We start from the raw sequence: 56815 nt of genomic DNA, 5'->3' as shown, positions 1-56815 counted from the left end.
GTGAAGACGAAGTCGCGAGCTTTGACGGGCTCATGGCAGGAAAAACAGGTATTGTGCACCCCCTCATCGGCGGGTTTGCCTTCGCTAAATTGAGCGAACCCCCAACCCCCGGGTTGAGGCGTATTCTTTTGAGTCCTTGACCATAAACTGAACGTTCGTAGGGGCCCCGGCCACGAAAGATTGGGAGCGGCCAAAGACTTTATTGTTTTCCTCCGACGGGATATGACTCCAGGCGAGTCGGGCAATGATCGCGCCGTCCGGGAACGGAAGCCTCCCCTCCCTGTAGGCGTTGATCGCTACGTCATTACCCAGAATGGCGCGCAAATCGTTGAGGTTGCCTTCTTCGTGAGCCACGGAGATCAATCTCCAATCGCGGTATCCGGGGGGAATTTTGACTCCGAAGATCGGGGCGGCCTCTCCATCGGATTGTCCAGACGCCGGGGCCGCGTAGGGGACCACGCCGGCGATCACTGCTACTGCAACGAGCACGGAAACTATCCGCCTCATACGGAGAGCCTCCCTTCGATAGTGCGAACGAGATCAAGCAGCCTATTTTGGAGGTCTGGACGGGAAAGGTAGAATGGTCGATGCCGACTTCAGTGGCAGCCCCGCCCGACCACCGAGAGGCATTCAAGCACGTCGCGCCAATCTGTACCAGCTATGGCAGACGTCTAAATCCTACCAATGTGCGACTTTACAAACGTTGTTAGGCAAACTGCACAAAGCGTTCCGAGGACAAGGCGGGCGCTCAATGGAATGATAGGGACCAACTGCGCCAATTCGATCATTCGTAGATCGCGATTATCGCTCCTCCAAAGCGACCGTCGGTCGCTCAGTCGTTGTAGAATGGGTAATCAGTGTATCCGCGAGCGTCGAAGGTATAGAACGTATCGCGGTCATATTTGGTAAGCGGCGCTCTCAGCTTGATGCGCTTCGGCAAATCGGGATTTGCAACGAAGTGACGTCCGAACGCAACCAGATCAGCGTCCCCCTTTTCAATGACCGCTTCCGCGCTATCCGGTTCGAAGCCGCCAGCGGCGGTGATCTTGCCTTTGAATATTTTGCGTAATTGCTGGGCGCCGATAGGCCGCTGCCCTTCGGCGATGACCACATTGCCCTTCACGCGCGGCTCGATGACGTGGAGATAAGCGAGTTCAAACTGGTTCAGCTGCTCTGCAACGTAACCAAACAGCGCATCTGGATATGGACAGCCCGCAGCGCGAGCACGGCGTCAGATGCGATGGCGCAGACTTGCTCCTAAACAATGCCGTCGCGCACGGCGCGCCGATCGTTCGTTTCGTCACATTTATCCAAGGATGAGATAAACGCTTAAACCCGCGACAACCAACACTAACAGCACCGCTAAGGCCAGCTCAGCGCGTACGCTGCCGGCGGAATGCATGGCGGGGTCATCGAGCAGCTGCCCGGTGCGGATGAAGCGCGCAGTTGCTACGACGACAAGCGCGAGGCCAAGAAAGATAAGAGCTGGGCCGCCGTAGCGGCCGAGCGGTCCCGAGAGTTTGTCGAGCCGCAGCCGATGCGCCGCATCGACGGGCGTGGAGCTTAAGATCGCCAGGACAAAGAGATTGAATTTCTCGATGACGAATCCGAAGGCGATTACGGCGATGCCGGTGCGCACCCAGGCAAGAAATGTCCGCTCGTTGGCCGCGTGGTCGCTATAGTCCCGAATCATGGCGCTCCTCCCCGCCCAGATATGGCGCCGCTCCCCGTTCAGATAAAGAGCCTTTCCCGCCGCCCGTTAGCCGCGCTGCTCCTTACAATCCAGCGCTCTACATCCGGGACCGCTGAGGGATACTACGAATAATTATTCCCAAGATTAAGCTCGCGGATGGCCGGACGATAACCAATCAGCGCTTCCGGCAGAGGCGCGCGGGGTCCCATCCGCCCACGAAAAAGCCCGGCGCTAGGCCGGGCTATAAGGGCGGATGAAGATCGCGCTAGCTTCCCGCTTCCGCCGGGTCAGAGCGAGCGCAGATAGTTCAGAACATCCTGCTTTTGGGCATCCGTCAGGACATTAAAGTTATTGATCACGGCATTTGCCTCGGAACCCGGGCTCATATGCGCGGCGATAGCGCTCAACAGATCGTTTGTCCGGCCATCGTGTAGGAAAAATGCTCTCTGGCCGATGCCCCAAAGCGGCGCAGTCCGAAACTCATCGCCCGAGGCGGCGCCCTGAACCACGCCGTCGGCGAGGTTTTTGCCCATGTTATGCACCGCAAAGTCTGAAAAGGGATGGTACGTCGCGTTGCTGAGAGACGCGAACGGCGAGGGTCCCGTCTTCAGGGTCTCAGAGTGACATAGACCGCATCCGACCGATCTAAAACGCTGGTGGCCATCATCGATGCTCGCGGCGTTCCTGCTGCTGGTCAGCGGCGTACAGAGAGCCGCGCCGGTGCTGCTGACGCCGCTGTCGAACGCGCATTGGCTGGGAGCGGCGTTGAGCCGCATGAAGATCCCGAAATCGGTGATGTCGGAGGAAACGACCGCTGTGTCGTCGCCAGCGTTGTTGGCTCCGAGCTCGGTGGAAGAGACGATGTTGGTCGTGTCTTCGGGCAATTCGTGAACATCGCAAGCGGTCGATGGGTTCCGTTCATTAGGGAAAAGCTCATTAGTCACGCCCATCTCGACGTTTGCGGCCTCGCCCGCAAACAGCAGCAATGACTTGTCCTGCGCCTTCCAACCAAAACGGGTGATGGTCTGGTCATTTCCATTCGTGTTGAAGTGGCCGGCAATGCCGAGGGCCGCTCTTTGCGACGAAGTTGATTCGAAACTAAACCGGAGCATCTCATCCGAAGTGTTTTCGATGTACCCTACGCCAAAAGTCGGCGGAGGGATGCGGAATACGATATTGTTTCGACTAAGCTCCGTTTTGAAGTCGGGCTGCGCAAGAGTGCAACCCGCGGGCGCATCGCTCCTACCCCGAATGCTTAAGAGCGGGGACCGTTCAAGACGATGAATGGGGGTTGAGAGTTCCGCGCGCCGCTGGCGGTTGCGACGGCGACTTGCGGATTGACGGGGGGGCTGCTGCCGCCGATCGTGGGGAAAGAGTGGCACATGAAGCAACTGTTGCCGTTGAAAGCGGGTCCCAATCCAACTATCGACGGATTTTTGGTGATCGGATCGATCGCGCCGTTCACGGTCGCAGGGAGGCCGAAGACCTCAAGCGCGGTAAACCAAGCGGCCGTTTGGTCTGGCGTGATATTCCCAAGTTGCCGACCGGCGCCGTTGCCGTTCGCGTCCATGGGCTGGAGAAAGTCGACGACGCCGGTGTTGAGGATGACGCCATTGACGGTGATGCTCTGGTTGCCCACCGGACGAGGACCCGGATCGGAAACCTTTGGCGCCTTAATCGTGATCGAGACGGATTTCCCCGTTGTCTGTGCGCCTGCCGGCTTGGCTAGAAACGGGGCCAATGACAGCGCCAAGGCCAATATGCCGGCGCGATGACATGCGGAATTGTTCATGAAGCACAGAATGCTCACGTCGTTTTTCTCCATAAATATTACAGCGGATTGCAACCAGACTTAGTTGGCATCGGCAGCCGCCCAGCGCCGTTGACGAATAGAGATCAGGCTTTGCTAGCTTCTCAGTCCGCGCGCCTGCGAACTGAAATGCCAGGGCCTTAAATTGAGATGGAAGAGAAACTCATTTGGATTCCCAGCAGCTATGTTGGGCCAGCAACCGAACAATCCATGGGCCCGCCGCGCCTCCCCCCATCGCAATAGGAAGACGATAACGGGTGGACATTACGGTATAGTTTCAGCTGCGGGCCGTCGTACGACGGTCGTAACGCACCTAGCGCGCTCAGGACTGATTTTTTTGAGAAGGAAGGTGACGGCGATGCAGATCGCGCAGGCGGCTTATAGCCCGGCGATCCATATGGCTGTGGATGCGGCAATGAAGCTGCCTGCTTTCGATGACGATCCTGGCTTCGTTGAGCGAATAGACGATTTGCATCAAGCATCTCAACGCGGGCGCGCGTTTAAGCCGATTCCCCACGGGTTGCCAGGGATGATATAGGCCGTCCTTGCGCCGGCCGCCGCGATCCATTCGGGCGCGGCCTCGCCGACAAGCTGCCCTTTCAACTGTGCCGCCGACGCCCATTCGAGGCGCTGGCTGCGGTTCTATGGATGAGCCAGACGTTTGCGGCCCCCTCACCAGCCTCGTTCGGTCGGACGCAAACCCATCAGGGCTTTGCCGGCGGATTCATATTGCGCCGGAAGCGCGGCGCCATGCTGAACGGTGACATGGATATCCCTAAAATACCGCTCCAATGGATTCAGGCTGTAGATTGCGTTTGTTCCCGCCGCGTGGAATACCAGATCGACCGAACGAACCGCCTCATGCATGCCGTGGACGATGGCGAGACGCGCTCTCGCAATAGCATGGCTTGGATCAAGCGCTCCATCGCAAATCGCCGCCCACGCGCTGCCGACTGAGTCGACAACATAGGCGCGAGCAGCTCCGAGAATGGCCTCCGCCTCAGCCACACGCGTTTGCACGAGGGGTCGATCTCGCAAAACGGAACTGGAACTCGTTGAACTCGTCTCCGCAGCTAATTCGATGAACGAGTCTATGGCGCCCCGCGCTATGCCAAGCGCATTTGCGACGGTAGCAGTCCACACCGCCGTCAATTGCAGTCTAGAATTGTAGAGGGGGCCTCTTTCACATGATGGACCGTTTAGGGAAAAGGCGCGAGCGGCGGGCGCGAAAATATCGTGAACGACGAAATCATTGCTGCCCGTGCCGCGCATGCCGATCGCCGTCCAGGTATCCTCGATCGTCGCTTCGTCGGATCGAATCCACATGCTCATAACCCGCGGCATCCCCGCCTCGTTCAATTGGGGTTCGTCTCCATCCATCACCATGCACGGGCAATATAGCCAATTCGCATGATCGACGCCGCTGGCGAAATTCCAGCGCCCCCGAACGCGATAGCCACCCTCGACTATATGCGCACGCCCCTGCGGTCTCAGAGAGCCGGCGACGCGCAAATCAGCGGGGTCTCCACACATCTGGCGGCCAACATCCGCCGGAAGCCAACCCATAAAAAGCGATAGGTCGGAAGAGATCATGGCGCACCAACCGATGGCGCCGTCGGCTCTGGACAACGTCTCGATCGCCTCGAACGCCGTCAGCGGCGATAGCTCCGGGCCTCCCATCGAACGCGGAAGATACATTTGTAACAGCCCGGCATCCGCAAGAGCCGTTGTTACGTCGGCCGGAACGCGCCGGATCCGCTCAGCCTTGTCGCGTCTCGCGAGAATAAGCGGGATAAGTTGCTTGGCGGCCATAACCGGATCTATGGGCGTCTTTGATTGCGTTTCATAACTGGTCGTCATTTGTTTCTTCTGATCTGGGAGTCATTGATGAGGCGCCGAGCGCAGAACTAGAGAGCGCCGGAAACCTTCGCCGGATTCAGGTTCGCCACCACGAGCCGACGCGCAAACATTCATCGATCATCTCTTGCGCTACATATTTGCCGTTCCCGCAGAAGCTGCCGATGATCGAGCGGAAGAGTTCGAGGATAAGCGGAGGATCTCCGCACACTTTATTAATATGGCGGCGGCAAGAAACGCATTTGACTTTCACGAACCCCTGATGTGATAATTTCACGCAGGCGAAGTTAGGTGACAGTCGTTACGACAGGATTACGAGCTCGACGTGATTGGCTACGAACGCAACATGCAGGGCAAAATGGACTGACCGCGATTAGTGGTCCGGTCGCACGGTTAGTTGATTCTGGCGTCAAACGCGTTGCAATGGCCCCCGCAGCGACAGCCCGTTTTTAAAATGGACGCAAGCCATTGGCGAGCGTGGCGCGCGTCGGTTGGCGGAGCGCACAAACAAGCCAACTACGTTCCGTTCGCGGTCGCCTCCGCCCCGCCGAACGATGTTGGCGATCCGCGCATCCAACGGGCGGTCAATGCGCTTCGTGCGGAGCCGCTGCTATATTCGGCACATCGGCGGTTTTCGGATGCCTCACGGCATCCAAGAGCCTTCACAATTCCGGCTGTTCGGTCGGTCCGACGCTCCAAGCAGCGCCCAATCAAACGATCATCTGATCGGGGCGGTTCAATATCAGGCAGCTTCGATGGCTCGCGCCGGCACGCTTCCGAACAGCGGACCCAAGCCCTCGGCGACAGTGAGGTGCGTGATAGCGGCCTCCCGCAACCTGCTATAGGGCAGGTCAGCGAGCATCGCCGTCTGGACAATTGTCATCACCTCGCCCGCTTCCGAGCCGATCATCGTGAAACCGAGGATCCGGTCATCCTTGGCGCTCACCAGCACCTTCATAAACCCTTCCGTCTCATCGGTCGCCAGCGTGCGAGCACATTGGCCATCGGCATCTTTGCAACGCGGACCGAAATGCCCTCGCGCTGCGCCTCGCGTTCAGATAAGCCCACGTGCGCGAGCGGCGGATCGGTGAACATGACATGAGGAACTAGGCGACCCTTCGTTCCGCGATTGCCGCCAGCCATATTGTCCCGGACGATCCTGAAATCATCGACCGACACATGTGTGAACTGAGGGCTCCCGGCGCACTCTCCGATCGCCCAGACGCCGGGCGCACTCGTCTCGAGCCGTTCGTTGACCGCGATGAAGCCTTGCGCATCCAACGCGATTCCGGCTTTGTCGAGGCCGATATCAGCGGTGTTCGCGATCCGGCCGGTCGCCACGAGCAGATGACTGCCTTCGATCTTGCGTTCTCCGACTTCGGTCATGACCGTGACCGTCACTGCGTCGCCGGACATTCCATGGACGCTAAGCGGCTTGGCGTTCCGAAGGATTTCGACGCCTTCGCTGCTTAGAATCCCACCGATCGCCTCCGCCACATCGGCATCTTCGCGCCCCATGAGCTGCCGCCCGGGCTCGATAATTGTGACGTGACTGCCGAAGCGGCGATAAGCCTGCGCCATTTCAATGCCAGTATAGCCGCCGCCAAACACGATCAAATGCGGCGGCAGGTCATCGAGCTCCAGCGCCTCGATGTGGGTAAGCGGACGGGCATCCTGCAAGCCCTGGACGTCTGGAATAGCAGCGTGCGTGCCAACATTCACGACGATCTCGTTGCCAGCGAGCAGGCGCTGGCCTCCGTCATTAAGGGCGGCCTCGATAGTTTTCGCGCCCACGAAATGACCGCGGCCCATGATCAGCTCGGCTCCGCTTTCGCGATAAGCTTTCAGATGCGCCGACACTTCTCGATCGATCATGTCCCGCTTGCGGCGACTCACCGCGCGCATATCGGTTTTGAAAGCGTCGACGAGCGTTCCGAAATGGGCTCCGGTCCGCACAAGATGGGCGATCCGCGCGCTCCAGAGTACGTTCTTGGATGGCAGACAGGCCACGGCCGGGCACGAGCCGCCGACCCAACGGCGCTCAACAACGGCAACCTTTTTCCCGGATCGCGCCAGATGCCAGGCAAGTAGTTTGCCACCCTGGCCGCTGCCAAGGATGACGACATCAAAATGTTCTAATTTCGGCATAATTATTTCCTTTCTGATGACGCCGGCAGCCACTGGCGCGGACGCCGGCGCACGGGACTGCATGCGGGCCGGGCAGAATGACGACGAGGGACCGGAGTAACGGAGTAATTGCAGCGACGGCTCATGGTTGAATCCTGGTCGAAGACGAAGGGCGGCGTTTCCCACTCGTAAATTTGGCTAGATCGACTTCACCTCCCCGCCATCCATGCGGAGCATCGAGCCGGTCATCCATCGGGCGCCCGGCGACACAAGGAAGGCCATCAGCTCCGCGATCTCCTCCGGCTCGCCGTAGCGGGCGATGCCGGCCTCCTTGGGGAAGTTGGACGTCGCCTCCTCCACCGTCATGTTATGCGATGGCGCCCAGTGCTCGAGGTACGAGCGGCGGCGGCCGGTCATAACCGGGCCGGGAAGGACGCTGTTGACTTGCACGCCGTCGGTGATGCCGCGATCGGAGAAGGCCTTCGCCAAGGCGACGATCGCAGCGTTAATCGTGCCAACGGCCGCATAGGGCGCCTTCGGAAACAGCGCCGAATTGCCCGACATCAGAACCACGGCGCCCTTCGCCGCCTGCAGCGCCGGCCACGCCGCGATCGTGAGCCGACGCGCGCCGTGCAGTTTCAGCGCGAGCGCGCCGTTCCACTGCGCGTCGGTCATCTCGAACAGGTCGATCTGCGGCACTGCGCCCGCGATGTTGAGGAGCGCGTCGATGCGGCCGAAGGCCGCCAAGGCTTGATCAACCACGGCCTGCGCGGCTTCTGGCTGGGCCAGATCAGCGTCGATGACCAATGCCTCTGCTCCGACGCCCCTGACCGCTTCGGCCGTCTGATCCAGATTGACGCGATTCCGCGCAACCAGGACCAGCGCGGAGAAATCGCGCGCGAGACGGACCGCCGTCGATCGGCCGATGCCCTGGCTGGCGCCCGTGATGATAGCGACTGACTTCGACATTGGGGATCTCCGTTATTTCAAGGTCTTGGCCTTAGTCGTGGACCACGACCATCTTTCCGCGGGCCTCGTTGGCCTCCATGGCCCGGTGCGCTTCACGGATCTCCTCGAAGCGGAAGATCCGGACCGGCTTCACGTCGAGCCGACCAGCGGCGGCATCAGCCGCGATCTGCTGCAGCGGCACGTCCGAGAGGGGGAAGCCAGGCGCGCCGAACACGAAGCTGCCGAAGAAAGTCAGGTAGACGCCGCTCGGCATCTGCAGCAGCGGGTTGAAGTCGGGGATCGGATCGAGCCCGCCAAGCCAACCCGCCAGGCAGGAACGGCCTCCCCGACGCAGCACGGCGAGAGAGTCGAGCACAACGCTGTTGCCAACGAGGTCCAGCACGGCGTCGATATTCTTCGCCTCGGGGATGTGTTTCGAGAGATCGCGGCGCTCAATCTCACAGCGCTCGGCCCCTAGCTCTTCCAGCAGGGCGAACCGTTCGCGGCTGCGGGTCGTCGCGATCACTCGAGCCCCAGCGTTGACCGTCATCTTGAGCGCGGCCTGTCCGAAGGACGAGGTCGCACCGCGAATGACAAGCAATTGTCCTTTTTCGATTGTGAGATTCTGGTACAGGCAAGTCCAGGCGGTGGCGTAAGTCTCGGGGATCGCTGCAAGCTCGGCCCACGGCAGGTCCGCCTCGATCAGCGCGACGTTGGAGACCGGCGCACAAGTATATTCAGCGTAGCTGCCGTTGATCGTGCGGCCAAGCCCGCCCATCAGGGCCGCCACCTTAGCCCCGACCGGAAACTCGCCGCCGGGGCAGGATTTCACGAGGCCCACGCACTCGATGCCGCTAACCGGCGCAGCCTCAGCCCATTCGCCGCGACGCATATGGATCTCGGCATGGTTGATGCCGAAAGCCTTGATCTCGATGACGACGTAGCCGGGTCTAGGCTCGGGTTCCGGAATGTCCTTGTAGACGAGGCTGTCCAGGCCGCCGAATTTCTCGAGAACGATGGCGCGCATAACAAACTCTCCGTGAGTTAGGTTGCGAAATCAGCCGGGAAGGAAGTTGCGGATCGCAGCCGCGATCTCCGTGGCATGGGTCTCAAGCGCGAAATGGCCGGTATCGAAGAAGCGGACGATCGCGTTTGGGATGTCGCGCTTGAACGCCTCGGCTCCTGGCGGCAGAAAGAACGGATCGTTCTTGCCCCACACCGCGAGGAAAGGCGGCTTGTGGGTCCGGAAATACGCTTGGAAGGTCGGGTAGAGTGCGACGTTGCTCTTATAGTCGCCGAACAGGTCGAGCTGGGCCTCGTCGGCTCCGGGCCGGGTCAGGTAAAAATTGTCGAGTGAGTAGCCGTCCGGGGAGACCCTCGTCACGTCCGGGACGCCGTGCGTGTATTGCCAGATGGTCGTCTCGGGCTTCAGAAAGGCGCGCAAAGCCTCGCGGTTGGCCGGTGACGCATCCTGCCAATAAGCTCGGATCGGATTCCAGCCGTCGCTGAGCCCCTCCTCGTACGCGTTGCCGTTCTGGGAAATGATCGCTGTGATCCGGTCCGGATGCTTGACTGCAAGCCGAAAGCCAGTCGGCGCACCGTAGTCGAACACATAGAGGGCGTAGCGATCGAAGCCGACAATCTCGGTGAAGCGATCGATCGTGTCCGCGACCCGCTCGAAGCTATGGCCGCGGTCCGGCATGTCGGAGTTTCCGAAGCCCGGCAGATCGGGAGCGATGATGTGGAAGCGGTCGGCGAGCAATGGCATCAAATCGCGGAACGTGTGGCCTGCGCTCGGGAAGCCATGCAGCAACAGAAGCTTCGGCGCATTTGGCGCGCCCGCCTCGCGATAAAAGATCTTAAGGCCGTCCACGTCGGCTGTGCGATAGTTGATGGCGGTCATGGCGATTTTCCTTTGCTGGGCAGTGCTACTAAATCGGATTTGAGAGAGCTGTTTAGCTGGCGAAGAAACCCGGCGACGGCGGCCGACTTGGTTACGACAGAGGCTTCGCCGGGTTTATGCGGAAAACGGCGGTCGTCAGCCCGCGACGACTTGATCGATCGCCTCGCGGATGATGTCGAGGACGACCGAGGGCGCGGTCACCAGCGGCGCGTGATCGACCGGATGTGAATGGATCCGCGCCTTCATCCGCTCCGCCATAAAGCGCTGGTTCTCCCAAACGATCATGCGGTCCTGCTCGGCCACCAGGAACCAGCTCGGCCGGTACTTCCACAGGGGTCGCTCCATCGGGTCGGTGATGCAGGCGTGCGAAATCGGCCGTTGGACCGCCGCCAGCACATTCAGTTCCGCTGTCGACGCGTTTTGCGCGAAAGCGGCGGCGAAGGCCGTCTCGGGCAGGTAGATCAATCCATAATCATCGGGCGCGAGCTTAGGCGCCTGCGGATGCGGCTCGGTGCGGTAGAAGACGTCCGCTACCGTCTCGCCTTCATCCGGAGCAAGCGCCGCCACATAGACGAGCGCTTTAACCTTCTCGCTGCGTGTCGCCGCGATGACGGCGCCGGTGTAGGCGTGACCGACGAGGACAACCCGTCCCGCTACCCGCTCCAGCGTTCGATCGAGCGCCGTCACGTCGTCGCGGAACGATGTCAGCGGCAGCGGGGCCGCCGCCACATTGACCCTATTGGCCGCCAATGGCTCGATGATCTTCGCCCAGCTTGATCCGTCCGCCCAGGCGCCGTGGGCAAGCACGACACTCACACCATTCGAGAACATCCTCGCCCTCCTTCTGAACGGGACCGAAAGGTCCTCAACCTGATTGCCACCGACAGAACGGAATCAGGCACCCCAAGCTCCTGACGCCGATGGGCTTGCTCACCACCTGATAAGTTCAGGCTTCTCCTGGCTTTCGCGTTCTGAGTCGAAACGTCGCCGAGACATTTCAATGGCAGGCCGATGCGTCGCCATCCATGCTCCAACTAGGTCAAGGACCTCTCTCAACGAATGCCCGCGTTCGGACAATTCATATTCCACGCGCGGCGGAACTGTTGGATAGACGGTCCGCAACAGTAAGCCGTCCCGTTCAAGACTCCTGAGGCTCGCGGTAAGCACGCGCTGCGAGATGCCTTGTCCGGCTCGGTGGAGATCCGTGAAGCGCATACGCTTCTCTCTCAACGCCGTCAAAATCACGATCGTCCATTTGTCGCCGACGCGGGTCAGGATCTCGCGGATAGGTTCGTGCTCTTCGATAGGATTTGGCTTTTCGCTGCTCACAGTTTCGACCTATGCCGCCGGCGAGCCCGACGTCGACCTGTCGCTCCAAAACATCCTGACTGACTCATTTGACGTTGGCGGCTGGAGACACCCGTGGCACATCTTGCCTCAGCAAGTAGATTGATGCAGCCAGGAGCGCCACATCCTTCATGAGGAACGGAACGTTGCCCGTCATCGCCGGAAACCCACCAGCTGAAGCCGCCCAGCCATTCGGCATGAATGGAATGATCGTCACCGTCATCACAAATGCAACGGTCGAGCCGATGGCCCCGAGGATTCCTAGTTTTTTATTCCAAAACCCCACGAACAAGAGCGCGCCAATCAGCCACTCCGACGCCCCCAAAAACCAACTGGCCCCCCGAACTCCGAAAACTGGATACATCCAAGAAATAAGCGGGCCGTTGCTGCTGTAAGGTATCAAGACCTGCGCCTCATACTCAAACCATTTTTGATATCCAAAGAATATAAATATGATCACCATCGCGGTGCGGATGAGGTGATAATCGAGACCCTCCGTGAGAAGACCTGACTTCGTCAGAATTTTTATCATGAGGCTCGGCCGGTCATTCATCAGCGATTTCATTATTCGTTCCACTGTGTATCCAGCCTCGGCAAAAGCCGTTCGTTAATGGGCGGCACTTTAAGCGGCGACAGGACTTTGAGGCCGAAAGACGCGCCTCGGCAGACCTGATCGCATGGCCGATCAGATTCGAGAGTGCTTGCGTCAATAGCGTCCGGGCAGTTCGCAGAGTTGGCGCAGTCGGTGAGCTCGCAATGCTGAAACCCTCAAACGGACTAGCTAGCAGCGCGAGTTCGCCGATAAGCGCTTTCGCATCCACCAGGTCGACATTCACGTCGCCTCGACCTGCACAAGAATAGGCTAGCAAGTGGTCGGATGATATGATTTGAACCACGGTGGCCTCGGTTGCGATTTCCTGTTTACGCAAAGCTTCCAACTGTGCGTCGCCACTCACGATCGACGCGATCGCAATGACGTCGATGGCGCCTCCGAGCGAGCGAATAAGATCATTAAGCTTTTGCACTACGGCGAAAACCTGAGGAACGACGGATTAAGGGCCAGACGCTTCTCCTTTTCACAGCATTTCTATTTACCCCGACGCGCCTTCAGGCGCTTTCGACGCATCAAAATGACCCCTCCACGCGAGTTTATGTGTTCGAGTCTAGGCTCAGGACCTATTAAATTTGCCTGAGATGTGATTCCTGGTCTCCGCATGGGGAGGCTGGGATGAGTGATTTGTTTTTGTTGGGCGAGCGGCAGATGGCGCGGCTTGCGCCGCATTTTCCTCTGTCGCATGGCGTTCCGCGGGTTGACGACCGTCGGGTGGTCAGCGGAATCGTCTATGTGATCCGCAACGGCCTGCAATGGAAAGATGCGCCCAAGGATTACGGGCCGCACAAGACGCTTTACAATCGCTTCATCCGCTGGAGCCGGCTCGGCGTCTTCGACCGCATATTCGCCGCGCTCGCTGGCGAAGGTCCAAAGCCCGAGCGCATCATGATCGACGCCACGCATCTGAAGGCGCATCGCACAGCGGCGAGCCTGCTCAAAAAGGGGCTCTTCCCCGCCGTATCGGGCGCACGAAAGGCGGACTGAACTCGAAGCTCCACGTCGTTTGCGACGGCGCCGGCAAGCCCCTCGTCATGTTGCTCTCGGAGGGCCAGATGAGCGACCACAAGGGCGCGCGGCTGATGCTCAAGGCTTTACCGCCCGCTTCAATGTTGATCGCCGACAGGGGCTACGACAGCAACTGGTTCCGCGCCGCGCTGAAGGCCAGGGGCGTCGAGCCCTGCATCCCGCCAACCAGAAGCCGCAAGCTTCCCATTGCCTATGACAAGACGCTCTACCGCCAGCGTCACAAAATCGAGAACATGTTCGCCAAGCTCAAGGACTGGCGGCGCATCGCAACCCGCTATGATCGATGCGCCCACACCTTCTTCTCCGCCATCTGCATCGCAGCCGCCGTCCTCTTCTATCTCAATCAATGAGTCCTGAGCCTAGGCGGCCTCTTTATTCTATCTGCGGTTTTCGCAACAAGGCTGATGCAAATGACCGACAAGCGCATTCGCAATACGGAGCGAGCCCGCATTCATTTTCATCGAGTGATTGTATTGCCGAAACGGCCGCGCCGATGAGGTATCATCTGCTCCGGTGGAAGCACAAGAAGGCACTTTTCGCATAGTTACCTACCATTTGATAAGCGCAGGCTTCCCAGGGCATCCGCGCTCTGAGTCGAAACATCGCCGAGACGCCTCAATGGCAGGTCGATGAGTCGACATCCATGCTCCGACTAGGTCAAGGACCTCTCTCAACGAATGCCCGCGGTCGGACAATTCATATTCCACACGCGGCGGAACTGTTGGATAAGCGGTCCGCAACAGCAGGCCATCCTGTTCAAGACTCCTGAGGCTTGCAGTAAGCACGCGCTGCGAAATCCCCTGTCCGGCTCGGTGAAGATCCTTGAAGCGCATGCGCTTCTCTCTCAATGCCGTCAAAATCACGACCGTCCATTTGTCGCCGACGCGCATCAGGATCTCGCGGATAGGTTCGGGCTCGTCGATAGGGTTTTGCTTTTCGCGGCTCACGGTTTCTTCGACGAGAACGGATACCTTTGACGCGGCGTTCCTTGCATTGCCGCAAGGAGAGCAAAAAGATTCCTTCGCGAGTTGTTCGGTATGCGCTTCCAACATTCGTGACCTCCAGCCAATTAACATTAAAGCCTGATCATTTGAGCGGCCACTTACGAGAGATCTGGCGCAACAACCAGCGCCTGACGTAACCCTATATGGCCAAAGGCCCGCGCGCGCGGCCGGCGATACATTCACCTCTTCTGCAACCATGGCTGACGTCTTCCAATTCCCGCACAGCCGCAGCCCTGCCGCGGTGGGTCGGGTTGACGAATTCGGCATCGATCGAAGGCAGCAGGGTTCTGTACCTTGGTCACGATCTCGTGATCACGATCCCGTGATAACATCTACTATATTGATTTCATTCAAGATCTTTATCTTGGGCGCGCCCCGTCAATGTGATACTTTCGTAACTCGCCCGGCGACGTCTGGGCTTCCTGTTCGGAGGTCGTACACCGCCGCCATTGGAGCGAGCGTTGGAGCGGCCATGGAAATCGCGAGCCCATCGGCGCACCGCGTGCTCTTGCTGGGACCATTGCAGGTCATCCAGAACGGGGTCCCGCTGCGCCTGCCGGAGGCCAGCGCCACCGCTTTGGTCAATTGCAGCAACAGCTACTCGAACGACTCAGCATCATCCTGCCGCCGGAGAGCGACGACCGCATTGAAGTATTGCGGGAGCGCATCGAAGTTGCGCCGTTCGACGAAGCAGCGCACATTGAACTCATTCGCGCGCTGCTTCGCCGCGGGCTGTGTGCCGCGGCCGAGCGCCAGATCGATGCATCCCTCGCGCATTTTCAGAGCGAAGGCATTGATCCGACATCACTCAAGTCAACTTTCGAGGCGGCGCAACGGTCGGTTTCGAAGCCGGCTGAAATGAGTTTGGTCAATGTCGCGCACCTTGACGTTGCGTCAGACCAACAAGCAGTGCGCACGCGCCGGCCGACGATCCTGGTGATGCCGTTCACGGCTGCGACGCCGGAGGGCGTTGTAGACGCGGACAACGTTACTAGCGACATCATATTTGGCATCGCGAAACTGCGAAGCATCAGCATTATCGCCCGGGGCACGGCTTTTCTGTTGCGAAGCCAAACAACCGCAGCCGCGGCTGCGCTGGTGAATGCGCAATATGTCGCCTCTGGCCATCTTCGGCGCGACCGCAAGAGATATATTGTTTCGATCGAGCTCATCGACCCCAAGAGCGCTCGCATCTTTTGGGCGGATGAGCTCAGCTGCAACGCCGTTGATTCCTTTTCCGCGCCTCCCCTCTTGGCCGCGCGGATCGTCATGGGTCTTGACGCGGAAATTCACCTCATTGAACGCAGCCGCGCCCTGCTCACGCCGCCTGCGTCGCTCGATGCGTGGCAGGCGTACCATCTCGGGCTGGCCCAAATGCACCGCTTTACCATTGGCAGCAATCGTGAGGCGCAGGAGTTCTTCACCAGAGCGATAACCCTCGACCCCACGTTCTCACGAAGCTATGCGGGGTTATCGACCACGCATTTTCAAAATACCTTCCTGCTGCAAGCGCGCGAACGTGAACGCGAGATTGCTTTAGCGTTTGAGACTGCCGGACAAGGATTGGCGGTCGATCCTAGGCAGTAGTTAAGAACAGCCTTGCGCAAGTGATTGGCGTCATAACCTTTATCGGCGATGATCGCATCGGCCGCAAAGCCTTCGATCAGGGCGTGCGCTTTTGTGATGTCGTTGCGCTGCCCAGGTCCGAGAAGGAGCCGAACGGGGTTGCCGAGCGCGTCTGTCGCGGCGTGGATTTTGGTGCTCAAACCACCGCGAGAGCGGCCCAGGCCTTGGGCATCCGCCCCCCTTTGGCGATCCTTGCGCCGGCCGCGTGCTGATGGGCGCGCACGATTGTTGAGTCGATCATCAGCCATTCGAGATCGGCCTCGGCGGTGAATGCCTCAAGAAATCCGTCCAAGGCGCCGCGCTCGATCCAGCGATAGTAGCGGCGTTTCACCGCCTGATGGTCGCCGAAGCGTTCGGGCAGATCGCGCCAGCGGCCGCCCGAGCGGGCCATCCATAACAGCGCGTCGACGAAGCGTCGATTGTCGCAGCGCGGCCCGCGCTGGCCGGCTCTTCCGCCTGGCACAAGATCACAAAGCCGCTCCCATTGATCGTCTCGCAGCGCATCGACATCCCGAATCATCAAGGCTGATCTCCAAAAATCAGCCTTGAATCATGGAAAGATCCTCGCGAGAATCCCCCAAACGCCGAATTCGTCACAACGGCCTAGCGACCCAGCGGCGCATTGCGCGATGGGTCGAGCGCTGTGGCTTCGGCGCGAGCATGAAAGCGCCTTTGGCGCGTTGGATCAATCTGTCCGTTTAAGTCCCAGCTATGCGTTGGCCCACTATGCCTTATCATTTGTGCACTGTCAGACTGGCGATCCCGGGCGCGCGGTAGACGCAGCTGACACTGCAAATCGTCTCAGCCCACTCGATCCGATGTTGTTTGGCATGCATGGGACGCGAACGTTCGCCTTGCTGCGGCTCGGCAAGGTCCAGGAGGCGGCCAATTTCGCTCTTCGCGCCAGCCAGCAACCGAACGCACATGTTCACGTACATGCAGTTGCGGCGCTGACGCTCGCGGCTGCCGGACGAATCGAGGAAGCCCAGATAGAACGCGGGCGCGTCAGCGCCCTACGGCCGGATTATAATTTCAAGCAATTCAATGAGGCGTTTCATTTCATGGACGATCTTAAGGACATTTACCAAAAGGCCGCGCGGTTGGTAAAAATCCGCGAGTGAACGCCGCAAAAGAGCGTCATGGATTTCCGGCATTTCGGCTACGGCTCAAACATGGACCCAATTCAACGCGATGCATTCGGGGCGCTCCCACCGCATCAGCACCCGAGCGCCAATCTCAGACGTTGACCACTTTTCCTGGATTCATGATGTTTTGCGGATCGAGCGCGTGCTTGACCAACTTCATCACGTCGAGCGCTTCGCCGTGTTCTTCCTCGAGGTAAGGCATCTTACCGTAACCGACGCCATGCTCGCCAGTGCAGGCGCCGTCCATCCGCAACGCGCGGGCAATTATGCGCTTGTTGAGCTTCTCTGCCTCAGCGAGTTCCGCCGCGTTGTTCGGATCGAGAATAAAAACAACGTGAAAATTGCCGTCCCCAACATGCCCGGCAATCGGCGCCAGCAGGCGAGTTGCGTCGATATCCGCCTTAGTCTCGAGAATACCCGCAGAAAGTTGCGAGATCGGAACGCAGACCTCTGTCGGCCACGCCTTGCAGCCGGGACGGAGCGCCATAACCGCATGTAAACCGTCGTGCCGCGCCTGCCACAGGTTCGCGCGTTCCTCGGGCGAGGCGGACCATTTGAAGTTCGTTCCGCCACGCTCCAAGGCGAACTTCTTGACCATCTCGGCTTGCTCATCGACGCCGCGGGGCGCGCCATGGAATTCCAGGAAAAGCGTTGGCGCCACCTTGTGATCTAATTTTGAGTATTTATTGAAGGCTTCGATGCAGAGTTCGTCCCCCAACTCGATACGCGCGATCGGCACGCCGGCCAGCATTGTCATGATTGCGGCGCTGACGGCGTCGCCCAAGGTCGGAAACGCGCAGACGGCTGACGCAATAACCTCAGGGATCCCATAGACCCGCAAGGTTATCTCGGTGATGACGCCAAGCGTACCCTCTGAACCGACAAAGACGCGCGTGAGATCATACCCGGCGGAGGATTTGCGCGCGCGGCTGGATGTGCAGATTATTCGTCCGTCGGGTAATACCACTTGCATCGACAGCACGTTGTCACGCATCGTGCCGTATCGTACGGAGTTGGTTCCCGAGGCGCGGGTGGCCGCCATTCCGCCGATAGACGCTTCCGCGCCGGGGTCGACGGGGAAGAACAGGCCCATGTCGCGCAAATATTCATTGAGCTGTTTGCGCGTCGCCCCCGCCTGAACAACAACGTCGAGGTCGGCAGCATGGACTTCGACGATTTTGTTCATCTGACGCGCGCCTACGCGGCGGCAGAACTCGCCGAAAGTGGGGAGCTGGATGCAATATCCAAGCGCCATGCAACTTACTTTGTCCGCTTTCTTGAAGCGGCCAAAAGCGCCTCGGCCTTCGACGGGCGCCATGGGGCCGCCTACGCTCCGCACCTGGGCGATGTCCGAAAGGCCCTCGCTTGAGTTTCTCCAAGTCAGGAGACCGCCCGCTTGCTGCAAAGGCAACTCCATTCTTCCTCGAAATGGCTCTCTATGCCGAATGCCAGCAATGGTGCGAGCAGGCGTTGGCGCTCCTGCAGGAGACCGACCGCGGGACGGCGCTAGAGCTGGAGCTTCACGAGGCTTTAGCGAAATCGTCCATATCAGCGGCGCGGCGGCGATGTTTGGAAACGTGCAGGAGGCGTGGATTGCCCGGCCTGACGCGGAGCGCGGCCGGCGGCTTCGAAATGTCCTTCGATCATCTCGCCGCGCTTTCCTCGTAACTCCACCCGAAGACAGACTTCGGCTCTCCCAGAAGAAATAGCTAGCGACGGCATGAGGCTTGGCGCCGGCCAAATGGTCAATATCGCGGCTAGCGGGCGACCTCGTAGAGCTTCCTCGGCGATTGCATCCGGCATTGTGCGGCTTCGGACGGCCTTATGCAATCTCGCAAACTTCAGGGCGATTCTGAAAGACGCGCCCGGCGGGCTCGCGTACCCGAATCCAGGGCGCGGGTTAGGCTCTAGCCACAGCGATCAACTGTTCCTTCAGCGTAGCAGGAGAAGAACTCTCGAAGAGGTTAACTCCGCCATCGCCTGAACAAGCGGCGATTTTCTAAGGCCTAAAGTCAGGCAATGCTTTTAATCACGGAGGGCAATGATGGCCTATATCACGACCAAAGACGGCACGAAGATCTTCTACAAGGACTGGGGCAAGGGGCAGCCCATTATTTTTTCCCACGGTTGGCCGCTCGACGGCGATGCCTGGGATGGCCAGATGCAATTCATCGGCAGCCAGGGATATCGCGTCATCGCGCATGACCGCCGCAGCCATGGGCGCTCGGACCAGACGTGGGACAATAATACGATGGAGCAGTATGTCGCCGACTATGACGAACTGCTCAATCATCTGGACGTGAAGGACGCAGTGCTAATCGGCCACTCCACCGGCGGCGGCGAGGTGGCGCGCTACATCGGCAAGTACGGCGCCGCTCGGGTCGCGAAGGCCGTGCTGGTCAGCTCGGTGCCCCCGCTGATGCTGAAGACGAAATCGAACCCAAACGGCGCGCCGATCGAAGTCTTCGATGGGATACGCAAGGGCGTCGCAGAAAACCGCGCCCAGTTCTACAAGGATCTGTCCCTGCCTTTCTTTGGCTACAACCGCCCGGCCGCCAAAGTCTCCGAGGGCATTCGTGAAAACTTCTGGCGCCAGGGGATGCTCGGCGGCATTAAGGGCCAGTATGATTGTATTCGCGAGTTTTCGGAAGTGGATTACACTAAGGACCTAGAGAAGATGACGATCCCGACGTTAATCGTTCAGGGCGATGACGACCAGATCGTCCCAATTGGAGCCTCTGGCAAGCGTTCGGTCGAGATTGCTCCCCAGGCGACGTTGAAAATCTATCCAGGCGCCCCCCACGGACTGCCAATTACTCACCAGGATCAGCTCAACGCCGATTTGCTAACGTTCATCAGGGCTTGAGGCCAACAGTCATCCTCTCGCCTTCTCTGCGGAAGCGACAAACAGCTTGGTTCCGCAGATCTCCGCTAGGGGGGAGATAAACGCGCACTCGAAACACTCTGTCCCGTCGCCTCGCGTTATCGTAGGCTGAATTCGTTGGACTCACAGCAGCCCAGAGCCTGTTCAAAGTGCCTTTCTCAGACAGCAGCTGTAGCCGCGCCGTTAATTCAGCTCCCTCTTCCCAGTTTTTGCCTTTAGCGAACCAAGCGAGAGCGCCATGTCCCACCACTTAGACTCACCGATAGCTCGGCAAGACGTCCGCCTCGACATCACGGATCTCTATGTTTTCCGCGGCGAAACGGGCACCGTGTTTGTGATCAACGTCTGTCACTCGATCGCCGGCGACATTCCGGCCCCTGGCTATCATCCGGAGGGCATGTACGAATTCAAGGTGGATCTCGACGGCGACGCCGTCGAAGACCTCACCTACCGCATCACCTTCGACGAACGCGACGCCGCCGGCAAGCAGCGCTTTGTGCTGCGTCGCATCGCAGGCGCCGAGGCTGTCGACCCCCATGCGGCCGGCGCAGTCATCGCGCAGGGCGCCACCGGAGAGACGATCACTACGGCATCCGGTCTGCGCATCTGGGCCGGCAAAGCGGGCGATCCATTTTGGATCGAGCCCGACGTGCTGCATGCGGTCGGCCACGCGTTCCAGGATGGGGCCGTCGTCGATTTGACCGGCTGGAGCCCGGCGAAGGCGAAGAACCTGTTCGCCGGCCACACCGTATACTCGATCGTGCTGGAAGCGCCCGACCAGGAACTGCTCGCAACCGCAGGCGCCAACCGCCGCGTCGGCGTGTGGGCTGTCGCGACGCTCGCCACCGACGCCGGGGGATGGCGTTCGATCAACCGCGTCGGCCTGCCGATGATCCACCCGCTGTTCACTCAGTTCAACGAAGATCTCGGCAACCGCCTCAACGCCGGGCGGCCGGCCGATGATTTCGCGACATACGGCGACCTTGTCGCCAGGGCGATCGCCGGCGTCGTCAGCGCCAATGGAACCGCCCAGGATCCGCGAGCCTATGCGGAGAAAGTCGCGCATCGATTCTTCCCAAACATGCTCCCCTATACGATCGGCGCTCCGGCCGCGTTCGGCTTTACTGAGTGGAACGGCCGCTCCTTGACGGACAATGCGCCGGACGTGATGTCACGATCGCCTCGAACACGCCCATCAGCCTCGGCATCGGCAAGGAGTCGGTGGCCCCGCCGCCGTCGAAGGTCTTCCCCTATGTTCCAGCCGCCCCCAAGGCAGCGGCCCAGCGCCCAGGCCAGGGCGATCAACCCATCGGACCATCATAAAGACCCCGGCTGAGGAGCCCTGTGCGCGAGCCATCGCATAATACGGCGCGGCTGAGACAGGCCGGTTGTCCGACGCGTAAAGACGCCGGCTGTCATTAAGGGACCGTCATGTCCGTACCCGCCGATACCCGCCGCTCGTCAGTTTGGTCCAGGTTTCGATTCAAAGGAACAGCTGAAACCAAACGAAGTCTGGTTGGGATGATCGCCTCTATCGCGATTCTTCACCTCACGGGCTGGTTCACCTTGATCGCCATCGTTGTCCCTCAGCACTTGAGCGTTGGCGCCAAGGCTTTCGGCGTCGGTATCGGCATCACTGCTTACATGCTGGGGATGCGGCACGCCTTCGACGCCGACCACATCGCGGCTATCGACAACACAACGAGGAAGCTGATGCGTGAGGGGAAGCGCCCCTTATCCGTCGGATTCTGGTTCTCGCTCGGTCACTCGAGCATCGTGTTCGGATTGACCTTGCTTCTCGCTTTCGGAATCCGGGCTGTCGCCGGACCTGTGCTCGATGACAACTCCGAACTACACAATATTGCCGGACTGATCGGCGCTATCGTATCGGGCGGCTTCCTCTACATGATTGCCGCGCTCAACGTCGTCGTTGTAGTGGACCTCTGGAAAGTCTTTCGCCGGATGCGCACGGGCCATTACGATGAGGCGGCGCTCGAGAGGCAGCTTGAGGGCCGCGGCATGATCAACCGCCTGCTGGGATCGGTGATGAAGCTCGTCGCCAAGCCATGGCAGATGTATCTGGTGGGGCTGCTTTTCGGCCTCGGTTCGACACCGCGACCGAAATTGCCTTGCTGGTCCTGACCGGAACAGGCGCCGCCTCCGGCCTGCCATGGTACGCAATTCTCTGTCTGCCAATCCTCTTCGCCGCCGGGATGTCGCTCCTGGACACAATCGACGGCTCCTTCATGAACTTCGCTTATGGATGGGCGTTTTCGAAGCCCGTACGCAAGATCTACTACAATTTGATCGTCACGGGGCTTTCCGTCGCCGTCGCCTTCGTCATCGGTACGGTCGAGATCCTGAGCTTGTTCGGCGATAAGCTCAACTTGCACGGCGCCTTCTGGAACTGGCTTTCCGGCATCGATCTTAACAGCATCGGCTTCATCGTCGTCGGACTCTTCCTCGTGACTTGGATTGTTGCAATGGCGATTTGGAAGTACGGCCGAATTGAGGAGAAATGGGCCGCCGCCTTTCAACGCAGCGACCGAAAACGAGTGAGCAGCGCAGAATCCCGTTCTCGCTTGAGCGGCGTAACGTCTCGACGACTCTAGTCAGTCTGTCGTGGCGCGGACTGGCGTTTTCTGGGGCGCATCAAATCCCGGTAGCGCCTCGATTCGATCCGCCCACACTTTGACGTTGGGATAGTTGGCGAGATCGACGTTTCCTTCCGGCGCCAGCGCGATGTAGCAGTAGAGCGCCACATCCGCGATCGTGGGACCGGGCCGCGCGATCCATGGCCGACCACTGGCCAATTCGTCGTCGATGAGTTTAAGCACCACGTGAGCTCTGCCAATGACCTCATCAGGGTTGAAGTCGGCGTCAAAAACGGTAATCAGCCGCACTGCAGCGGGACTATCGCCGATCTGGCCAGCCGCGACAGAAAGCCATTTTTGTACCGCGGCAGTTGCTGCGGACGCGCCAGGCAACCCATCGGTCCCACCGAATTGTTTTGCGAGATCGATGAGTATCGCGTTCGAATCGGTGGCGGCCTTTCCCTCCTCGTCGAGGGTCAGCGCTTGGCCGGGGATGGCGCTGCCGATCTTTATCCTCGCCTGTCTCCATTTCATCGGCGTTTCGCCGGTCAGACGTTTGAATACGGTGGTGAAATGAGATTGGGCGTGAAATCCCGTGATCAGGGCAATTTCCGCAAGAGCAAGATCGGGGATCGCCAAAAGACTCTTGGCTCGTTCGACTCGCTGTAGCAAGAGATAATCATGGGGGCGATAACCCGTCGCCGCGCGAAATTGCGCGGCAAAATACATCCGCGACAGTCCGGCCGCGGCGGCAAGATCGGCTAGGGCAATCCGTTCTCCAATATTTGCCTCTATATGGTCGATGGCGCGTTGCAGCCTCCACTTTGGAAGAGCTCCAATCCTAGATCTCCGGCTCGTCACGTTCCGATCCCCCTTTGCCAGCCTCCTAAGATTGAAGCCATAAGCTTGGAGAAATGTCTCATTGGTGTGCGGTCCTTGCCAGGAGGAGCGTCAATTCTAGAACATCTGAAGACGATGGCGGCCCGGCCGCCAGTTACCTTCGCCTAGTGCCTTGGGCTGCCGCAGCCTGTTTGCTCTTTTTGCGCACTCCCGAAACTCATGCTTAGGTATAGGTTGCGGACGCCAAAGGATCTCGGCAGCGCTCATGACCATGGCTATAAGCACCATACCGCCAAATTGCCCTCCTCTTTTTGATTGAAAGTCAGAATATCAGCACCGCCACAAGCGCCAGCGTAAGCAAGCGCGCGTTCAGAGTGGAAACGGATTTTCCACGGCGCCATCAAAGCCCAGTGATGAGCTCAATGCCGATTTTTAGCCTTCATCGGCGGAGGAAGATGACGGGCATGGACGCCGCCGCCCATGCTTTGAATTCAGCTCAATAAGCCACATGGTAGCGGGTGACAGAAATCTCTCGAGCTCCGAGAATTTCCGCCATACGAACCAGATCCGCAAGCGACTGGGCCTGCATCTTACGCATGAGATTGGCCCTATGAATCTTCACGGTGATTTCACTGATGCCCAGTCGAGCCGCGACCTGTTTGTTCATCAAGCCGGCCGTCACGAGCCCCATCACTTCGCGTTCGCGGGAGGTGAGCGCCTCATAGCATGGCCGAATTCCTTTTTCGTCCAGCATCTGGGCGCGTCGTCTATCGTCGCGATCCACCGCCTCTTCGACAGCGGCGAGAAAATCTTCCTCGGCGAATGGTTTTGATAGAAAGTTTACCGCGCCGGCCTTCATTCCGCGCACGGTCATCGGGATGTCGCCATGCCCAGTGATCAGGATAACAGGAACCTGCACCTCACTTTCAAGCAGCGACTGCTGGAAATCCAACCCATTTATCCCCTGGAGCTGGATGTCGAGCACCAAGCAGGCGGCGTCATCGACGTCGTCGCAAATGAGATAGTCATGGGGAGCAACGAAAGTTCGCGCCACAAAACCAGCCGAGCGTAACAGACTATCGAGCGAGCCACATAACTCTTCATCATCGTCGATAACGCAGATCAGAGCCCTCTCCCTCGATCTGCTTTCATTCGCCATCGGGCTACTCCTAAGCGGGTTCCTTCAAATGTCGGTCCGCTTCCTTCCTGATAATCGTCTGGCGCCTGAGCGACCCGAGTGGATTGTCGTTTCCACTTTAGCACCACTTCGACCTGTGGAGAAGCCTCTCGATTATGGGCGTCGAAAGCGCGGGCAACGGGCGGGGGCCCTCCTGACCGGGTCCGAAAATGCTCCCATGATAGCTTATAACGTTCACGTTTGAGAGTTATCTAGGCGTCGGGTTTGCCCGGCGGGATTAATTGGCAACGTAAAAGTAACGGTCGCTCCGAAATCTGGATTATTGATTGCAGTGATATGCCCGCCTTGCGCTTCGATGATAGAGCGACAAATGGACAGCCCCATCCCCATGCCGTCAGCTTTCGTCGTGAAGAAGGGCGTGAAGATGTCCGTGGGATTGCCGCTGATCCCGGTTCCGCTATCGCGGACGGCGATGTGCACCATATTGTCTGCTTGGCTGTTCACTCCGACGCGAATTTCGCGCGGCCGTCCCGAGATATTTTGCATAGCCTGGATGGCGTTGATAAGGAGATTGACGATTACCTGCTGAATCTGCACGCGGTCTCCGCATATAAGCGGAAGATTCGCAGCGACAACGCGACGTATAATGACTCGTGCTGCGCTCGCTTCGCGCTGGACAAGCGACACCGCTTCGTCGATCAGTTCTGCAAGGTCCAGGGGGCGAAGCTGAGGCGCCTCTTTGCGCGCGAGCGAGCGTACCCGCGCAAGCACCTCCGCCGCTCGACTGCCGTTGAAGATAATATGGTCGAGGCACTTGGCTACCTCAGGAGTATTCGGCGCCTCTCGTAATAGCCATCTTTTGCCGGCATTGCCGTAATTGATGATTGCGGCCAAAGGCTCGTTAACTTCGTGCGCGATCGATGCCGCAAGTTGGCCTAGCAGTGACACACGAGTCGCATGCGCTAACTGGGCCGAAGTCTGCTCGAGCTTCGCGCGCGCCTCGTTCCGCTCGGTGATGTCATGCGCCATAACGAGCACGCGGGACCAAGGCTTGCCCTCGCGGAGAGGCGTCACCCATAACAGCACGTCGACAGTTCCTCCATTCAGAGTGCTGAAGCGAGCTTCAGTTTCAACCACTTCCGCTCCTTCGAAAAGCGAACCGAGCATTCTCGCGAACGACTGCTCTGATTCCGGCAAATAGCGCCCCACGATATTGCCGCCGACAAGGGCCTCTCGGCTGGTTCCCCCGAACAATTTTACTGCTGCATGGTTTACGTCCCTGATGGCAGCTTGGCCGGCCGCTGCTCTAACCGCTTCGGGCTGCGCCGCAAGCCACGCATGCAGACCTGCGCCGTTTGCGGTGACGGCCTTTACAATGCGCCACAACGCTGACCAGTCGGATTCCCAGGTTGCGAATCCAGCGGCATGAAAAACAGCGCTATAGCGTCGCTCCAGCACTTCCCGGTCGGCGTCGGCGCGACGCTGTTCGGTCACATCCGCGCTTGCCTCCATGACGCCGATCGCCTCGCCCTCCGGGTTCCGTCGCCGCAGCCATCGGCTGGCAAGCACGATCCGACTGCCGTCGCGAGATACGCGGGTAAGCTCGCCCGACCACCGTCCGTTCTCACGCAGCGCACGGGCCACCTCCGCAGAAGGAAATTCGCTATGGAGCAGTTGCTGGCAGGCCTTCCCGATCGCCTCTTCGCGCGTCCAACCATAGAGCCGCTCGGCGCCATCGTTCCAATAGTCGATCACATCCTTCGCGTCGCGAATAATGACGGTGTCATGGGTGAGCTCCACAATATGCGCGCGCTCGGCAAGCGTAGTGCGGACGGTGCGCTCGCGCATGGAGAGGATCGTTGAGGCCGCAATGACGATCAGGCTAACGACGAAGCGCAGGAAAGCGCCATCGATTGGATCGCCTCGATAGTTGACGGCAAAGCCGATCATCGCAAGCACTGCGCAGCCAAGACCGGCTAACAATACGGAGCGGCGCCCGCTCGTTTGAGAGGCCAAAAGGATCGCGATGATATAGAGAACCGCCGTAGCGCCTTGAAGCGGGCCGAAAAGGTCGGCCGCGAAGATCGCGCCGGCGATCATCATCGCGCCCAGGAGGGTGAGGCGCGTTGGGCTAATCAAGAATGGCATTGTCCGATTTCCCATCATTCACCTTAGCGCAGTCCTCTATGTCCCTCGCGTCTTGGGCCGCGGTTTACCAAGGCGCCCTTGCGACATCGCTGCTGTCAACTAGGAAGCGACAGTCGCCGACCGCAGATCGGATTATGCCGCCCAGACTCTGATCATTGCGTCCCAATCCCCGCGCTGCTCCGTACTGACTATCGCCGTTGTCCTTGTAGTCGGCGTTCCTTGAGCCCGTCTTCCACGTTTAAAGGAACCAATATCGAAAATGCATGAACCGCGCGGGGCGCTGGATAAGCTGAGCTGCTACTCTATTGCGGGACGCCCTCCATCGAATTGCCCAGCGAAGGCAAAGAGGCGCTCACGGACGCCGCCGGCTTTCCAGGGGCGAAGGGATCTCGCGGTCGCTGATGCGATGCATCGCATCAGCGAGTCCAAAGTCGCCGCTGATATTCGATTATAAAGTTGCATTTTGAAATACCCCATCCTTGCGATACCTATATACGGTCCATGCGATTTTGCTTGGTGAGTGGACGAGGTTGATTCGAGCAATAATCTTATTGGCCATCGAAAATCATCATTCGTCATAGCTTCCGACGCCAATGCAATCGCGATCACTGGGAGCTGGATTATGCGTGAAATAAAGAGTTTGCTGGCGGGAGCCGTCTTCATGGCGCCCCTCCTTAGTCTCACCACAGCTAATGCACAGGACCTGAAGAATATCGACGCGCCCTTCGTTCCGAAGGCATGCTCCGGACATGTCGTTGTAGCTCCTCACGACGTCGCCGACGATCCGAACATTGATCCAGCGGTCCGCGCGTTTTTGGCTCCACTCAACAAAGATCCCAGCCCTTTTTGGGAATTGCCCCAACCAAAGCCGCAGGAAGTATTGACCGAATTACAGAGCAAAACTCCGGTTGATATGTTTGGCGTGACGATCTCGGAGGAATCGCTGACCGTCGACGGACGCACTATAAAATTGTATATTATGAAGCCCGATCACATCGAGGGGCATCCCGGCGTCCTTCTCTTCATCCATGGAGCCGTGTGGCTTGCCGGCAACTTCGAGAACCACAACCGGCTGGTGCGCGATCTTGTCGTTGAATCTGGCCAACCAGCCGTGTTCCCGGAAATTACGAACCTTCCGGCCGGCACGTATCCTGTGCCGCTGAACGAATCTTACGCGACGCTCGAATGGATAGCCGCCCATGCATCGGAGTTCGGCGCGGACGGCAGCCGGATTGCGGTGGCCGGCAATTCGGTCGGCGGCAATATGACTGCGGCGTTGAATCTGATGGTCAAGGACCGGAAAGGACCGAAGATCAGCTATCAAGTGCTGCTCTGGCCCGCGACCAACGCCGGCGTCGATACTTGCTCTTACGAAGAATACGCCAATGGCCGTTTCTTAAGCAGAGAGTTTATGAAATACGGCTGGGATCGTTATGCGCCGACCGAGAAGGAGCGGGAAAATCCATATGTCTCGCCTTTGCGCGCCAGCCTGGCTCATTTGCAAGGGCTTCCGCCGACCCTGGTCATCACCGAGGAAAACGACGTGTTGCGAGACGAAGGCGAAGCCTACGCACACCGCCTGCAAGACGCGGGCGTGCCAACAGTATTCGTTCGCTACAATGGAACCATTCACGACTTCGGACTGCTTAATGGGCTAAGGGCTTTGCCGACCACCAAAGCAGCGATCCGCCAAGTCGCCGATGGCATCCGCGAACACATTGGTGAGTAGGACGTCTTGATCTTGAAGGCGGGCATAGCCCGCCTTCACGCGACTTATTGCCGGTCAGGGGTCCAGCCCACCGCGGAGAATGCGCCGCAGAAATCGTCGAGGGGCACTGCACGCCAAGGAACCGGCGGCTGGGGCCGTGGCGACTCAGCTTAGCGTCGCGGCTGTCCGGGACCAAACACCTAGGCTCAGGACTCATTGATTGAGATAGAAGAGGACGGCGGCTGCGATGCAGATGGCGGAGAAGAAGGTGTGGGCGCATCGATCATAGCGGGTTGCGATGCGCCGCCAGTCCTTGAGCTTGGCGAACATGTTCTCGATTTTGTGACGCTGGCGGTAGAGCGTCTTGTCATAGGCAATGGGAAGCTTGCGGCTTCTGGTTGGCGGGATGCAGGGCTCGACGCCCCTGGCCTTCAGCGCGGCGCGGAACCAGTTGCTGTCGTAGCCCCTGTCGGCGATCAACATTGAAGCGGGCGGTAAAGCCTTGAGCATCAGCCGCGCGCCCTTGTGGTCGCTCATCTGGCCCTCCGAGAGCAACATGACGAGGGGCTTGCCGGCGCCGTCGCAAACGACGTGGAGCTTCGAGTTCAGTCCGCCTTTCGTGCGCCCGATACGGCGGGGAAGAGCCCCTTTTTGAGCAGGCTCGCCGCTGTGCGATGCGCCTTCAGATGCGTGGCGTCGATCATGATGCGCTCGGGCTTTGGACCTTCGCCAGCGAGCGCGGCGAATATGCGGTCGAAGACGCCGAGCCGGCTCCAGCGGATGAAGCGATTGTAAAGCGTCTTGTGCGGCCCGTAATCCTTGGGCGCATCTTTCCATTGCAGGCCGTTGCGGATCACATAGACGATTCCGCTGACCACCCGACGGTCGTCAACCCGCGGAACGCCATGCGACAGAGGAAAATGCGGCGCAAGCCGCGCCATCTGCCGCTCGCCCAACAAAAACAAATCACTCATCCCAGCCTCCCCATGCGGAGACCAGGAATCACATCTCAGGCAAATTTAATAGGTCCTGAGCCTAGACTGTGTAGGACGTCGCCCCAGTGTCGGCCAGCTTGCCGCCGTCGACGATGAGATATTCCTTGCGGATTGGTCGGTCCTCAAACCAGCATTCAAGTATCTCGCGCGTTCCGGCAGCGTAGCGCGCTTGAGCGGAAAGAGACGCTCCCGAGATATGTGGCGTCATCCCGTTGTGAGGCGTCGTGCGCCAGGGATGATCCGTTGGAGCCGGCTGCGGATGCCACACGTCGCCAGCGTAGCCGGCAAGCTGGCCGGCTTTGAGCGCTAACGACAGCATCGCGATCGTAGATCTGCGCACGCACGCAGTCGACGATATATGCGCCGCGCTTCATCTTCGATAGCAACGCCTCATTGAACATATTTTCTGTTTCCTGATGAAGCGGCGCGTGGATTGTGACGATATCGCAGACCTTGATCATGTCCTCGACCTTCGGATGATAGATCGCGCCAAGCTCCCTCTCTATCGCTTCGGGAAGGCGATGGCGCGCATTATAGTGGAGGCGCACGTCGAACGGCTTTAGCCGGCGCAAAACTGCCAGGCCGATTCTACCCGCAGCAACCGTCCCGACGTGCATGCCCTCGAGATCATAGGATCGCTCGATGCAATCAGCGATGTTCCATCCGCCGTTTTTTGCGATCTCGTGAGCCGGCAAATAATTCCCGACGAGCGCCTTTATGCCGTCAGGCGGCGGCGCGGTCTGGGCGGCCAGCGTCGCTGCAGTGGTCCGGGCGACCTGACCCAGCGCCGGTTTGCATCGGAGAATCTCAGAACGACCTTCCTTATTTTGGACTTTCGCCGTTCCCTCGGGCTATAAGCGGGGAACGCCGCGATCGCGGCTGCTCCAAACCGAGCAATAGGAGGCGCCATGTCTGCCGCAGCAACCGTCATCGAACTTGACGAACGCATCGCCGCTATCCGCGAGAATATTCGCGAACTGACCGAGCAGGCCGCGGCCTATTCCGGCTCGGCGGACGAGGAGCGGGCAGCCGATCGGATCGCCGAGCAGGAAACCCAGCTGGCCGCACTGGTGAAAGAGCGCGAGGCTCTAGCTCGATAAGCGCGACGCTAAGGATGGGCCAGCAAAGAGGCGAGGTCCGACCTTGCGGAGCGGCAGGTGGAGTCAAGATGCTAGAGCGTGGATGACGCGTCGCGACGCGCGAAACAGGATGACCTCGTTGCGGCTTACGATCCGCCGGTTGAACGCCGCAAAAATGGTCCCTCGCTAATCTGCATTTGCGCAGGATGTTTCGGATCGGTCATCTGGCCCAAGCATTCTTGGTCAGTTTGCAAATTTGCGCGGGTTGGAAACCCGCCTCATCCGCGACGCAGGAAGGCCTCGCCAATTCGGCCGAGGCCGTTCCCACAGGTATTCTAAATTGGCGCAATAGCGGCGCCGCCGGTCGCATAAATCAATGCGCGATCCCATGCCAAACCGACGCGGCGAATAGATCGCTGGGGCAGATGCCCTTCGTCGGGAACCGGCTTTGCATCTTCGATAACCGAGCTGATGGCGGACAAGGTTCATCAGGTCCGCGCGATCTTCCCGGTCATAGATATGCAGCGGCGGCGATTCTGACGCGTAGCCTGAAATTTTCACCAAGAAAAGAGAGTCCGAAATCGGAATTTCTTGGAATCGGACCGAATTTCCCGGAAGACAAGCCAAATAATCAATGGCCTTTTGAGTCCAATCATAGGAGGAAATATGTCCAAGTTATCAAAACTGCGGCTATCCCTAGATGGACGCTCAGATAAAACAAGGTCTTCCGCCAAAACATCTGTTGCGCTTGGATTGCTAATGTTAGTCGCTGCCGGTTGTGGTTCTGGCGCCTTCGCTGAGGACCAATTCCCGCGGCGAAACGCTGGCGACGAGCACTTAGCGCTTAAGCGCATGGGCAGCTTCATGGTCGGCGGCACGGTGGTGACTACGCCTGGCGAGTTTAACCCGATGAATCCGACGTCCGCCGGCCAAACGCTCAGTGGCGATCACACCTACGTCCAATTCGAGATCCCACAAGACGCCAACAGAAACGGGATGCTGTTGTGGGGCTCATTGGTGAAAACTCCTTGGGAGACTACGCCCGACGGGCGTGACGGGTTCGAACAGATCTTTCTGCGTCAAAACTGGAGCGTCTACCTCGCCGATAGGCCTCGGATGGGTGAGGCCGCCCGCACCACCGTCGGTGCTACCATAACGCCATCAGCCGGTGAGCAAGGGTTCTTTATTCAGTTCCGGCTTGGGCTCTGCTCCGCTGGCACGCCGCCTGTCCAATGTAATTTGTATCGGGGCTCAAAGTTTCCTCCAGGCCCAGCCGCGCTTGATCAGTTTAATCGGTGGCTTACGCAAAGCGTAGGTCCGGGGGACGCGACTCTCAACCTAAATGACCTCCTGGCAATAGTGAACAAGATCGGCCCGACGGTACTTGTCACGCATTCGGCCAGTTCCCTTTCTGGATACGAGGCCGCTATGCAAAATCCGAACATAAAGGGCATCATTGGTCTCGAATCGTCAGGCGTCCCCTGCCCGTCCAACAATCCGTTTCCTCCGGTAGTCGGCCATTTTGGCACGACCACCTGCACGCCGGTGGATCCGGCTCTCTTTAAGAATCTGACAAAAATCCCGATTCTGATGGAATTTGGGGACAACATCCCAAGTGGTCCCAGCAATTATTTTGGGCTGGACTTCTGGTATCAGATGCACGCGATAGACTTGGAGTTCGCGAAGGCAGTTAATGCCCTGGGTGGCCATGTGACCGTTTTAGAGTTGACTCAAAAGGGCATAAAAGGAAACACGCATTTTGCCTTCACCGACATCAACAATGAGCAGGTCGCTGGCCTCATACAGCAATATCTGAGCGCTCAAGGTCTAGACCGGTAGCCGGGGGTGGGACATGCCCTTCCCAAAGATCACCTAAACCCGCGCGGCGGCAATTGGACGCCAAGCCGCCGCGCACCGATATGGGATTTCAGTTCGCGGGCCCCTCTGGCTTGTCGAGCATTTCATGGTGCGCGCTTCTAGCCAATTCCGGCCAAATCAGGCCATGATTTGTGGGTAGTCTAGTTCGGCGGACGAAATGGCTCAGTTGAACAAATTTTCCGCGTTGGCGGTTGCGAAGCTCGTAAAACGCGGCCGCTGGTCGAGGGGCGCAAGACCGGATGGCCGCTCTGGTCCATCGACCAACGTCACGTCGGACTGGCTTCGGGGATTGTCATCTCGACTTTCCAGATCGGCTCTGCGCATGGCGCAGCGGTCGTCGTCGGCATCTTCTTCAGCGCGCTCGGCGCCGGACTGGATCTCGCCGCCTACGCGCCCGCTTGGTCTAGCTGATGATGCTAATGACTGGCATCGTGCTAAGCTCTGAGCGTCGAAACCTCGAAACCGGCAGTCTGGATTAGCAAAGCTAGCGCAATCGACTTGGCCTCGCGCGCCGGTCGCACGCTGCGTTTTATCAACGCCTTGACGATCGCGCCGTCCATAAGAAGATCGATTTGCTGCGCGAGCGCGTCAGGCTCGATGGCGCCGGCGGCGGCGGCAAGCGCCCTAATCTGCTCCAGCACCCGCATTTTGTGCGCGAAGGTTATTGCGCGAAGCGCCTCATCCTGGTTGCGAGCTTCGAGGACGGCATTCATGAAAGCGCATCCAAAATAATCGTCGCGGACGAACCACTCCGCCAAGACATCAAAGATGCCGATCAGGCGATCTTGAGCCGAGCCCTCGATCTTCGCGAGCCGCGCGAAAAACCAAGCGCGCCAGACTGCGCCTTCGTGCTGCAAAGCCGCCAGCACCAGTCCTTCCTTCGATCCGAAGTGATTGTAGAGCGTCATCCGCGCGACGCCCGATTCCGCAACCACCGCGTCAATGCTGGTTGCGCCGATTCCGAAGCGGCAGAACAGTCGAACGGCGGCCTCCAGGAGAAGCTTGCGCAGCTCCCCATCGCGTTCGCTCGTCTCGTCCTTGCGCGTCGCGTGGCGCGCAAGCAAAGCACCAGGAGCAGCCGTTGGCGGCCCCATCTTCCCACGCGCTATTCGAACCATCGCCGCGTTTTCTCCAGCATGGCGGAAATGCTGCCGCATCAAGACTGGTTAGTCTCATATCCTCATGGAATGTACGTAAAAAGCACAATTTCGCAAACAATTTCCACCCGAATCGACATCGCAGCGCCGCCATCAAATAATTATTGTGTAGAACCATAAGTTTTATATACTGTTGCTCACCTCAACTTTGGCGCGCAAATGTCGATAGCAATTCCTCACATCCGGATTCTTGGCGTCAGCCACCGCTATCGCGGGCGGAGCGCTCTCGTTCTCGACCGCATTTCGTTCAACGTCTCACGTGGCGAGCGCCTCGCCGTCATTGGTCGCAGCGGCTCAGGAAAATCGACGCTTTTGCAGCTCATAGCCGGGCTTGCGCATCCGTCTTCCGGTGAAGTGCGCGTCAATGAGCAGCCGGTCCGCGCGCCGTGGCCGCGCTGCAATCTTATGTTTCAGCGTCCGTTGCTCTTTCCTTGGCTCGATGTTGCCGGCAATGTGGCGCTGGCTCTGCGTTTCGCCGGACGGAGAAACGAAGCGCCGGCGAGGGTCGAGCAGTTGCTGAGCCTTGTTGGTCTTGCGGGCTACGCGAAGGCGAGGGTTGTTGAATTGTCCGGCGGCCAGCAGCAACGCGTCGCTCTGGCCCGCTCTCTCGCCGTCGATCCGGAGATTCTCCTGCTCGATGAGCCTTTTTCCTCGCTCGATCCGGTGACGCGCACGGAACTGCGGCTCGAGGTTGGTTCGATCATCGATACGCTCGGCATAACGCTGATTTTGGTGACGCACGATGTCGATGACGCGCTGAGCCTTGCCGCCCGAACCATTGTCTTGGCCTCCGGTCCTGGCCGCATCGTCGCAGACATCGACACGCCGAAGGCGCCTGCGGGCGGCGCGCTCTTTCTGGAGCAACGCGCGCGCCTGCTCGCCGCTCTCGCGCCGGAGCCGCAGGTTTCGTTGTATCACGATTTGGCTGTTTCGACATTGGGCGAAGCTCCGGTAGCGGCCTTTCCGAAGTCGATCATGCGCCGGTAAGGGCGCAAACGCGAAGAACGGGAAAATATTCGGATGTGCCAGTTCTGCGCTGAGTTCGGCCTTACCTATCATGTCCCGGCAAAAGCTGGGCTGTCGCGGCGCGCGGTGCTCGATGGGCTCGCAGCTGGCGGTCTTGGCGCCATCGCCGGCGGGCTTCCAAAACTGGCGTTCGCCGATGCCGTCGGTGACGATGTGGTGCGGATCGGCTATCTGCCGATCGTCGACGCCGCAGCTCTGCTCGTGGCGCACGCCAAAGGCTATTTCGAAGATGAAGGATTGAAGGCCGAGAAGCCGACTCTGATTCGCGGTTGGGCGCCGCTCGTCGAGGCGTTCGCCGCCGGCAAATTCAACCTAGTTCACCTTCTGATGCCTGTTGCGTTGTGGATGCGTTATAACAATAACGTGCCAGTCAAAGTGATGGCCTGGGCGCACACCAACGGCTCGAGCCTTGTCGTCGGAGGCGGGACGAACATTCGCTCTTTCGCCGATCTCGGCGGCAAGCAGATCGCCGTTCCGTTCTGGTATTCAATGCACAATATCGTGCTGCAATATGCGTTACGGCAAAACGGTCTGACGCCCGTCATCAAGTCCGCCGCGGCAGCCCCGAACGAGACCGGTCTTCAAGTGATGCAGCCGCCGGATATGCCGCCGGCTCTCGCCGCCAAAAAGATCGATGGCTACATTGTCGCGGAGCCCTTCGACGCTATGGGCGAAGTTGGCACCGGCGGTCGAATCTTGCGGTTCACCGGCGACATCTGGAAAAACCATCCATGCTGCGTCGTCTGCATGCCGCAGCCTCTAATCGAGCGCAAGCCAGCCTGGACGCAAAAAGTTCTCAACGCCATTGTGCGGGCCGAAATCTATACCTCGCACCATAAGGCGGAGGCGGCGGAGCTTCTGTCGCGCGATGGGGCCGGCTATTTACCCATGCCGGCAAGCGTGGTGAAGCGTGCCATGACGCTCTATAAAGAGGATGAGTCCTATAAAACCAGCGGCGCCATCAAGCATTTCGATTGGGGCAACGGCCGCGTCGATTTTCAGCCATGGCCTTATCCGTCTGCAACGCGCTTGATCGTCGAGGCGATGAACGAGACAGTGGTGGCCGGCGACCGCACCTTTCTTGCCAAGCTCGATCCAGATTTCGTCGTCAAAGATCTCGTCAATTATGACTTTGTTCGCTCGGCCCTGGAGAAATATCCAGATTGGATGCTTGATCCCAGCGTCAACGCATCTGACCCCTTTGCGCGCGAGGAGATTCTGGAGCCATGAGTCTCGCCATTCCTTCATCGGAACAGATCTCGACGTCGCCGGCCAACAGGGCTGCGCGGACGGGAATCATCCGTCTTGCGGCGCCGATCTGCGGCGTATCCTTGCTTTTCGCTATATGGGCTTTTGCGGGCTTTCTGCTCATCCATAATCCGGCGACAGCGACCTTCGCGGGTTTTGCGCCGCTGCCGACATTGACGAGCCTTCGGATGATGTTGCTCGATGGCTCGGTGTGGCGGGCGGTCGTTCCAAGCGCCTTTCGCGTCGGCGCGGGCCTTGCGTTTGCGATCGCTATAGGCGCGCCAGTTGGCGTCCTTGTCGGTCAGAGTCGTTTCTTTCGCGAGGCGACTTACATTCCTTTTCAGCTTTTGCGCATGGTGAGTCCGCTCGCATGGATGCCGATCGCCATTTTGATGTTTGCGAGCTGGGATGGCGCGATCGTCTTTCTCATCGCCGCCGCCGCTATTTGGCCGATTATATTCGCTGTCGCCAATGGTCTTAAAAAGCTTGATCCGGATTGGATTAAGGTCGCCCATAATCTTGGGGCGAATAGCTGGCATGTGCTGAACGCCGTCATCATTCCCGCTACTGCGCAAGATTTTCTGACCGGCATCCGGCTGGCTGTCGGTGTCGCCTGGATCGTGCTTGTTCCAGCCGAATATCTCGGCGTCACAAGCGGGCTTGGCTACGCCATCAACGACGCGCGGGATACGCTGGAATATAACCGTCTCGGAGCATTTGTGCTCGTCATCGGCGTCATCGGATTCCTCTTCGACGGGCTCCTTCTCGCGCTGATCCAGCGCGTCAGCTGGACCCGCCGCGGTTGACCATAGAAACTTACAGGAGAGCCTTCATGACTAAAGAAACTTCATCTGACGCGCCAGGCCTCAAACCCGTCGACAAGGCCGGTCTCGATGCGCTGATCGCCAAGGGCAAAGCGAATCCCGACGCTGTGCGCACGCTCAAAGCCCGTACCGTCGCGGAGGGCAAGTTTCGGCAGTTGAATTTCATCCGGGATCTGCCGGCTCACATCGTAGACGAGCCGCCGGGATTGCTCGGCGATGATACGGCGCCAAACCCGTCCGAGGCGGCGTTGGCGGCGCTTGGATCCTGCCTTTCCGTCGGCATTCACGCCAATGCTTTGGCGCAAGGCATAAAAATCCGTTCCCTCGAGCTTGAACTCGAGGGCGACATCAATATCAGCGCCGTATGGGGCGTCGGCGCCGCTCCCGAGTCGGTCGGCTTCAGCGCGGTTCGCGTCGCTGTGAAAATCGATGCGGATGCGCCGCAAGACAAGCTTGACGCGCTCGTCGCCCACGCGACGACTTGGTCGCCGGTCGCCAACACCTTCACGAGACCAGTGCCGCTCAAAGTCAAGCTCTCCAGCTAAAAAGGCGGAAATTGCATGCCGACGCGAGAGATGGCGAAGAGCGCCGCCAGCGCGACTGAATTCATGCTGGCCCGCGTCCGCGATATCGCGGTGCGATACCTCCGCCCACGGGCTCCCGATATAGACAGCAAGGGCGAATATCCGCTGGATATTTTGCGCCACCTTGGCGCCGCGGGAGCGTTCGCCCAGCATCATAGAGGCTTCGGCGAAACGCGATCCGTCGACGTCGGCGCCGCGATTGCCGCGATGAGTCTTGTCGCGGAAGAATGCCTGTCCACGGCCTTCTGCGTATGGTGCCAAGATGCTTTTGGCTGGTACGTGGAGAATACTGACAATGAAGATCTGCGCGGGCAATTGCAAAGCGGCGCGGCGAGCGGCGAGATCCTCGGCGGCACGGGACTGTCCAATCCTATGAAGGCTCTCTCAGGCATCGAACCGCTGCGGCTACGGGGCCGGCGCGTTGCAGGCGGCTACCGCATTGATGGCATCCTACCCTGGGTCTCCAATATCGAGCAGGGGCACTATTTCGGCATATGCTTCTCACTTGAAGATGATGATGACCATATCATAATGGCGCTGGTCCGTAGCGGCGAGGAAGGCGTTTCCTCTCGAAATGCGACGCAGTTCATCGCGCTCAATGGCACAGCCACCGTCACGATGCTATTCAAGCAGGCTTTCATTCCGGATGAGACCATCCTGGCCGATCCGCTGCGTCCATTCGCCAGTAGGATCCGTCCCGGCTTCATTCTGCTTCAAACTGGGATGGCTTCGGGTCTCGTTCGCGGTGCGATTGCGCTTATGCGCAACCTGCCAGAGCCAATTTGGAAGGTGAACCGGTTTCTGCCCGTCGGGCCTGCCGAAATCGAAGATCGGCTGCTCAGCCTAGAGGCAAACCTCGTGAAACTCGCATTGACGCCGCTCGATCAAAACAGCGCCTTTCTTGAACGCGTATTCGAAGCGCGCCTCGAAGCTTCGACCCTCGGTCTTGACGCCGCGCAAGCCGCCATGCTTCACGCTGGCGCGCGCGGTTATGTTGCCGGTTCAGCCTATAGCCGTCGTCTGCGCGAATCCTTTTTTATAGCTATCGTCACGCCGGCGACAAAACATCTCAGAAAAGATATTGCCCATCTGAAAGACGCCGCTGCCCTAGCCTCATAAGCAGCAAAGCGCCAGGCGACGGCGGATAGGGGTCAACACGAGCCAACCTCGGACGCGCGCCATTCGCTGCGTTGCAGGCAACATTCACGGAGGAGGCGGCTGCGCGAAAACTTGCACGACTCGAACTCATTAAAACCGTGCGGCAATCACGCGAAATCGCAATGACCCACCGGACGAGATGCGTATTTTCTGGCCGGTAAAGCTAATCGAACCGGTCTGTGCGTGAATCAAAAAATCGGGCTCCCTCGGCCGAAAGACCGAAATCTCGGACATCGAACATTGGTAAAATCTCGGCGTATGGCGGGTTTTGGCCGAGTTTCTCGAGCGCGGACACGCCTATATTTATTTCGCCTATGGCAGCTCATACATGGTGAATGTTTCGAGCGAGACGCCCGGGATCGGAGCCGGCGTCCTGATCAGGGCGCTCGAGCCGCTCGAAGGCATTCCGATCATGCAGCTAAATCGCGGCATCGAGCGCTTGCGAGACTTGGCGCGAGGACCAGGAAGGCTCGCTGCCGCGTTGCGGGTTGATCGTCAGCTTGACGGGATCGACCTTTGTCAGGCCGGTCCGCTGCGGCTCGGATCTGACGTTCGAGCATCCGGCGAAATCGGGCAGAGCAAACGGATCAGCATTACACGCGCAGCCGACAGTCTGCTGCGATTCTACGTTCGCGGCAATCGGTTCGTCAGCGGTCCAAGATCGCTCAATGGATCAGGATAAGTAGTAGACAGAATCATCGCTCCCGCGTACGGCTAATGGAAAAACTTGCGGGACGTTCTCTTAGCTAGCTCCGTTTCCTGGCTCACGAATGGGGCCACCTCAGAGGTCGCTGTTATCTGGCCCCGCGCCCTCGCGTCAATCGAAGGAGGAGCATGGGTATGGCAAGCCCCGATGTGCTTCGTTATACGAGGATTCCGCTTACCCACGGATCAGGTGCGATCCCCGCCGTCGGGTTTGGCACGCTGATCCCCGATCCTCTCGCCACCAAACAAGCGACGACGACCGCATTGGAAGTGGGATTTCGGCATCTCGACTGTGCGGAACGATATCGCAATGAAGCGGCGGTTGGCGATGCGATGCAGGCAGTGTTCAAGGCGGGGATGATCCGGCGGGAGGACGTCTTCGTCACCACGAAGCTATGGAACACCAATCATCGTCCTGAACGGGTCAAACCCGCCTATGACGCAAGTCTCCGGCGACTGCAGCTCGACTATGTCGATTGCTATCTCATCCATACCCCTTTTGCCTTTCGACCCGGCGACGAGCAGGACCCGAGGGACGAGCGCGGTCAGGTGATATATGATCGCGGCGTGACGTTAATCGAGACGTGGCAGGCGCTTGAGCGCCTCATTGATGACGGTCACTGCAAGGCGATCGGCCTGTCAGATGTTACATTGGAAAAGGTGCGAGAGGTCGTTGCGGCTGCGCGGATCAAGCCTGCCGTGGTGCAAGTCGAATCCCATCCGTACCTCCCCGAGTGGGAGCTGCTCGACTTCTGTCGGGAGAACAGGATCGTACTGCTGGCGTTTGCAGCGTTGGGACACGGCATGAGTCCGAAAATGCTGGATGACCCTGTGATCACAAGCATTGCACAGCGCGTCCACAAAACGCCGGCGCAAGTTGCGCTGGCCTGGGCCGCACAACGCGGCACGGCCTTCCTGACCACCTCAACCAAACCTGGCTACATCCAAGAGAACTTTGAGATATCGGCGCTGCCTGAAGACGCCATGCGCGAGATGCGGGAGGGCATCACGGCGAACGTCAGGTTCAACGCAGTGGCGGAGACCGGCGTGCCTGGCTTTATTCCACAAGCCAAGTGAATTCGCCGGCGTGAGGTTGCGTTCGCTCCAATAAGGGGCGCCACACCCTTGCGGCCTTGACTTAGATCAGGAAGGTTCGCTGCGGCGCTGCGGGTTGATCGTCGGCTCGATGGGCTCGATCTTTGCCGAGAAGGCCCTCTATGGCTCGGACGCGGTGACCGCGAACCCGGCGAAATCGGGCAGAGCATCAGGATCGGCATTTCGCGGGGCGCGAGCCGCCTCCTGCGATTTTATCTTCGGGACAGTCCGTTCGCCAGCGGTCCAAGATCGCTCTGGGAATAAGACCGCCACAGTCCGCGCAAAGTCCGCTGTTGGAAGCCGACCCAGGTCGGCTGAATACGCAAGGACGCCGCTATCGGTTACATCGCGACCCACGCCACCGCAGCGCTGGATTTGAGCAGCAAGTCGACGATATTTGCGGCCGGGATCCTGATAGGCCCCGCGGGTGGATATGATTGAGTTCGGCCCGCATCAACTCAAGGATTTCGAGCCCGCCGTTAAACGCGATCGGCGCATGTGGAAAGCTGCTTCAGAGCATGAACAAGCCCGTAACCCAAAGGCGGAATGTGTCGATTGTCCTTTTGCGAAAGACTTTTCACCAGGCCTTTTCTGGCGTCGACGAAGACCGCATGGGCGCCAGCCGCGATGACTTGTTCCGCAAAAAACGCCGGCGCCTCGGCCGGGTCTTGGATCATCGACGCCGATCAACCCGTTCGGACGGGCAACAAACCCCGACAGTCTATCGCTTCTATCGTCATTCCCCCTGTCTTTGGACACTTCCGCGCGGTGAACTGCCGCCCCGTCAGCACCAAAAGGATGATGCCGATTTCCAGCGCCAGATCGGTGAGGATGGCCGACAAGCTGAAACTTGGTCGCCGCACGCCGACTCATGAACGCGTCCCCGCGCCGCGGTCTGCCGTCGCTCCGCTCTCAGCGGCGCCGAAGCCTCGTCGCGAGCTTTCGGATCGAGGCATCCGTGTCCATGGCGACGTTGCCCGCGTTCTCAATCGTGACGCGGGCCGTCGTTCCCGTCCTGATAGCCGCAAGCAGAGTCCGAAAAGCGCCCGACTTGCGGTCGACGGTAATGTTGCAAACGCTTCCACCCCCGTCGAAATGGCATTCCTTGTCGGACAAAATCGAGGGCGGAATCACTTGCCGACCATCAACTTTCAGTTGGAAGCGAGATCCTGGCGCGCCGACTCGATGGGTGACGATTTCGACCGCACGTACAGTCTTCCCAACCCATGCAACCTGCAGGTCGACGTGTCCCGCATTGGGATCGCCGAACGTCGCCGTCATCGAGGAGGGGCTCGTAGGCCTGGCCGCCCACGCGGGTCCCGGCAACGAGATAGTGAGGGCTGCGGCCAAACCGAGGTGAACAGGATTCATTGCTTTTCTCTTCGCATTGCCAGTGATCTTGTGAATATGGCTGGGCCAGTCGGCGCCGCGTGCGCGGACGCGGCATGCGGCGCCGACGGTCGTCAGTTGATACGGTATACGACCGGGCAGTTGACGATGAAGCCGACCGGGCGCAACGCGCCATTGTCGATACCGGTTATGAAGCCGCGCGTGGCCATGTCTTCGATCGCAAAGGCGTCGGTCAGCCGGGAGCGGTAGCCGCGCTCGATCGCGGCACCGCTCCATTTGGCCGGGAACACGCGCCACATCGGGCTGTAATCGAGGTTGATGGTCGGGATGCCGCCCAGGATATTCAACGGCCCGCGTCCGTCCGAAAGAGCGCTGTCGAGCCCCTGACGCTGCGGGTTGTCTAGACCAGTTGGTCCATTGACGAAAACATAGATGCGTTCGGCCGACTCTCCCGGCGACGCGTCTTCCAACGCGAAGGGAAGATCCTTCATGGCAGGCGCGTAGGTCGCGCCTTCGAGTGTGGCGACGACAGGATCATTGGCTTCGGTCGACAGGTAGAGGATTGGTTTGGAGAAGGTGAAACCGAGCGTCAGTTGCAACGTGACGTATCCGTCGCGCGGGCAGATTGACACAACCTTGTCTTCAACGAACTTGTGGTCGACGTTGCCGTCGCACATCGTATTGAGTTTGGTTTCGTCGACGTTGAAGGCCAGCATCGGCGCGTTGAACAGCACGTCCTTAGCGGCATTCTCGATGTGGACGAGGGGGGTGTAGTCGGCGTCGCCCACCGATCCGGGCTGTGCGGACTTCGGAGGAAAGAAGTTCGGCGCAGCGCCGGGCGTGACTGCGTGGTCGGGTGAGAAATCCACCTTCCCCGCGTTGAACACGAAGGCGCCGTCCGGGTCGATCGTCGCCTCGCGGGAAGCTTTTCCTGTCAGAGCGTAGGCGAGCTTGGGCGAATAGTTGATGCCGTGCAGGTTGGCGAGGTTCTCGTCCGTGACATCGGTCAGCACAAACCAAACGAGCTCACCCGATTTGAGCCGTCCCTTCCGAAGCGGCAGCCGGGCCGTACCGTTTTGCAGGTCGACCTGCGCCTGCTTCATGAGGAGCACCGGACCGAGGAAAGCCGGGTTGATTTCGGAAGGCGATGGCTGGGCCGTGACGATGCTGACATCAGGCTTGATGAAATCCGGTGCCGTACGGGCCTCCGATAGCGGGGCCCCCTCGGTCCCACGAACGACGACCGCGGCGTTCGCCTGTGCGGCGGCCAAAACGCCGAATGCCAGGATTGATGCTGTGCAGGTGGATAGCCAGCGGCTCGGTAGATGTCGAACCAAGTTTTGCTTATTCATGCTGTACTCTTCTTGAGTGATGGATCGCCCGCCAAAGCGCGCTTTCACAATTCCCGAGTCGGGTGGTGGTAACGTCTAATGCGCGGGAGGCCTGTTGGCCGAATACAAGCTTAAAAAAAGCAAGCGGAAGGGTATGTAAAGGTATCGAAACGGTAGCGATTTGCTATGGGCTATGTCCCAGTGTTCGCTGGTAACCACGCCGCCGTGGCCTTACTCTTTGCAAATGAGAGCTGAGCGTGGGTACGCCTTGTTTTGACCCTCAAAGTTTCTCACGGCGAGGCGCGACCGTCTATCATGACTCACAGCGCCGCCTGCCGGTGAGTGGGGCCGGCCGCGTACCATGCTATGTTTCTTCCCTTTCGATAGCGCGCCGCTATTGGCCATGGCGGAAACGATCGGGGATCCTTCGGGGATCGGCGTCTCGGCCGCTCGATGCGAGATTCGATGTGAAGCCGAGAATTAATTTGACGGCTCTGTTGGCCGAGATCTGCGCGGCGGATATTCCACCTGCCCAACGTCTCTCCCGCTACGCTACGGCCATGCGAGAATCGGGGTCGCCTTTCCCGGACGTGTATGATCGCCTAGTCGAGCGGCTTCGGTCAGTCGAAGCAGGCGCCGGCGCGCCTGAGGTCGGCGATATCATGCCACCCTTCATCCTTCCCAATTCCCACGGGCGAATGGTGAGTCTCGGCGAGACTCTGACACAAGGTCCGGTAGTCCTCAGCTTCAATCGCGGCCACTGGTGCCCCTTCTGCAAGATCGAGCTCTGGTCCATGTCCGAGGCCGAACGCGAATTCGCGGAATTCGGAGCACGGATTGTATCGATCATGCCGGAGCGGCAGTCGTCGACAGCGTCAATCGTCGCCGAATTGTTGAACCGACTCCCCGTGCTTTCCGATATGGATAACGGTTACGCAATGTCGCTCGGGCTCGCCATGTGGGTTGGCGATCGTGTTCGGGAGCTGATGGTCGAGCATGGTTTATCCCTCGACGCATTTCAAGGAAATGACGCTTGGCTTTTGCCGTTGCCGGCGACCTTCGTGATTGGGCGGCAAGGTCGCATTCTCGCCCGTTTCGTTGATCCAGACTTCCGCACGCGTATGGCGATCGACGATATCGTGAAGGCGTTGCGATTGTCCATCGGTTGAACCTCAAGGCCATTTGTAAGCTCAACGCGCAAAGCATCAGGCGATGTGCGCCGCCCAATCTTTGGCCCGCAACAAATTCATCAACGCAATTGTCGGAGGTCCCTTCTCGCGCCCCGCCACCGCATAGAGGTGAATCGTGCGCATAATGTCGAGGCCGTCCGTCTCAATCCTGCGCAACTTTTCAGGGCACGGAGTGCTCCTCGGCAAGATTCCGATTCCAAGATCAGCTTCAATGAGCTGAATGAGATCGGCATCTGACACCACCGCGTGCTCGCCTGCCCATTGAATGTCTCGATCGCGGGCGCGCGCGGAAAACGCGTCCGCGAGCTCACAATACGGCCGCATGAGCATGCGCTCGCTCGATAAGTCGGCAAGTTCGGCGCGCCTCCACGTCGCCATCCTATGCCGCGCGTTCACGACGACGTCGAACCCCTCGGCAAAGAGGGGCCAAGCATCCAGTCTATCCCAGCTTTCGCCCAGAGGCCCAGCGATCGCGAGTATGGCCTCGCCTTTTTTGAGATATTTGCCAAGCTCTGCGACCGTTCCGCGCATGAAGCGCAATTCGACGCCCGGAAAGACACGCATCAATTCGGACAAAGGCGACACCAGGAGAGCCATGCTGATTGTGTGTGAGAGCGCGAGCGTTAGCGATGCCACGGAACCGTTGTTGAGGAACGCAGCGAGCTGCTTCGCGGCGACCGCGCTTTCGTAGCATTGCCGCAGAAGGGGCAGCATCTTCTGGCCGAACTCTGTCAGATGCGTTAGATCGCGCTCGCGACCGAAGAGGCTGCCGCCGAGCCCGACCTCGAGCAGTCTAATAGCCCGACTGAGAGACGGTTGCGCGACATCACACTCTTCCGCCGCGCGTGTGAAATTGAGCGTGCGCGACGCGGCCAAAAAGTATCGGATCTGATGCATTTCCACTGGATACCCTCAACCAAAAACGCGTTGGATCTCAGCTATGATCGGCTCCCGTGTGGGACCCGGTGGTCTTCTCCAAGCATCGCGGTCGGCTGCTCGACGGGGCCGTCGCCGCCAAGCTTTCGCCCCCTTCTCGCGCAACCTAATGTCAAAAAACTGATCTCGTCGGACCATTTTTCTCTCGACAGCACGGTAATCGAGACCTGCGCCAATGAAAAGTTTTTAGCCGAGGGATGGATCTGGGCAAGACAGCTCAAGTGACTCGCCGCCTTCGGACTCCGGCCGCAATGCCGAAGCGGATTTCAAGGGCGAGAAGCGCTCGAACGAGACCACTCCTCAATGACCGATCCCGAGGCCCGGCTCTGTCGTTAGGGCCCGGGCGCGGAGGGGAAGCTCGCCTTTCTCGGCCGCGCTCTGATGGAGAACCGATCCGGCCTTCCCGTCGATGCCTGCCTGGCGTCCGCCGACTGACATTCCAAACGCATCGCCACGCTTGCCATGATCGAGCCCGCGCCGATCGGCCCAATGGCGTCACGCTCGGCGCGGACAAGCGTTATGATGCGAGCGATTTCGTCAATGAGCTGCGAACGATGAATGTGCGCCCGCATGTCGCTCAGAATGTCAGCGGCCGGCGCTAGACCATCCACCGGAGAACGACGCGGCTCCAAGGCTACGCGGCGACCCTTTTCGTCACCTGGATTTGTCGTCGAGGTCGCTGATGGCCGAGGTCGCCGAGCATGATTGTGCTCAGGGTTCGGTCGACGCGACTACAAGCTCCGTGGATGTCACGTCTCTCATAAGTGCCCGCAGCTTTGAATCTTGGTGGCTGCCGAAGGCGGCGTCGAACCCAGCCTGGGCCTCCGCCCAATAGGTCCAAGCCTCGTTCAGCCGGTTTCGCCCCACGTCCGTCAGATGAAGTTCTTTGCTCCGGCGGTCGACTGACCCTTGAGTAACGGCGATGAGGCCATCTCGCTGCAGAGGCAGAATGTTCCGGCCAAGAGTCGTCCGGTCCATGACCATCACCTCGGCGAGACGATTGATGGTCAACGGGCTCTCCACCTTCAGCTTAGCGAGGATCGAGAACTGCGTTATGCGGAGCCCGCAGGGCGCCAGATGCTGGTCATAGAACTGGCTCACGTGCCGTGCGGCTTGGCGGATCGCCAAGCAGGTGCAGAACTCGGGTGAGGTGGTGAGTGTCATAGCAATCCCTTGACAGCCTGGAATGAGAAAGCGTATGTGCACATTTACAGGCGCATATACGCATATGTCAAACTGATCCTGTCGGCGACGTGGGGCGGACAGGTGAAAGCACTGGCAGACTAACGAGCAGACGGCTATGATCGATAACTATACCGTTCAGCACTGTGAGCATGTCAGCCAGCGTTCCTTCGAGGACGTCGTCGCTGCCTTTGAGGCCGAGCTTGGCAGCGTCGAGGACCCGGCCATCATCCCGCGTGAGGTCGCCGCGGCCACCAGCCAAGCCGATTTCGAAGCTCGCATCAGAGCCCACGAGGGCCGAAGCGGTTTCATGCGCTTTTTGACGAACGACCATGGCGCCTGGATGTCTAGGGTGGGCGTGGAAGCAAAGATCCGGTCGTACATCATAGGCAACCCACTCATCGCTCAGACCATGATCACCCATGACCCCGCTGTCGGCCTCAACGTGCCTACAAGGGTCGTGATCTACCAAACGGCATCTGGCGAGGTTCGCCTGGGCTATGACCTGCCCTCGTCTCTGATGAGCCGGCTCAGCAACGATGAGGTTTCCGCTGCGGCCGTCAAGCTGGATGCCAAGCTCCGCGCCTTGGCGGCGCTCGCGACCGGGGCGCCCGCCTGATATCGACATCAGAAGCAACGCTGTATTGGTTTCAAGCGGCGGAGGCAGTTGGAGCAGAAATTCGCCGCGCGCGGCGCGAAGACGATGACGCTGGGCTAACTTCCACGCAGCAGCGCGGGAGAACGCTGCGCACCGCGCGGCGGAGATATCGTGTCGGGTCCTGACGGAACCGGACGCAGATGTTTCAGCCTGAACGAAATACAGAAATCCGGCCGATAAAGTTACCGACGAAATTAAAAGCCTGATTTCCCGCCATGCCAAAATGCCGTGCCGCTCCGCACGAGCGGTTTTCTCACTCTGGAGGATGTAATGACCGAACTCAACATCGCGAACCGTAAGGTTGGCACGCTTGAAACAACGCCCACCCGTTACGTCGAAGGCGGCGGGATCCGCTTCGCCTATCGCCAACTCGGGCCATCGACCGGAACGCCGCTGGTTCTGCTGCAGCACTTCTCGGGCAACATCGATGCGTGGGACCCCGCCGTCGTGAACGCCCTGGCCGCCGATCGTCCTATGATCGTTTTCGACAACGCCGGCGTCGGCCGCTCGACAGGCCAAACCCCCGACAATGTCGCCGCGATGGCCCGCGATGCAGTCACCTTTATCAATCTGCTCGGCCTCTCCAAAGTCGACCTGCTGGGGTTTTCCCTCGGCGGCTTCGTCGCTCAGATCATTGCCGCCGAGCACGGACCTCTGGTCCGCAAGGTGATCCTCGTCGGCACTGCTCCGAGAGGCGGCGAAGAGCATCTGCTGGCGGTGCTCCAGGAGGCTTTCTCACACACTGAGGCGCCGGATATCCGGCTGCCGCTGTTCTTCACAAGATCTTCCGCCAGCCAAGCGGCGGGTCTAGCGTTCCTGAAGCGGGCGAAGGCCCGCACCGAAGATCGCGACGCCGACAGCGGCAAGGCCGTGACCGATCCGCAGGCCAAGGCGCTGATCACCTGGTGCGCCACGCCCGATCCCGAGCACGCCATTCTGCGCGCGATCACGCAGCCCGTCCTTGTGGCCAGCGGCAGCAACGACACCATGCTGCCGGCGGATAACGCCTACGCGATGTTCAAAGCTCTGAGCAACGCTCAGCTCATCCTCTATCCCGACTCCGGGCACGGCGCTCTCTTTCAGCACCACGAGGCTTTCGTCAGCCATGTCCGGACCTTCTTGGACGCGTAGCCGATAGCAGCGTCACCGCTGCCCGATTCGGGACTGACCCGGCCGCAGGAGACCGCAGCGGAATCCCAGTTTTTCAATCTGTTGTTGTGGAAAAGTTATGAGCGAAACGTCAACTCTTGAGCGTGATGAAGCGGAATTCGCCCGCAAGGTCGAAGAAAATCAGCTTCGGCTTCGCGGCGCCTTGAAGGGCGCATACGACTTTATCGTATGTGGATCCGGCTCGTCCGGCTCCGTCGTGGCGCGGCGGCTGGCCGAGAATCCAAGCGTCTCGGTGCTGCTGATCGAGGCCGGCGGAAGCGATGGCGCGCACGAGGTCCAGACGGCGGCGGCGTGGCCGATGAATCTGGGCAGCTCGCGCGACTGGGGTTTTGCGGCATTGCCCAATCCGCATCTCAACGGGCGCGCCATCCCGATGAGCATGGGCAAGGTGCTGGGGGGAGGATCGAGCATCAACGTCATGCTCTGGGCCCGCGGCCACAAGAGCGACTGGGATTATTTCGCCGCACAGGCCGACGATCCGGCCTGGAGCTATGACTCCGTTCTGGCCATCTACCGCGAGATCGAAAACTGGCGAGGCAAGCCCGATCCGGCCAGACGCGGACGCGACGGCCTCCTCTACATTACGCCGCCGGTCGAGCCGAACCCCATCGCAGTCGGCATGCTCGACGCCGCCGCTGAGCTTGGCATCCCCGTCTTCGAGGATGTCAACGGCTCCATGATGGAAGGCCCCGGCGGCGCGTCCTACTTCAACTTGCGCATTCGCGACGGCCGGCGGCAATCCATTTTCCGATCCTATGCATATCCGTTGATGAACCAGCCGAACCTCACCGTGCTGACCGGCGCCCTTGTCACGCGCGTGCTGACTGAACGGGGAGCGGCGACCGGTGTGGAGTGCATCCTCGACGGCCGGCTCCATCGCTTCAACGCCGCGCAGGAGGTGATCCTGTCCCTGGGCGCCATCCACACTCCCAAGGTATTGATGCAGTCCGGCATTGGCGATGCTGAAACGCTGGCGTCCTTCGATATCCCGTCGGTCGAACATCTTCCTGGGGTCGGGGCCAACTTCCAGGACCACATCATGGTCTCAAGCTGCATCTGGGAATATCCGGAGCCGATTGCCCCCCACGGCAATGGCGGCGAAGCCACCATCTTCGCCAAAAGCGCGCCGGAGCTCGATAGTCCTGACATCCAATTGCTCCAGATCCAGTTCCCGGTGCCCACTTCTGAACTCGCCGCGCGCCACTCCATACCGGCGGGATCTTGGGGGATCTTTCCGGCGCTGCTGCGTCCGCATAGCGTTGGGCGTCTGCGCCTGACCGGCGCCAAACCCGAAGACCCGATCCTGATCGACTCGCAGATCCTTTCGGATCCGGCTGATCTAACCGCTTTGCGGCGATGCGTAGAGCTCGCGCGGGAGGTCGGCAATGCCAAGGCGCTTCGGCGCTTCGTGAAACGAGAGGTCATGCCGACGGCGCTCGATCCCGCGGCGATGGATGATTTTATCCGCGACGGCGTGACGACCATTTGGCACCAGAGCTGCACCGCCAAGATGGGACAGGACGCCATGTCCGTCGTTGACAGCCGCCTCAAGGTCTACGGCGTCGACCGACTTCGCATCGCCGACGCCTCCGTGATGCCGCGGGTTCCCTTGGCCAACACCATGGCTCCCTGCGTCATCATCGGCGAGCAGGCGAGCAAGGCAATCGCCCGCGAACGTCGGCTTTGATCGGCTCGAAAACGATTAGGCGGCGAACGCCGCCGCCGGTCCCTCAGTCAGCGTAAGAGTCCCTCGATGAGGAGTTCCTCGCATCAAGGGATTAGCGGCAGGTCAGAAGCGCCGCGTTCAAAACATGATGGAGGTTGATCATGTCGAAAAGGTTCCTTGGAGCAGTGGCTCTGTTTTGCGCGAGTTTGGCTTTGCGATGTCCGACCATGGCCGGGGCGGCGGACAAGTTCCAGGTCTCGAACACATCCGTGGTGATGGAGCATGTGACAATCGAGACATCCACGCCTTATCAGCTAGTGACATCTCGGCTCGATGCCGAGGTCAAGCGGTTCGACGAAAGCTATCGCGAGCTCCTCCAGGAGAACAAGATCGCCGAACTTCGTATGAAGCTGACCCAAGCCCTAGCGCCGGACGGCTTCATGATTCACTTTGTAGCGGAGCAAGGCGACTTGCTGGCCCTGGAGGGACGACGCCAACAGGGCGACGTCTACTATCTTGGCGACGTCCTTGCTGCCGCCGAGATGACGAAGCTGAATTTCAGCGCTGCGCTTTACGCTCCTCTTCGGCTCAACGTGTACGAAAATGCTCGAGGCGGAACGACCTTTGAGTACGATAAGCCCTCAACGCAGTTTGGGCAGTTCCACAATGCCGAAATCGACGAGGTCGCCCAGACCCTCGATGACCACATGCTACGTCTGATCAAGAAGGTGAGCGCTTAAGGCGCTTGCCCACGCCGGAGGAGTGCGGAACCACATCGGTTTGCCCAAACTGACCCATCGGGTGTTCCTATTCCCTTCGATGCTAAAAAGCGCAGGTTCGCGTTCGCTGCGCACCCCCGCCGGGAGGACCATCTCTTCGGCTATCCGTGATGTCCGCAGCTACGCCAACACGCCAAATTACGCGGAGACGAAATCATGCGGAGGACCCGCCGAGCGACCTGACCTCGGAGGCCAGACCCCAGCTCACCGTCGGCCGCCTGGGATTTCCAAGGAATATAGAGACATGAACGACGACGGCCGGCCGGGAGGCATCCTCGTCGTCGATGACGATGCAGCCATGCGAAGCATGGTCATCAATTTCCTCGAAGAAAATAACTTGCGCACCATTTCAGCCTCAGGACAGCAAGATATGGCTCGTCACTTTGCGAGAGACAAACCCCGTTTGGTTATTCTTGATCTGCAACTTGGCCGAGAGGACGGGCTCGAGTTATTGCGAGATATCCGGTCGCGCTCCGGCGTCCCAGTCATCATTGTCACTGGCCATCGGCGCGAAGAGACCGACCGGGTGGTTGGCTTGGAACTTGGCGCCGATGATTACGTCACCAAACCTTTCAGTCTCCGAGAGCTGCTGGCGCGCATTCGGGCAGTGTTGCGGCGACGGAAAACCGAGCGCGTCGCGCCTCCGCAAGGGCCGGAGCTCGGCGTTTACACATTTGGTGGGTGGCAGTTCGATCGGCGCTTTGCCCGCCTGACCGACTCCAGTGAAATTGCGGTTACGCTGACGAAGAGCGAGCGCGCCCTCCTCATTGCGTTCCTCGAAGCGCCGCAGCGCACACTCTCTCGTGGTCTGCCCCCTGAAAAGTGATCCTCCGTGAAGTATGGGCTTATGAGCCTGATGGAGGACTGCGCAATGCCGAGGAAAAGACACAAGGCGGAAGAGATCGTCGCGAAGCTACGGCAAGTCGAAGTGCTTAGCGCGCAAGGGCGACCGGTCGCGGAGGCGATCCGCTCGATAGGGGTGACGGAAGTTACATACTATCGATGGCGGTCGGAATACGGCGGCCTGAAGGGCGATCAGGTGAAGCGGCTGAAGGAGCTGGAGGCGGAGAATACGCGGCTCCGTCGAGCGGTGTCCGATTTGACGCTTGAGAAGCTGATCCTGAAAGAGGCTGCCTCGGGAAACTTCTGAGCTCCGCGCGTCGTCGCGCCTGCGTGGAGCATGTGATCGCCGAACATGGCGTTTCCGAGCGGTTCGCTTGCCGGGTTCTCGGTCAGCATCGCTCCACGCAGCGCAAGGTTCCGACCAAGCCCGATGACGAAGCGGCATTGATCGCCGACATCACGGCGCTCGCCATCCAGTACGGCCGCTATGGCTACCGCCGCATCACGGCGATGTTGTGGGAGCGAGGCTGGAAGGTCAACGTCAAACGGGTCGAGCGGATCTGGCGACGCGAGGGGCTGAAAGTTCCGGCCAGACAACCCAAGCGCGGGCGTCTCTGGCTCAATGACGGCTCGTGCGTCCGGCTGCGCCCGCAATGCCCCAACCACGTCTGGTCCTATGACTTCGTCGAGGACCGCACTCATGATGGCAGGAAATATCGCATGCTGAATATCATCGACGAATTTACCCGCGAATGCATCGCGATCAGGATTAACCGGAAGCTGAAGGCAGCGGACGTCATCGACGTTCTCTCGGACCTCTTCATCTTGCGAGGGGTTCCGATCCACATTCGTTCCGACAACGGCCCGGAGTTCATCGCCAAGGCGTTGCGTGACTGGATTGCCGCCGTCGGCGCGAAGACCGCCTACATCATGCCGGGCAGTCCCTGGGAGAACGGCTATTGCGAGAGCTTCAACTCGAAGCTGCGCGACGAGCTTTTGAATGGTGAAATCTTCTACACTCTCAAGGAGGCGAAGGTCGTCATTGAGCGATGGCGACGCCACTACAACACCGTGCGCCCGCACTCATCGCTGGGCTACAAGCCGCCAGCCCCGGAGACCCTGCAATGGCCGGCTTCGCAATCCGGACCAGCTTCGCCCGCCACGCCAGCAATAGCGCCAGGGCCGACAATGCACTAACATTCAAACTGGATCACCCCATGGGGGCAGGCCACGAGCACGGCGTCGTCGGTGCCAACGAGATCCTTGATGCAGAGGAATCCTGAAATTAGTTTGAACGACGCTCCGTAAGCAACTCGAATAGGTGCTATGCGCCCATGCAAATCGTCCGCGTCATCCTCTGCGGAAAGATAAAGCGTTCGGCCGGGTTTAACTTTTCTTCCGATCCAATCGCCGTCGAGCGCCATCGCGCCGCAAAGGAGAAGCGCAAGGGGGGGTGCCGGCCCCCCGTCTCCCGACAATATCGTGACAGCCTTGGCAGGGATGAGGCCGGGCACGATCCGCTCGTGCAGGGGCGGCGTCTCGTCATCCCATTCCGACATGTCGATGCACCAGTCGGCACCGGAGCCCCTGTCGGACTTGTCGCCGTTCGCGTCTTTGGCGCCCTTGGCCACTTCTCGCGCGATCCACGCTATCGCTTCCGCGCGCTCGGCCGCCTCGACCTCGGCGATAGCTTAATCCTTGGCTTCGCCTTCCGAGCTAATGGCCTTCTGCCACGCGGCTTGGGTTCATGCGGCGCAAGGCGGCAAGCACGACTAGCGCGGGCGGCTGAGAGATAAACCGGCTTGGCCCCCGTCTTCGAATCGGGCAGCGGATGACGCCGCGCTCGAAGTCTACCCATTCCCATCGAGGTGCAGAATCTCGCGCATCAGAGCGCCGGCTAAGCGGCAGTGGCGTCTTCGGCTGCCACTTCCCAGTTATAACGAGCGCGCATGCGTCGTGCGAACGCACGGCCGAGCGATAGATTGGCAGCGGTGCCATCCCGCAATAGGTAACCGTAGTCCTGCTGCCCAACCATACGCTTCAGCGCCGATTGGATCGGCTCAGCCACCGAGAAATCCATCTCCGCTATCCGGCAAGGAATTACGTCGCCTGATTAAAACTTCCATTCCGCGTTGCGGCGTTCTCTAAGTTGCGCAATGGTCAATTAGTCGCTTGTCGCCTCACTGGTATCCATGGTTTGCGCCTTTTGAAGAACTTGCCGGCCATTCAGACGGGTTTGATTAGAACAAAGTTTTACCGATCGATAGCTCGATACGCTCGCGCGCACTTTGCGAAGAACGATCGCTTAGCGGCCACGCCCGCGCGATGGGACATCATGGCGCAGACGCCACGCTTTGCGCTATGCTTCGGCCCGATTCGGCCAGGCTTGATTGATCGCTCAGATGCTTTGGCCGCCGGACACTTCGATCCACTGCGCGTTGACCCAGCGATTGTCCTCGGACAGCAGGCTCGCGATCATTGGCCCGATGTCGTCCGGCAAGCCGACGCGGCCTAGGGCGGTCACGTCTGCGAGTAGCTTGTTGATGTGAGCGTTGTCGCGAGCGCCGCCACCGCTGAAATCGGTCTCGATCGCGCCCGGCGCGACCGTGTTCACCGTAATGCCGCGTGCGCCCAATTCCTTGGCCATGTAGCGGGTGAGCACGTCCACCGCGCCCTTCACGCATGCATAGGCGGCGTAGCCGGGAAAGCATATCCGGGTCAGGGCGGAAGACACGTTCACGATGCGCCCGCCGTCCGCGATCAAGGGCAGCAGAGTCTGCGTCAGAAAGTAGACTCCCTTGAAGTTTACGTTGACCAGTTCGTCGAACTGCGCCTCGGTTGTCTGGTCGATCGTGCCGTAGATGCCGTGACCGGCGTTGTTCACCAGGTGATCGAACGTCTCGCGCTGCCACGTCTCGCGCAGCGTGGTCCGCAGCTGATCGGCGAACGCGGCGAAGCTGGCGACGTCGCCGGTGTCGAGTTGGAAGGCGACCGCCTTGCGGCCCATTGCCGCGATCTCGGCGACGACGGCCTGTGCGTCATCGCCCCGGCTCCGGTAGGTGAGAACGAGGTCGCCGCCGTGGCGGGCGATGCTAAGGGCGGTATTTCGGCCGAGGCCGCGGCTGGCGCCGGTGACGAGGGCAATCTTGGTCATGGTCCTACTCCTGGGGCGTGACCTCTACCATATGGATCGCGACGTTCCCGGCCTAGCTAGATAACGACGATATAGGAGTTCCGATTTTTTGCATGGCATCCCGACATTGGATAGGCTATGGCCGCGATACGAGATAACGTAAGAGATCTCCCTCCGGTGATCATCATAGCCTGCAGCCGACGCAGACTGCTACGGCCCGCTGCGCCATCCATTTTCTCGCCGATCGCCATAATCCGCAGTTTTTCGTGCGCTAGGGGCGTTGAAGCGGAATAGCTTCGCCAAGCGATCCTTCGAGCCATCTGTCCCATTCCTGGGGGTCGTGAGCAGCACCTGCATGGCTTTGGCGTAGATCGGCCGGACCACATCATTCGCTTCTGCCGTCAGAAAGGAGAAAAGGCGATGCTCGCGCGTTTCGCCTTTTTCTGCTCGCCGGTCCATATCCGCCAGATCCCGGCGAAGGCTAACAGCGGCTGGCTTTCATCGAGCCGCGAACCAATGGGTTACCTTCGGCCAGGTGTCGGTCCGTTCGCAAAACGACTTCAACAACACAAGGCTCGACGTCGACGGGAGAGCCTCCGAGTGGAGTGCCCCCCGTTTCACCGGACACGCTGGCTACTGGGCCTGAGCTCGGATGAACTCCCGTGGGGAGCGCATCCTGAGCGCTGAATGAGGATGGATTTCGTTGTAATCGTCGATCCATCCGGCGATCTGCCGGAGCGCTGTTTGGGCGTCCGGCAAGGGGTTGATGCGAACATAATCGCGCTTGAAGGTTTTGACGAACGCCTCCGACATCCCGTTCGATTCCGGACTGCGTACGGGCGGAATTGCTGCGCTCCTTTCCCGGTATCATCGCGCGATGCTACGGAAACGCGTCGAAGTTGTTCAGCAATAGCCCGGCGCTAGGCCCGGGTCTGGTTGGATTCTGCTGGCCGGCGCTGCCTAAACCGTAAGGGCCGACTCTTGTCGGAGTCGATATCGCCCCCTTTTCCGATTGGTCGCCACTGCGACGTACTTTTCACAGATGAAATCTGGCGGTAATCGCGCGGTAATACGGCTGTTCCATATGCGTTGCTTGGCTAGACTGGGGAGGGCCTCCGGTCTGGTCAAAAACCGCGGGCTTAGGCCTGCGTGGAGCCAGACCGTTTCGCCACCCCCTTGATTTTCCAGTTTTTTTCAAGGCCCAACGATCGTGTCCCGGTAGTGCGAACTGCCCCCCGCCGCTGTTTAAACCCCGGCGAGCGGGGGCTCCTCTTCAAAACGAGGGGGGAATCGCCGACCGCGTCCCCAAGCTCGGATGACTAAGGCCTCTTCTCGCAGCGAGGTGGGTGGTTTTCCCAACGGCCGGTAAGCTGTGGGCTGTCTTGTGGGTTATGTTATTCGTATCTGAGACTCCATAACAAAATCAATTGGTTATAACATATTCTGGCGGAAGGGGTGGGATTCGAACCCACGGTGGGCTTGCACCCACGGCGGTTTTCAAGACCGCTGCCTTAAACCACTCGGCCACCCTTCCCCCGCTGAAGTCGAGCTTCGCCCTCTTCATACACGAGCATATATCAGCGCGAAATCGAAACCGCACGCGATCGCCGCCCTTATGCCCACGCTTGGTATAGGCTGCGCGGCGGATGCGAAAGCGCAATATTAGAAAGGCAGCGGACTTTCGCACAAGATGATGACGTCGCAATAATGAAACCGACGCCCGCGAGCCAGCCAATTAAACCGCGTCAATCAGGCCTTCATCATTCGCTCCGGCGAGTTTTGCAGCCGGCCTAGGCGATGGCAAAGCGAAAAGATCGATTTGGATCATTGGCCCCGACATATTTTGGTAAGCACGTTTCGAGACATTTTAGTAAGAGTTTCAGCCTATTTGATTAGTCAATTGGAAACATCAATCGATCGCGTCTACTGCGGCTGCATATTTGCGCCAGAACGTTGCGACAGGGTTTGCTGCATAACGCTTGGGGCAAGCGAATGACTTGCCCCCGCGCTGTTCCGGGTGCGACTTTGCTGGTCAACATTTGCGCGCGTCTGAGAAGAGGACGAGCATGTTCCGTAGGTTGCTTTTGTCGGCCACCGCTCTTGTCGCCGTCGCGGGCGCAACGCTTGCGGCAGATCTGCCATATCAGGAAGCGCCGAGCGGTTACGCTCCGATCTTCACCTGGACCGGCCTCTATCTCGGCGGCCAGATCGGTTATGCCTGGGGAACCGATAGCTTCTCCGGTCACAGCGGAGGCTTTGCCTTTTCAGGCCCAAGCTTTGTCCCGAACGGCGTCGTTGGCGGCGCCCATATCGGCTATAATTATCAGATCAATCAGTTTGTCGTCGGTCTTGAGGGCGACATCGACGGCTCCGGAGTCAGCAGATCTTATGGCTGGGGACCCGTCGTTTACGGCACG

At 59.5% G+C, this 56815-nt stretch carries 56 protein-coding genes, 1 tRNA gene and 8 pseudogenes (1 of these 65 running past the window's edge); 29 read left to right on the top strand and 36 right to left on the bottom strand.

All coding sequences use genetic code 11. The features are described from left to right. Positions 1–84 precede the first annotated feature (84 nt). The 15 genes and pseudogenes from WDN46_11185 to WDN46_11115 form a co-directional block, all read right to left on the bottom strand. Entirely contained in the window at positions 85–507 is a 423-nt protein-coding gene (locus WDN46_11185; GenBank protein MEJ0093971.1) for a cytochrome P460 family protein, read from the bottom strand. 325 nt (positions 508–832) lie between these two features. Beyond that, positions 833–1168, bottom strand: a complete 336-nt coding sequence (locus WDN46_11180) for a hypothetical protein (protein ID MEJ0093970.1) — start codon at positions 1166–1168, stop codon at positions 833–835. A 138-nt stretch (positions 1169–1306) separates the two neighbouring features. Further along, positions 1307–1693, bottom strand: a complete 387-nt coding sequence (locus tag WDN46_11175) for a DUF202 domain-containing protein (GenBank protein MEJ0093969.1) — start codon at positions 1691–1693, stop codon at positions 1307–1309. A 287-nt stretch (positions 1694–1980) separates the two neighbouring features. Beyond that, complete coding sequence (locus tag WDN46_11170) at positions 1981–2946, bottom strand: di-heme oxidoredictase family protein (protein MEJ0093968.1); 966 nt, start codon at positions 2944–2946, stop codon at positions 1981–1983. Positions 2947–2948: 2 nt separating this feature from the next. Beyond that, the gene (locus WDN46_11165) at positions 2949–3503 is read right to left on the bottom strand and encodes a hypothetical protein (GenBank protein ID MEJ0093967.1); all 555 of its coding nucleotides are present in this window, start codon (positions 3501–3503) and stop codon (positions 2949–2951) included. A gap of 322 nt (positions 3504–3825) precedes the next feature. Then, positions 3826–3978 (bottom strand): hypothetical protein, encoded by a 153-nt coding sequence (locus WDN46_11160; protein MEJ0093966.1) that lies wholly within the window; start codon positions 3976–3978, stop codon positions 3826–3828. Between the two features lie 197 nt (positions 3979–4175). Then, a complete protein-coding gene (locus WDN46_11155; GenBank protein ID MEJ0093965.1) occupies positions 4176–5363 on the bottom strand; it encodes an acyl-CoA dehydrogenase family protein in 1188 nt (395 codons plus the stop codon). A 739-nt stretch (positions 5364–6102) separates the two neighbouring features. Next, positions 6103–7508: pseudogene (locus WDN46_11150) on the bottom strand (FAD-dependent oxidoreductase). Between the two features lie 177 nt (positions 7509–7685). Then, a complete protein-coding gene (locus tag WDN46_11145) occupies positions 7686–8456 on the bottom strand; it encodes an SDR family oxidoreductase (protein ID MEJ0093964.1) in 771 nt (256 codons plus the stop codon). Between the two features lie 31 nt (positions 8457–8487). Beyond that, positions 8488–9462, bottom strand: a complete 975-nt coding sequence (locus WDN46_11140; protein ID MEJ0093963.1) for a zinc-binding alcohol dehydrogenase family protein — start codon at positions 9460–9462, stop codon at positions 8488–8490. A 30-nt stretch (positions 9463–9492) separates the two neighbouring features. Further along, the gene (locus tag WDN46_11135) at positions 9493–10338 is read right to left on the bottom strand and encodes an alpha/beta hydrolase (GenBank protein ID MEJ0093962.1); all 846 of its coding nucleotides are present in this window, start codon (positions 10336–10338) and stop codon (positions 9493–9495) included. Between the two features lie 135 nt (positions 10339–10473). After that, positions 10474–11169 (bottom strand): alpha/beta hydrolase, encoded by a 696-nt coding sequence (locus WDN46_11130; protein MEJ0093961.1) that lies wholly within the window; start codon positions 11167–11169, stop codon positions 10474–10476. Positions 11170–11268: 99 nt separating this feature from the next. Then, complete coding sequence (locus WDN46_11125; protein ID MEJ0093960.1) at positions 11269–11667, bottom strand: helix-turn-helix domain-containing protein; 399 nt, start codon at positions 11665–11667, stop codon at positions 11269–11271. A 64-nt stretch (positions 11668–11731) separates the two neighbouring features. Beyond that, positions 11732–12250 (bottom strand): DUF417 family protein, encoded by a 519-nt coding sequence (locus WDN46_11120; protein ID MEJ0093959.1) that lies wholly within the window; start codon positions 12248–12250, stop codon positions 11732–11734. Then, entirely contained in the window at positions 12231–12710 is a 480-nt protein-coding gene (locus tag WDN46_11115; GenBank protein MEJ0093958.1) for a hypothetical protein, read from the bottom strand. The genes WDN46_11120 and WDN46_11115 overlap by 20 nt, the downstream gene beginning before the upstream one ends. A 203-nt stretch (positions 12711–12913) precedes the next feature. Between WDN46_11115 and WDN46_11110 the strand changes: the two are divergent. After that, positions 12914–13084: pseudogene (locus WDN46_11110) on the top strand (transposase). Further along, positions 13051–13674 (top strand): IS5 family transposase, encoded by a 624-nt coding sequence (locus WDN46_11105; protein MEJ0093957.1) that lies wholly within the window; start codon positions 13051–13053, stop codon positions 13672–13674. The pseudogene WDN46_11110 and the gene WDN46_11105 overlap by 34 nt, the downstream one beginning before the upstream one ends. 198 nt (positions 13675–13872) lie before the next feature. On the opposite strand, the gene WDN46_11100 is transcribed toward WDN46_11105, so the two are convergent. Beyond that, the gene (locus WDN46_11100) at positions 13873–14157 is read right to left on the bottom strand and encodes a helix-turn-helix domain-containing protein (protein ID MEJ0093956.1); all 285 of its coding nucleotides are present in this window, start codon (positions 14155–14157) and stop codon (positions 13873–13875) included. Between the two features lie 756 nt (positions 14158–14913). Here WDN46_11100 and WDN46_11095 point away from each other — a divergent pair. Beyond that, positions 14914–15915 (top strand): hypothetical protein, encoded by a 1002-nt coding sequence (locus WDN46_11095; GenBank protein ID MEJ0093955.1) that lies wholly within the window; start codon positions 14914–14916, stop codon positions 15913–15915. 17 nt (positions 15916–15932) lie between these two features. Here WDN46_11095 and WDN46_11090 read toward each other — a convergent pair. Further along, positions 15933–16474 (bottom strand): annotated as a pseudogene (locus WDN46_11090) (IS5 family transposase). 298 nt (positions 16475–16772) lie between these two features. Here WDN46_11090 and WDN46_11085 point away from each other — a divergent pair. Then, positions 16773–17075, top strand: a complete 303-nt coding sequence (locus tag WDN46_11085; GenBank protein ID MEJ0093954.1) for a hypothetical protein — start codon at positions 16773–16775, stop codon at positions 17073–17075. 115 nt (positions 17076–17190) lie between these two features. Here the strand turns inward: WDN46_11085 and WDN46_11080 are convergent, their stop codons facing one another. Then, complete coding sequence (locus WDN46_11080) at positions 17191–18285, bottom strand: FAD-linked oxidase C-terminal domain-containing protein (protein ID MEJ0093953.1); 1095 nt, start codon at positions 18283–18285, stop codon at positions 17191–17193. Between WDN46_11080 and WDN46_11075 the strand changes: the two genes are divergently transcribed. From WDN46_11075 to WDN46_11055, 5 genes are all read left to right on the top strand, one after another. Further along, entirely contained in the window at positions 18262–18468 is a 207-nt protein-coding gene (locus tag WDN46_11075; protein ID MEJ0093952.1) for a hypothetical protein, read from the top strand. The genes WDN46_11080 and WDN46_11075 overlap by 24 nt on opposite strands. A 675-nt stretch (positions 18469–19143) precedes the next feature. Next, entirely contained in the window at positions 19144–19965 is an 822-nt protein-coding gene (locus WDN46_11070; protein ID MEJ0093951.1) for an alpha/beta hydrolase, read from the top strand. Between the two features lie 256 nt (positions 19966–20221). After that, the gene (locus WDN46_11065; GenBank protein MEJ0093950.1) at positions 20222–21319 is read left to right on the top strand and encodes a DUF4331 family protein; all 1098 of its coding nucleotides are present in this window, start codon (positions 20222–20224) and stop codon (positions 21317–21319) included. Positions 21320–21504: 185 nt separating this feature from the next. Next, positions 21505–22125 (top strand): hypothetical protein, encoded by a 621-nt coding sequence (locus tag WDN46_11060; GenBank protein ID MEJ0093949.1) that lies wholly within the window; start codon positions 21505–21507, stop codon positions 22123–22125. Further along, a complete protein-coding gene (locus WDN46_11055) occupies positions 22050–22595 on the top strand; it encodes a hypothetical protein (protein ID MEJ0093948.1) in 546 nt (181 codons plus the stop codon). Before WDN46_11060 ends, WDN46_11055 begins: the two co-directional genes overlap by 76 nt. Here the strand turns inward: WDN46_11055 and WDN46_11050 are convergent, their stop codons facing one another. The 3 genes from WDN46_11050 to WDN46_11040 form a co-directional block, all read right to left on the bottom strand. After that, positions 22596–23438, bottom strand: coding sequence for a helix-turn-helix domain-containing protein (locus tag WDN46_11050; protein ID MEJ0093947.1), 843 nt, complete (start codon positions 23436–23438; stop codon positions 22596–22598). It lies immediately after the preceding gene. A 475-nt stretch (positions 23439–23913) separates the two neighbouring features. Further along, the gene (locus tag WDN46_11045) at positions 23914–24576 is read right to left on the bottom strand and encodes a LuxR C-terminal-related transcriptional regulator (protein MEJ0093946.1); all 663 of its coding nucleotides are present in this window, start codon (positions 24574–24576) and stop codon (positions 23914–23916) included. Positions 24577–24789: 213 nt separating this feature from the next. Further along, entirely contained in the window at positions 24790–26703 is a 1914-nt protein-coding gene (locus WDN46_11040; GenBank protein ID MEJ0093945.1) for a PAS domain S-box protein, read from the bottom strand. Positions 26704–27325: 622 nt separating this feature from the next. On the opposite strand from WDN46_11040, the gene WDN46_11035 reads away from it, so the two are divergent. Further along, positions 27326–28432, top strand: a complete 1107-nt coding sequence (locus tag WDN46_11035; GenBank protein MEJ0093944.1) for an alpha/beta hydrolase — start codon at positions 27326–27328, stop codon at positions 28430–28432. Positions 28433–28624: 192 nt separating this feature from the next. Here WDN46_11035 and WDN46_11030 read toward each other — a convergent pair whose 3' ends face one another. The 3 genes and pseudogenes from WDN46_11030 to WDN46_11020 form a co-directional block, all read right to left on the bottom strand. Then, positions 28625–29248, bottom strand: a complete 624-nt coding sequence (locus WDN46_11030) for an IS5 family transposase (protein MEJ0093943.1) — start codon at positions 29246–29248, stop codon at positions 28625–28627. Beyond that, positions 29215–29352, bottom strand: a pseudogene (locus tag WDN46_11025) (transposase). Before WDN46_11025 ends, WDN46_11030 begins: the two are co-directional and overlap by 34 nt. A 94-nt stretch (positions 29353–29446) precedes the next feature. Beyond that, positions 29447–30125 (bottom strand): annotated as a pseudogene (locus WDN46_11020) (NAD-dependent formate dehydrogenase). 189 nt (positions 30126–30314) lie between these two features. Between WDN46_11020 and WDN46_11015 the strand changes: the two are divergent. Together WDN46_11015 and WDN46_11010 are read left to right on the top strand one after the other, a co-directional pair. Beyond that, complete coding sequence (locus WDN46_11015; protein ID MEJ0093942.1) at positions 30315–30506, top strand: hypothetical protein; 192 nt, start codon at positions 30315–30317, stop codon at positions 30504–30506. A gap of 831 nt (positions 30507–31337) precedes the next feature. After that, positions 31338–32324, top strand: coding sequence for an alpha/beta fold hydrolase (locus tag WDN46_11010; protein MEJ0093941.1), 987 nt, complete (start codon positions 31338–31340; stop codon positions 32322–32324). Between the two features lie 473 nt (positions 32325–32797). Here WDN46_11010 and WDN46_11005 read toward each other — a convergent pair whose 3' ends face one another. Beyond that, the gene (locus WDN46_11005) at positions 32798–33481 is read right to left on the bottom strand and encodes a TetR/AcrR family transcriptional regulator (GenBank protein ID MEJ0093940.1); all 684 of its coding nucleotides are present in this window, start codon (positions 33479–33481) and stop codon (positions 32798–32800) included. Between the two features lie 198 nt (positions 33482–33679). On the opposite strand from WDN46_11005, the gene WDN46_11000 reads away from it, so the two are divergent. The 8 genes and pseudogenes from WDN46_11000 to WDN46_10965 all read left to right on the top strand — a co-directional run bounded on the left by WDN46_11000 (position 33680) and on the right by WDN46_10965 (position 40424). Then, positions 33680–34507: an ABC transporter ATP-binding protein gene (locus WDN46_11000; protein MEJ0093939.1), complete on the top strand. Its 828-nt coding sequence runs from the start codon at positions 33680–33682 to the stop codon at positions 34505–34507. A gap of 33 nt (positions 34508–34540) precedes the next feature. Then, positions 34541–35776, top strand: a complete 1236-nt coding sequence (locus WDN46_10995; protein ID MEJ0093938.1) for an ABC transporter substrate-binding protein — start codon at positions 34541–34543, stop codon at positions 35774–35776. Further along, on the top strand, positions 35773–36600 hold the full coding sequence (locus WDN46_10990; GenBank protein MEJ0093937.1) for an ABC transporter permease subunit: 828 nt from the start codon (positions 35773–35775) through the stop codon (positions 36598–36600). The genes WDN46_10995 and WDN46_10990 overlap by 4 nt, the downstream gene beginning before the upstream one ends. Before the next feature lie 26 nt (positions 36601–36626). Beyond that, complete coding sequence (locus WDN46_10985) at positions 36627–37163, top strand: OsmC family protein (protein MEJ0093936.1); 537 nt, start codon at positions 36627–36629, stop codon at positions 37161–37163. Positions 37164–37178: 15 nt separating this feature from the next. After that, positions 37179–38321, top strand: coding sequence for an acyl-CoA dehydrogenase family protein (locus WDN46_10980; GenBank protein MEJ0093935.1), 1143 nt, complete (start codon positions 37179–37181; stop codon positions 38319–38321). Between the two features lie 307 nt (positions 38322–38628). Continuing rightward, entirely contained in the window at positions 38629–39042 is a 414-nt protein-coding gene (locus WDN46_10975) for a DNA-3-methyladenine glycosylase (protein ID MEJ0093934.1), read from the top strand. 158 nt (positions 39043–39200) lie between these two features. Then, positions 39201–40142: an aldo/keto reductase gene (locus WDN46_10970; protein MEJ0093933.1), complete on the top strand. Its 942-nt coding sequence runs from the start codon at positions 39201–39203 to the stop codon at positions 40140–40142. Between the two features lie 81 nt (positions 40143–40223). Then, a pseudogene (locus WDN46_10965) lies at positions 40224–40424 on the top strand (DNA-3-methyladenine glycosylase). 215 nt (positions 40425–40639) lie between these two features. Here WDN46_10965 and WDN46_10960 read toward each other — a convergent pair. The 3 genes from WDN46_10960 to WDN46_10950 form a co-directional block, all read right to left on the bottom strand. Continuing rightward, on the bottom strand, positions 40640–40837 hold the full coding sequence (locus WDN46_10960) for a hypothetical protein (GenBank protein MEJ0093932.1): 198 nt from the start codon (positions 40835–40837) through the stop codon (positions 40640–40642). A 235-nt stretch (positions 40838–41072) separates the two neighbouring features. Beyond that, entirely contained in the window at positions 41073–41531 is a 459-nt protein-coding gene (locus tag WDN46_10955; protein ID MEJ0093931.1) for a hypothetical protein, read from the bottom strand. Positions 41532–41623: 92 nt separating this feature from the next. Continuing rightward, on the bottom strand, positions 41624–42862 hold the full coding sequence (locus WDN46_10950) for a hypothetical protein (GenBank protein MEJ0093930.1): 1239 nt from the start codon (positions 42860–42862) through the stop codon (positions 41624–41626). A 446-nt stretch (positions 42863–43308) separates the two neighbouring features. Between WDN46_10950 and WDN46_10945 the strand changes: the two genes are divergently transcribed. Beyond that, positions 43309–44010 (top strand): peroxiredoxin-like family protein, encoded by a 702-nt coding sequence (locus WDN46_10945; GenBank protein MEJ0093929.1) that lies wholly within the window; start codon positions 43309–43311, stop codon positions 44008–44010. Positions 44011–44046: 36 nt separating this feature from the next. Here the strand turns inward: WDN46_10945 and WDN46_10940 are convergent, their stop codons facing one another. Next, the gene (locus WDN46_10940; GenBank protein ID MEJ0093928.1) at positions 44047–44928 is read right to left on the bottom strand and encodes a LysR family transcriptional regulator; all 882 of its coding nucleotides are present in this window, start codon (positions 44926–44928) and stop codon (positions 44047–44049) included. A gap of 53 nt (positions 44929–44981) precedes the next feature. Between WDN46_10940 and WDN46_10935 the strand changes: the two are divergent. After that, positions 44982–45566: pseudogene (locus tag WDN46_10935) on the top strand (IS5/IS1182 family transposase). 112 nt (positions 45567–45678) lie between these two features. On the opposite strand, the gene WDN46_10930 reads toward WDN46_10935, so the two are convergent. Continuing rightward, positions 45679–46131 (bottom strand): MarR family winged helix-turn-helix transcriptional regulator, encoded by a 453-nt coding sequence (locus WDN46_10930; GenBank protein MEJ0093927.1) that lies wholly within the window; start codon positions 46129–46131, stop codon positions 45679–45681. Between the two features lie 136 nt (positions 46132–46267). Between WDN46_10930 and WDN46_10925 the strand changes: the two genes are divergently transcribed. The 6 genes from WDN46_10925 to WDN46_10900 all read left to right on the top strand — a co-directional run bounded on the left by WDN46_10925 (position 46268) and on the right by WDN46_10900 (position 52462). Continuing rightward, positions 46268–46768: a DUF302 domain-containing protein gene (locus tag WDN46_10925; GenBank protein ID MEJ0093926.1), complete on the top strand. Its 501-nt coding sequence runs from the start codon at positions 46268–46270 to the stop codon at positions 46766–46768. A gap of 309 nt (positions 46769–47077) precedes the next feature. Further along, the gene (locus WDN46_10920; GenBank protein MEJ0093925.1) at positions 47078–47938 is read left to right on the top strand and encodes an alpha/beta hydrolase; all 861 of its coding nucleotides are present in this window, start codon (positions 47078–47080) and stop codon (positions 47936–47938) included. 97 nt (positions 47939–48035) lie between these two features. After that, on the top strand, positions 48036–49664 hold the full coding sequence (locus WDN46_10915; GenBank protein ID MEJ0093924.1) for a GMC family oxidoreductase N-terminal domain-containing protein: 1629 nt from the start codon (positions 48036–48038) through the stop codon (positions 49662–49664). A 140-nt stretch (positions 49665–49804) separates the two neighbouring features. Beyond that, entirely contained in the window at positions 49805–50383 is a 579-nt protein-coding gene (locus WDN46_10910) for a DUF302 domain-containing protein (GenBank protein ID MEJ0093923.1), read from the top strand. A gap of 283 nt (positions 50384–50666) precedes the next feature. Beyond that, positions 50667–51248, top strand: a complete 582-nt coding sequence (locus tag WDN46_10905) for a response regulator (protein MEJ0093922.1) — start codon at positions 50667–50669, stop codon at positions 51246–51248. 45 nt (positions 51249–51293) lie between these two features. Then, positions 51294–52462 (top strand): IS3 family transposase gene (locus WDN46_10900; GenBank protein ID MEJ0093921.1). Its coding sequence is split into 2 segments (ribosomal slippage): positions 51294–51558 and positions 51558–52462, totalling 1170 coding nucleotides; the frame shifts between segments, so codons are not numbered across the junction. Here WDN46_10900 and WDN46_10895 read toward each other — a convergent pair. From WDN46_10895 to WDN46_10870, 6 genes and pseudogenes are all read right to left on the bottom strand, one after another. Further along, complete coding sequence (locus WDN46_10895; protein MEJ0093920.1) at positions 52459–52896, bottom strand: AAA family ATPase; 438 nt, start codon at positions 52894–52896, stop codon at positions 52459–52461. The two genes, WDN46_10900 and WDN46_10895, sit on opposite strands and share 4 nt — an antisense overlap. Before the next feature lie 266 nt (positions 52897–53162). Continuing rightward, positions 53163–53345: a hypothetical protein gene (locus WDN46_10890; GenBank protein ID MEJ0093919.1), complete on the bottom strand. Its 183-nt coding sequence runs from the start codon at positions 53343–53345 to the stop codon at positions 53163–53165. 318 nt (positions 53346–53663) lie between these two features. Continuing rightward, positions 53664–54419 carry an SDR family oxidoreductase gene (locus WDN46_10885; GenBank protein MEJ0093918.1) on the bottom strand — a complete coding sequence of 252 codons (756 nt, stop codon included), beginning with the start codon at positions 54417–54419 and terminating at the stop codon, positions 53664–53666. Between the two features lie 189 nt (positions 54420–54608). Then, positions 54609–54857 (bottom strand): hypothetical protein, encoded by a 249-nt coding sequence (locus WDN46_10880; GenBank protein MEJ0093917.1) that lies wholly within the window; start codon positions 54855–54857, stop codon positions 54609–54611. Positions 54858–55031: 174 nt separating this feature from the next. Then, positions 55032–55238 (bottom strand): annotated as a pseudogene (locus WDN46_10875) (integrase core domain-containing protein). Between the two features lie 604 nt (positions 55239–55842). After that, a tRNA-Ser gene (locus tag WDN46_10870) sits at positions 55843–55932 on the bottom strand. A 532-nt stretch (positions 55933–56464) separates the two neighbouring features. Between WDN46_10870 and WDN46_10865 the strand changes: the two genes are divergently transcribed. Further along, positions 56465–56815 carry the 5' portion of an outer membrane protein gene (locus tag WDN46_10865; protein MEJ0093916.1) on the top strand. 366 nt of this gene lie beyond the right edge of the window, so the window shows 351 of its 717 coding nt (coding positions 1–351); its start codon is at positions 56465–56467; the stop codon falls past the right edge of the window.

This window comes from Methylocella sp., from assembly GCA_037200525.1.
GTDB lineage: Bacteria > Pseudomonadota > Alphaproteobacteria > Rhizobiales > Beijerinckiaceae > Methylocapsa.
The sequence above is the reverse complement of the archived record's forward strand: the minus strand, read 5'-3'. Positions and strand labels throughout refer to the sequence as shown.

Coding starts and splice junctions, on each gene's coding strand:
- WDN46_11185 (MEJ0093971.1), bottom strand. CDS start 507: ATGAGGCGGATAGTTTCCGTGCTCGTTGCAGTAGCAGTGATCGCCGGC.
- WDN46_11175 (MEJ0093969.1), bottom strand. CDS start 1,693: ATGATTCGGGACTATAGCGACCACGCGGCCAACGAGCGGACATTTCTT.
- WDN46_11160 (MEJ0093966.1), bottom strand. CDS start 3,978: ATGCAAATCGTCTATTCGCTCAACGAAGCCAGGATCGTCATCGAAAGC.
- WDN46_11155 (MEJ0093965.1), bottom strand. CDS start 5,363: ATGACGACCAGTTATGAAACGCAATCAAAGACGCCCATAGATCCGGTT.
- WDN46_11145 (MEJ0093964.1), bottom strand. CDS start 8,456: ATGTCGAAGTCAGTCGCTATCATCACGGGCGCCAGCCAGGGCATCGGC.
- WDN46_11140 (MEJ0093963.1), bottom strand. CDS start 9,462: ATGCGCGCCATCGTTCTCGAGAAATTCGGCGGCCTGGACAGCCTCGTC.
- WDN46_11135 (MEJ0093962.1), bottom strand. CDS start 10,338: ATGACCGCCATCAACTATCGCACAGCCGACGTGGACGGCCTTAAGATC.
- WDN46_11130 (MEJ0093961.1), bottom strand. CDS start 11,169: ATGTTCTCGAATGGTGTGAGTGTCGTGCTTGCCCACGGCGCCTGGGCG.
- WDN46_11120 (MEJ0093959.1), bottom strand. CDS start 12,250: ATGAAATCGCTGATGAATGACCGGCCGAGCCTCATGATAAAAATTCTG.
- WDN46_11105 (MEJ0093957.1), top strand. CDS start 13,051: ATGGAAAGATGCGCCCAAGGATTACGGGCCGCACAAGACGCTTTACAA.
- WDN46_11100 (MEJ0093956.1), bottom strand. CDS start 14,157: ATGCGCTTCAAGGATCTTCACCGAGCCGGACAGGGGATTTCGCAGCGC.
- WDN46_11085 (MEJ0093954.1), top strand. CDS start 16,773: ATGTTGTTTGGCATGCATGGGACGCGAACGTTCGCCTTGCTGCGGCTC.
- WDN46_11075 (MEJ0093952.1), top strand. CDS start 18,262: ATGGACTTCGACGATTTTGTTCATCTGACGCGCGCCTACGCGGCGGCA.
- WDN46_11080 (MEJ0093953.1), bottom strand. CDS start 18,285: ATGAACAAAATCGTCGAAGTCCATGCTGCCGACCTCGACGTTGTTGTT.
- WDN46_11070 (MEJ0093951.1), top strand. CDS start 19,144: ATGGCCTATATCACGACCAAAGACGGCACGAAGATCTTCTACAAGGAC.
- WDN46_11065 (MEJ0093950.1), top strand. CDS start 20,222: ATGTCCCACCACTTAGACTCACCGATAGCTCGGCAAGACGTCCGCCTC.
- WDN46_11060 (MEJ0093949.1), top strand. CDS start 21,505: ATGATCGCCTCTATCGCGATTCTTCACCTCACGGGCTGGTTCACCTTG.
- WDN46_11055 (MEJ0093948.1), top strand. CDS start 22,050: ATGGCAGATGTATCTGGTGGGGCTGCTTTTCGGCCTCGGTTCGACACC.
- WDN46_11045 (MEJ0093946.1), bottom strand. CDS start 24,576: ATGGCGAATGAAAGCAGATCGAGGGAGAGGGCTCTGATCTGCGTTATC.
- WDN46_11040 (MEJ0093945.1), bottom strand. CDS start 26,703: ATGCCATTCTTGATTAGCCCAACGCGCCTCACCCTCCTGGGCGCGATG.
- WDN46_11035 (MEJ0093944.1), top strand. CDS start 27,326: ATGCGTGAAATAAAGAGTTTGCTGGCGGGAGCCGTCTTCATGGCGCCC.
- WDN46_11030 (MEJ0093943.1), bottom strand. CDS start 29,248: ATGGAAAGATGCGCCCAAGGATTACGGGCCGCACAAGACGCTTTACAA.
- WDN46_11015 (MEJ0093942.1), top strand. CDS start 30,315: ATGTCTGCCGCAGCAACCGTCATCGAACTTGACGAACGCATCGCCGCT.
- WDN46_11010 (MEJ0093941.1), top strand. CDS start 31,338: ATGGGCAGCTTCATGGTCGGCGGCACGGTGGTGACTACGCCTGGCGAG.
- WDN46_11005 (MEJ0093940.1), bottom strand. CDS start 33,481: ATGGTTCGAATAGCGCGTGGGAAGATGGGGCCGCCAACGGCTGCTCCT.
- WDN46_11000 (MEJ0093939.1), top strand. CDS start 33,680: ATGTCGATAGCAATTCCTCACATCCGGATTCTTGGCGTCAGCCACCGC.
- WDN46_10995 (MEJ0093938.1), top strand. CDS start 34,541: ATGTGCCAGTTCTGCGCTGAGTTCGGCCTTACCTATCATGTCCCGGCA.
- WDN46_10990 (MEJ0093937.1), top strand. CDS start 35,773: ATGAGTCTCGCCATTCCTTCATCGGAACAGATCTCGACGTCGCCGGCC.
- WDN46_10985 (MEJ0093936.1), top strand. CDS start 36,627: ATGACTAAAGAAACTTCATCTGACGCGCCAGGCCTCAAACCCGTCGAC.
- WDN46_10980 (MEJ0093935.1), top strand. CDS start 37,179: ATGCCGACGCGAGAGATGGCGAAGAGCGCCGCCAGCGCGACTGAATTC.
- WDN46_10970 (MEJ0093933.1), top strand. CDS start 39,201: ATGGCAAGCCCCGATGTGCTTCGTTATACGAGGATTCCGCTTACCCAC.
- WDN46_10960 (MEJ0093932.1), bottom strand. CDS start 40,837: ATGATCCAAGACCCGGCCGAGGCGCCGGCGTTTTTTGCGGAACAAGTC.
- WDN46_10955 (MEJ0093931.1), bottom strand. CDS start 41,531: ATGAATCCTGTTCACCTCGGTTTGGCCGCAGCCCTCACTATCTCGTTG.
- WDN46_10950 (MEJ0093930.1), bottom strand. CDS start 42,862: ATGAATAAGCAAAACTTGGTTCGACATCTACCGAGCCGCTGGCTATCC.
- WDN46_10940 (MEJ0093928.1), bottom strand. CDS start 44,928: ATGCATCAGATCCGATACTTTTTGGCCGCGTCGCGCACGCTCAATTTC.
- WDN46_10930 (MEJ0093927.1), bottom strand. CDS start 46,131: ATGACACTCACCACCTCACCCGAGTTCTGCACCTGCTTGGCGATCCGC.
- WDN46_10925 (MEJ0093926.1), top strand. CDS start 46,268: ATGATCGATAACTATACCGTTCAGCACTGTGAGCATGTCAGCCAGCGT.
- WDN46_10920 (MEJ0093925.1), top strand. CDS start 47,078: ATGACCGAACTCAACATCGCGAACCGTAAGGTTGGCACGCTTGAAACA.
- WDN46_10915 (MEJ0093924.1), top strand. CDS start 48,036: ATGAGCGAAACGTCAACTCTTGAGCGTGATGAAGCGGAATTCGCCCGC.
- WDN46_10910 (MEJ0093923.1), top strand. CDS start 49,805: ATGTCGAAAAGGTTCCTTGGAGCAGTGGCTCTGTTTTGCGCGAGTTTG.
- WDN46_10905 (MEJ0093922.1), top strand. CDS start 50,667: ATGAACGACGACGGCCGGCCGGGAGGCATCCTCGTCGTCGATGACGAT.
- WDN46_10890 (MEJ0093919.1), bottom strand. CDS start 53,345: ATGGATTTCTCGGTGGCTGAGCCGATCCAATCGGCGCTGAAGCGTATG.
- WDN46_10885 (MEJ0093918.1), bottom strand. CDS start 54,419: ATGACCAAGATTGCCCTCGTCACCGGCGCCAGCCGCGGCCTCGGCCGA.
- WDN46_10880 (MEJ0093917.1), bottom strand. CDS start 54,857: ATGGACCGGCGAGCAGAAAAAGGCGAAACGCGCGAGCATCGCCTTTTC.